Origin of the sequence: Streptomyces sp. LUP47B (assembly GCF_001746295.1) — a bacterium.
Taxonomy (GTDB): Bacteria; Actinomycetota; Actinomycetes; order Streptomycetales; family Streptomycetaceae; genus Streptomyces.
Window position 1 is genome coordinate 56,706 of record NZ_MJAH01000022.1, and the last position, 56,617, is coordinate 113,322.

The window sequence follows — 56,617 nt, forward strand, 5'->3', positions numbered from 1 at the left end:
GGCTGCTGGTGGAGCGTGCGGGTGCCGTCGGACGGGCCGTACGGCTGCTGCTGGACGTGCTGAACCCGGAGACGGTCGTGGTGACCGAGATCGGTGTCATGCACCGGCAGGACTGCCTCGCCGCCCTGCGCGAGGGGGTCGGCAGCGCACGCGCGACGTCCGTGATGCCGACGGGTTTCCCGGATTCCGTGCTCGCCGTGGCGGGCGGTGCGGTGGCCCTCGACGTGCTCTACCGGGATCCGCTCACCCTCTCCCACCTGAGCGGAATTAATTCAGAAACGCCGAATGTTGACAGGGCCTCCGCATGACCGCGAACATCCTGTTCATGAGCCCGCACCTGTACTGTCGCACCCTTTGTTGCTGACACGCTGCCCCGCGTGACGCGCTCATTTCCCCTGCGTTGACTTTCCTTCTTCGTGCTTTCCCCTGCGCTGTTCCGGCGCTGATTCCGGGAGCTCTCCCATGCCTGTTTCCCGCACGTCCGGCATTGACCGGCGTCTGTTCCTCTCCTCGATCCTCGGTGCCGCGGCCGGCGTCGCCGGGCTCAGCGGCTGTGCCGGAAGCAGTGCCGCCGCCGACAGCAAGGACGCCCTGTCCGCCCCGCTCGCCGCCAAGGTCCCGGCGGGTACCAGCCTGAAGATCGCCTCGTATCTCGGCACCCAGCAACTCCAATTGAAACTCGGCAAGTTGGGGTCACTTCCGTTCAAGGTGTCGAGCTGGGCCAATATCGCCGCAGGGCCCGATGTCATCAACGCCTTCCGCGCGGGCTCACTGGATGTCGCCACCAACGCGGGTATTCCGCCGATTCAGGCGCACTACCAGGGATTCGACGCGAAGATCGTCGCCATCAACATCACCCGCAAGCCGAGCTATGTCTTCGCCACCAAGCCCGGCAGCGACATCCGCACGGTCGAGGACTTCAAGGGAAAGCGGCTCGCTTTCTCTCAGGGCCAGGCCCAAGGAGTGGTCCTCCTGCGGGCGTTGAAGAAGGCCGGCATCGCGTACGACGACGTCAGGCTCGTCCCGCTGACCAGCAACCAGTTCTTCACCGCTCTGCAGTCGGGCCAGGTGGACGTCGCGCCGCTCGCCAACAGCCAGGCGCCCTCCTATCTGTCGCAGTACGAGGCCAAGGGCGCCCACGCGGTCACCACCGACGTGGTCGACCTGCTCACCCTGCTGTGGGCGCCGACCTCCGTGCTGGCCGACTCCGCGAAGGCCGCCGCAGTCGCCGCCTACATCCCGTACTGGGCCAAGGGCCAGGTGTGGGCGTACGAGAACCCCGACATCTGGAACGAGGAGTTCTACGTCAAGACGCAGAACCTGACCCTCCCGCAGGCCAAGGCGGTCACCGCACTCGCCAACAAGCCACTGTTCCCGCCGAGTTGGAGCGAGGCGATCAAGTGGGAGCAGGAGACCGCGGATCTGCTGGCGGAGGGCGGCTTCGTGAAGAAGTTCGACGTGAGCACGCTCTTCGACCACCGCTTCGAGGGCATCGCCGCGAAGGCCGTGGCCGCGGAGTACCGGAGGTGAGCGCCGTGACCACGACCGAAGCCGCCGTCACGGTCGCCCCGGCCAGGGACACGCCCCAGGTCCGCAGGCGTCGCAGGCTCTCCCCCGGCAGGCGGCTGCCCGCCGCCCGGCTCGCCGGACCGGTTCTCCTCCTCGCCCTGTGGGCCGCCGCCTCCGCCGCCGGACAGCTCGACCCGGCCGCGATCCCGGCACCCTGGACGGTAGTGAAAACAGGCGCCCATCTGTGGACCGACGGGACCCTGCCCACCGACATCCTGACCTCGCTCCAGCGGGCCGCGACCGGCTTCGTGATCGGGCTCGTCGCCGGGGTCGTGCTGGCCCTGGCCTCCGGTCTCAGCCGGACCGGCGAGGCGCTGATCGACGGGACGGTCAACCTCAACCGGGCGATCCCTACTCTCGGTCTGATCCCGCTGTTCATCCTCTGGCTGGGCATCGGCGAGACCTTCAAGGTCGCGATCATCGCGATCGTCGTCTACATCCCGATCTATCTGAACACCCATGCCGCGCTGTCCGGCATCGACCACCGCTTCGTCGAACTCGCCGAGGTGCAGGGGCTGTCGAGGTTCGCCTTCGTGCGGCAGATCGTCGTCCCCGGCGCGCTGCCCGGATTCTTCGTGGGTCTGCGGCTCGGCGTCACCGGCTCCTGGCTGGGCCTGGTCGTCCTGGAGCAGATCAACGCCACGAGCGGACTCGGCTACATGATGTTCCAGGCCCAGAACTACGGCCAGAGCGATGTGATCCTCGTCGGTCTCGTCGTCTACGGCGTCTTCGGCCTGGTCTCCGACAGCGCGGTCCGTCTCGTCGAACGGAGGGTGCTGTCATGGCGACGCACACTGAGCAGCTGACCCGGGTCGCCGTCCAACTCCGGGGCCTGACACGGTCGTTCGACGGACGTACGGTCCTGGACGGCATAGACCTCGACATCCCGGCCGGACAGTTCGTCGCCCTGCTCGGGCACAGCGGCTCCGGCAAGAGCACGCTGCTGCGGGCGGTGGCGGGGCTGGACCACGAGGTCGTGGGAAGCGGCCGGCTCACGGCTCCCGAACGGGTGTCCGTGGTCTTCCAGGACTCACGGCTGCTGCCCTGGCGGCGGGTGCTGGACAACGTCCTGCTGGGCACGGACGGCGAGGAGAGAGGCCGGGAGGCACTCGCCGAGGTGGGTCTCGAAGGCCGCGAACGCGCCTGGCCCAACGAGCTCTCCGGCGGCGAGGCCCAGCGCGCCGCTCTCGCCCGCTCCCTGGTCCGCGAGCCCGAACTCCTGCTGGCCGACGAGCCGTTCGGAGCCCTCGACGCGCTGACGCGCATCAAGATGCACGCGTTGCTGCGGGAGCTGTGGAAGCGCCACCAGCCGTCCGTCCTCCTCGTCACCCACGACGTGGACGAGGCGATCGTGCTCGCCGACCGGGTGCTCGTACTCGAAGAGGGCCGCATCGGCCTCGACCTGACCATCGACCGCCCGCACCCGCGTTCGTACCGGGACCCCCTGCTGGGCGAGTACCGGGAGCGGCTGCTGGCCGCGCTCGGTGTGACGGAGGACCACGCATGACCACCGGACAGCTCCACCTCAACGCGTTCCTGATGAACACCGGCCACCACGAGGCCTCCTGGCGCCTCCCCGAGAGCGACCCGTTCGCGCACGTCTCGCTCGACCACTTCGTCCGCCTGGCCCGGATCGCCGAGCGCGGCACCTTCGACTCGCTCTTCCTGGCCGACGGGCCGCAGTTGTGGAGCAGCCTCGCCCAGCGGCCCGCAGGTGCGCTGGAGCCGCTCACCCTGCTGACCGCGCTGGCGACGGCCACCGAGCACATCGGGCTGATCGCCACCGCCTCGACCTCCTACAACTCCCCCTACAACCTGGCCCGGAAGTTCGCCTCGCTGGACATCATCAGCGGCGGCCGGGCGGGCTGGAACATCGTCACCACCGCGGGCAAGGAGGCCGCCCGCAACTTCGGTCTGGAGCACGAGCCCGCGCACGCGGACCGGTACGCCCGGGCCGGCGAGTTCCTCGACGTGGCCCTCAAGCTCTGGGACAGCTGGGAGGACGACGCGATCACCGGCGACAAGGCCGCCGGCGTCTGGGGCGACGACACGAAGATCCATCCGCCCCGGCACCAGGGGACGTACTTCAGCGTCGAGGGCGCGCTCAACGTGCCCCGCACTCCCCAGGGTTACCCCCTGCTCGTGCAGGCGGGCTCCAGCGAGGACGGCAAGGCGTTCGCGTCCCGGTACGCGGAGGCGGTGTTCACCGCCCAGCAGACCATCGAGGACGCCCGGGACTTCTACGCCGACCTCAAGTCCCGTACCGCCGCGGCCGGCCGGGACCCCGACCACATCAAGGTGCTCCCCGGCATCGTCCCCGTCATCGGCGCCACGGAGGCCGAGGCGCTCGCGAAGGAGCGGGAGCTGGAGGACCACATCGTGCACCACCACGGCGTGGCCAACCTGGAGCGGCTGCTGCAACTCCCCCTCGGGACTTTGGAGTTGGACCGACCGCTCCCTTCCGACCTGCCTCCCGAGTCCGCCGTGGAGGGCGCCAAGAGCCGCTACACGCTCGTCGTGGAGCTGGCCCGGCGCGACCGTCTCACCGTGCGGCAGCTGATCGGGCGGCTCGGCGGCGGACGCGGCCATCTCACCTTCGCGGGTACGCCCGAGCAGGTCGCCGACGCCATCGAGACCTGGTTCACGCAGGGCGCCGCCGACGGCTTCAACATCATGCCCCCCGTCCTGCCGTCCGGCCTGGAAGCGTTCGTCGACCACGTCGTCCCGATCCTGCGCACCCGCGGCCTGCTCCGCACTGAGTACGGGCCGCGGCAGACCCTGCGGCAGCGCTACGGCCTCCCGCGCCCCGCGAACCAGTACGCCCAGCCCGTCCACGCCTAGAGTCCACGCCCAGAAAGGACCCTCCATGTCCGGTATCGAGATCCGCAAGGTCACCGCCCGCATCGGCGCCCATGTCTCCGGCGTCGACATCTCCAGGCCGCTCGACGAGGAGGCGGCCACCGCCCTCCGGGACGCCCTCAACGTCCACAAGGCGCTGGTCTTCAGTGACGTGAACCTCGACGACGGGGGCCAGCAGGCCTTCGCCCGGCACTTCGGCGAGCTCACCACCGCCCATCCGACCGTGCCCGCCGTGGACGGCGCCCCGAACGTCCTGCCCGTCGACAGCGAGGGAGGGCGCGCCGCCAACAACTGGCACACCGACGTCACGTTCGTCCTCAATCCGCCGCAGGCCAGCACCCTGCGCAGCCTGACGATCCCGCCGTACGGCGGCGAGACGCTGATCGCCAACTCGGCCGCCGCGTACCGGAATCTGCCGGAGCCGCTGCGCCGGCTGGCCGACGGTCTGTGGGCCGAGCACACCAACGACTACGACTACGCCGTACCGGAGGAGGCGCTGGACGAGGAACAGGCCGCCCGGCGTGCCCAGTTCACCTCGATCAAGTTCCGCACGGCCCATCCGGTGGTCCGGGTGCACCCGCTGACCGGTGAACGCGGTCTGTTCATCGGCGGGTTCGCGCAGCGGATCGTGGGTCTGTCGGTGGGTGAGTCCCGCAAGGTCCTCGACCTGCTCCAGGCGTATGTGACCCGGCCGGAGAACCTGTTGCGGCACCGCTGGTCGGAGAACCAGCTCGTGCTCTTCGACAACCGCATCACCCAGCACTACGCCGTCGACAACTACGACGGTCTGCCGCGCCGGCTGCACCGGGTGACCGTCGCCGGGGACGTGCCGGTGGGCATCGAGGGCAAGGAGAGCTACTCGATCGAGGGCGACGCATCGCACTACTCGGCCGTAGCGGCGTAGTCACAGAGACGGGAGGCCCCCGAGAGGACGTGACTCGCGGGGGCTTCCCATGTGACCCGTCGGCTTCTCAGGCCTTTCGTCCCACACCCCCGTGCTGGCCGATCGGGGCGGGGGACGTGTCGCCGTCCGGGCGCCACAGCGGGACCGACACCACGCCCGGGTCCACCAGCTCCAGGCCCTCGAAGAACGCCTCGATCTTGTCGACCGGACGCAGGAGGTAGGGCACCGCGCCGGTCTCGTTGTAGGCGTCCTGGGCCTGCTCGTAGTCCGGGTCGGTGCCGCGGGAGCCGTCGTTGACGCACAGGTAGCTGCCCGAGGGCAGGCCCGCCACCAGCCGGCGGACCAGGTCGCGGGCCAGGTCGTAGTCGGTGACATGGCCGAGGATGCCGCTGAGGATCAGGGCTGTCGGACGGGTGAGGTCCAGGGTCCGGGAGGCCGCCTCCAGGATCTTCTCCGGCTCGTAGAGCGTCAGGTCCTCGTACGCCGTCTCGCCCTCCGCCGTGGAGGTGAGCAGGGCACGGGCGTGGGCGAGGACCAGCGGGTCGTTGTCCACGTAGACGATCTTCGATTCGGGGGCGAGACGCTGGGCGACCTCGTGGGTGTTGTCGACCGTGGGCAGCCCGGTGCCGACGTCCAGGAACTGGCGGACGCCCGCCTCCTCGACCAGGTACCGGATGCTGCGGCCGAGAAAGGCGCGGCTGCTCCGGGCGATCGTGACGATGCCGGGGAAGACGGCCGTGTAGGCGTCGCCGGCCGCCTCGTCGACGGGGTAGTTGTCCTTGCCGCCGAGCCAGTAGTTCCAGATCCGGGCCGAATGCGGCACCGAGGTGTCGATCTCCATCATGGACCCATCGTGCTACGACCTGTCCGGCTCGCACGGCACATTGAGGGAGAGAAGTGCGGCGGATCCGTGGTTGTCGAGGCGGAGTTCGGTGATCGCCGCGTTCCGCAACCGCGGGAACACTCTGCGGTACTCCCCGAGCGGGATCGACAGCAGCGTGCACAGCACCAGCCGCAGCAGGGTGTTGTGGGCGACGACCAGGACGCGCTCGTCGGGATGGGCGGCGGCGATGCCGCGCAGGGCGCCGGCGCCACGGGCGGCGGCTTCGAGCGGGTCCTCAGCGCCGGGGAAGGGGTACGTCACCGGATCCGCCCGGAACGCCTCGGCCGCGTCGGGGACCTCGGCGGCGAACTCCGCGAGGGTACGGCCCTCCACCACCCCGAAGTCGCACTCCCTGAGGGCGGGTTCGCGGTGCGGGGTGACGCCGAGGGCACGACAGGCGGGGTCGGCGGTGGCGATCGCCCGCGAGAGGGGGGACGTCCAGATCGCGTCGGGACGGTGTACGGCGGCCCACCGGCCGAGTGCCTCCGCCTGGGCGCGGCCCTCGTCGGTGAGCCCGATGTCGCTCACCCCCGCGTAACGGTTCTCGGCGTGCCAGATGGTCTGTCCGTGCCGGGCCAGCAGCAGGGTCGTGCTCATGTGGGTGCGGTCTCCAGGTTCTCTGCGGTCGGTCACGGTCGTTCGTCGTCAGGATGCTGTGCTGTCCTGGTCGAGCCGGGCGCGCGCATGGGCCGCCACCTGCGCCGAAAGCCAGCCGCGCGCGGTGAGTTCGCCGACGAGACGGGCGTACGGGTCGGCGAAGAGGGCCGTGCGGCCGGGGCGCGGGCGCACGACCGTGCGGATGCGGACCATGTGCTCGGCGGCCTCCGCCAGCGGGGTCCCGGTGGCGCCGTGCAGCGCCAACGCGGCCATTCCCAGGGCCGGTTCGGTCTGTTCGGGTACCCGGGCCGGGCGGCCGAGGATGTCGGCGCGGAGCTGGTTCCAGTACGGGCTGCGGGCCGCGCCGCCGGTGAAGGTGAGGGGGCCGTCCAGCGGGGCGCCCAGGTGGTGCAGGTAGTCCAGGCACAGACGTTCCGCGAACCCGACGCCCTGGAGGATCCCGGCCCAGCGGTCGGCGTCGTCGGCGGGGGTGCCCAGGAGGAGGGCGGTGGCGTCCGGGGCCAGGAACGGGAACCGCTCGCCCCGCGAGACCAGCGGGTACGCGACCGCGCCGGACGGCTCGAACGCTGCCGCCCGTTCGTCCATGGCCACCGGGTCCACGTCCGTGGGCAGCGCCCCCGCGCCCACGCTCGACGCCCCGCCGGGCAGCCAGGTACCGCCCGGCGCGCGGTGGTTGTAGACCACGCCGGTGGGGTCCCGCACCGGGTCCGGAGTGGCCCCCTTGAGCACGAGGGTGGTGCCGAGCACCGAGTTCCAGGATCCGTGCCGCAGGGCGCCCGCCGCGATCTGGGCCGCGCAGCCGTCGGTCATCCCGGCGATGACGGGGGTCCCGGCGGGGATGCCGGTCGCCTCCGCGGCGGCCGGGCAGACCTCGCCGAGACGGGTGCCGGGCAGGACGACGTCGGGGAGGTCCAGGGCGACATCCGGCCAGGCCTCGCGCTCGAGGTCGTAGCCCGTCTTGAGGGCATGGCTGGAATCGGTGGGCACCGGCCCGCCGACCAGCCGGGCGGTGACGATGTCGGGCTGGTGGGTGACCCGGCCCTTGCCGTGCGCGCCGACGAGCCACAGCGCCTTCGGCAGCGCCCACGTGTCCTGTACCGCGAGCCCCGCCTCCCGCAGCCGGGCCGCCTCGCCCGCGGCGCGTGCGTCGTCGTACATGAGCGCCGGGCTCGCCGGCCGTCCCTCCTCGTCCGTCAGCAGCACCGTCCCCGAGGTCCCGCACACCGCGAGCCCGCCGATCCGTACACCCGTCAGAGTGAGAAGCGCGGAACGGGACGCCGTACACACGGCCTCCCACCACTCCCCCGGATCCTGCTCGTGCCGCCCGCCCTCGCGCCGGCCGCCGAGCGGGGCGGAACCCCGGCCCCGCACGGTTCCGCCGGCCGTGACCGCCAGGGCGCGCACGCTCTGGGTGCCGAGGTCGATCCCCAGCCACACCGTCTCGTTCTCGTCTGTCATCTCTGTCATCGGGGCCTCCCACCCGCACGGGGTCTATGCGTACCCCGGACCCGCGGCTCAACATCGTGACAGTGAAGCGACGATCCGGAGGTCGACGATGACCCAGAGGACCGATCCCGTACGTGTCGTGGCGGCCGGCGACCACTTCGTACTGCCGGGGCTGATCGCCGGGGCCGTCGAGGCCGAGCTGGGCGACATCGCCGCGGAGACGAAGGAGCTGAGGCTCGGCTGGCCGCTGGAACCCTTCGGGCCCGTGGCGGAGGTGACGGAGGCGAGCGACGCCGAGGACGAGCTGATCGAGGCGCTGGACGGCGCGGAGGTCCTCGTCACCCAGATGGGCCCGGTGACCGAGCGGGTGCTGAACGCCGCCGACAGCCTCCGGCTGGTCGTCGTGTGCCGGGGCGGCCCGGTCAACGTGAACCTCGACGCGGCCAAGGCCCGTGACGTACGGGTGTGCTTCGCGCCCGGCCGCAACGCCGCCGCCACCGCCGAGTTCACCGTCGGCATGCTGCTGGCCGCCGTGCGCCGCATCCCGCAGGCCCACGACCTCCTGGCCGGACAGGGCAGTTGGGAAGGCGGCGCCGCCTACTACACGTACGAGCACAGCGGCCTGGAGCTGGAGGACCTGCCCGTCGGACTCGTCGGCTACGGCGCCGTCGGCAGCCGGGTCGCGCGCGTGTTGTGCGCCTTCGGCGCGCAGGTCATGGTGTACGACCCCTATGTGCGCGGCGAGATCCACGGCCTGCGCGTGTCCTCGCTGGACCAGCTCCTCACCCGCTCCCGGGTGATCACCCTGCACGCCCGCCTCACCGCCGAGACCCGCGGTCTGATCGGTGCACGCGAGCTGGCCCTGCTGCCCCAGGGGGCGGTCGTGGTGAACGTGGCCCGCGGCCCGCTCCTCGACGAGAGCGCCCTGTGCGACGGGCTGGAGGCCGGCCGGCTGTCGGCGGCGGCCCTCGACACCTACGAGCACGAGCCGCTGCCCCCGGACTCCCGGCTGCACGCCCTGGCCGACCGGTTCGTCCTGACCCCGCACCTCGGCGGGGCGAGCCGCGCGGTGGCCGAGAAGGCGGCGAGGATCGCGGCGGAGGAGGTGGGCCGCTGGGTGCGGGGGGAGCCGTTGGCGCACTGTCTGACCTGAGCCGGGAGGCAACATGTACGTCGGTATCGATGTGGGCACGTCCGTCGTCAAGGCCGCCGCGTTCGACAGCGGGGGCCGTCAACTGGCCGTCGAGGCACGCCCGGTGGAGCTCTCCCTGCACGGCGGGTTCGTCGAGCAGGACATGGCGGAGGTCTACGACGCCGTCGTCGACGTCCTCGGCAAGCTGACCGGGCGGGTGCCGGAGCCGGTGGAGCTGGCCGGGCTGACCGGTCAGGGCGACGGGGTGTGGCTGGTCGACGAGGAGGGGCGGCCGGTGCGTTCGGCGGTGTCCTGGATGGACGGCCGGGCCCATGAACTGCTCGACCAGTGGCTGGCGGACGGCACGTTCGAGACGGTGTTCCGGCGGACCGGCGGGGCGATGTTTCCCGGCTCGCCGGGGCCGTTGCTGGCCTGGCTGGACCGGTACGACCCGAAGTCCCTGGATGCCGCCGCGACCGCCGTGTACTGCAAGGACATGGTCTTCCAGCGGCTGACGGGTGCGGCACGGGCGACGACGGACGTGTCGGACTCGTCCATGCCCTTCCTCGACCCCCGGACACGTTCGTACGACAACCGGGTGGTCGAGCTGCTGGGACTCACCCGTCGCCGGCGGCTGCTCGCCCCCATCGGCGACCCGATCGCCACGGGCGAGGCGCGGGGCGAGGGGCTGCCGTCCGGGACACGGCTCTCGAACGGGCCGTACGACCTGCCGGCCTGTGCGCTGGGCGCCGGGGTCACCGTGCCGGGCGACGGACTCCTCATCGTCGGGACGTGTCTGGCCGCGCTCGTCGCCACCACCGAGCTGGACCTGACCGGCGAGCCGGCCGGGCTGTACATCTCCACCGACCGGCCCGGGCACCGGTTGCGGGCGATGCCGGCGATGGTGGGGACGGCGGCACTGGACTGGGTGCTGTCGACGACCGGCGTCACACATGCCGAGGTGGACGACCTGCTGGCGGCGACCCCGCCGGGGGCGCACGGGGTCCGGGTGCTGCCGTACTTCGCTCCCTCCGGGGAGCGGGCTCCGTTCGTCGAGCCCCATCTGCGGGCCGAGCTGAGCGGGGTCTCGCTGGAGACGACCAAGGCGGATCTGATCCGGGCGACGTGCGAGGGGATCGGTTACGCGGCCCGGCACTGTCTGGAGGCGGCCGGGCTGACGGGGTCGTTGGCGGTGTGCGGCGGGGGGACGCGCAGTCCTGCCTGGATGCGGTTGCTGGCCGACGTGCTCGGGCGGCCGCTGCGGGTCGTGGAGGGCGAGGTGGGGGCTCGGGGAGCGGTACTGGCCGCGGCCGAGCGGCACGGGGTCCCGCTGGACACCGCGGCCTGGACCGAACCGACGGCGATCGTGGAGCCGGACGCGAGCCGGGCGTCGTACTACGCCAAGGGCTACGAGGAGCACCTTGACCGACTGAAGGAGGCTCGGGGGCGGGCGAGGCGCTGACGATGGGAGGAGGCCGGGGCGAGCGAGGCACCGACAACTCGAGCAGGCTCGGACGAGCGAGGCACCGACGACGCCACGAGGCTGGCAGACCACACGCCGACGTGGCGAGGAGGCTCGGGGGCGGGCGAGGCGCTGACGATGCGAGGAGGCCGGGGCGAGCGAGGCACCGACAACTCGAGCAGGCTCGGACGAGCGAGGCACCGACGACGCCACGAGGCTGGCAGACCACACGCCGACGTGGCGAGGAGGCTCGGGGGCGGGCGAAGCGCTGACGACGCGAGGAGGCTGGGGGCGGCGGGCGAGACACCGACGACACCACGAGGCCCGGAGGCGAGCAAGACACCGACGGCTCGGAGGCGTGCGAGGCACCGACGACGCCACGAGGCCCGGAGCAGAAACAGACGCCGACGACGCGAGAGAGCCCGGATCAGGCCAGACGCCGACGAGGCGGACAGCTCGCAGCAGACCCCGACGCCGACGACACGAGAAGACCCGCAGCAAGCCAGACGCCGGCACGGCGAGAAACCCCGCCGCAAGCCATACGCCCACAACACAAGAACCCGCGGCACGACAGGCGCTGATGTCGCGGCGGGACCGATTCCGGGCTGATGCGTCGGCCCCGCGAGAACCTACGCTCGCGGGGCCGAGGCGGTCGGCCTCCGGACAGTGAGGGGTCACATGCCGAAGATGCCGTGTCCGAACTGCCGCTCGTCCGAGGAGTTCGAACCGCTCAGGGACGACAAGGAGAAGGCACACGTGAAGAAGCACAAGCCGAAGTGGGCCCGCCTCAACGCGTACTACCGCTGCTCACGCGGGAGCTGCCGGCGATTCCAGCGGCTGGGTGACGTGAAGGACGGCGGCTCCTTCCCCGAGCCGGAGAAGTGATCACAGGTTGCTGAAGTCCGGGCCCTTCGTACGCGTGCGCTTGATCTCGTAGAAGCCCGGCACCGACGCCACCGCGAGCGTGCCGTCCCACAGCCTCGCCGCGTCCTCGCCCTTGGGGGCCGGGGTGACGACCGGACCGAAGAAGGCGATCTGCTCGCCGTCCGGGCCGGGGACCGCGATGACCGGGGTGCCGACCTCCTGGCCGACCTTTTCGATGCCCTCCTTGTGGGAGGCCCGCAACTCGGCGTCGAACTCGAAGTCCTCCTGGTCGGCGTAGTCGATCAGGTCGGCGGGCAGGCCCACCTCGTCGAGCGCGGCGGCGATGGCCTCGACGGTCGGGCCCTCGCCCTGGTTGTGGAAGCGGGTGCCGAGCGCGGTGTAGAGCGGGCCGAGGACGTCGGCGCCGTGCTTCTGCCAGGCCGCGGTGACCACCCGGATCGGCTTCCACGCCTTGGTCGCCAGCATGTCCCGGTACTCCTCGGGCAGCTGGTCGAGCTTGTCCTCATTGAGCACCGCCAGGCTCATGATGTGCCAGCGCACCTCGATGTCCCGGACCTTCTCCACCTCCAGGACCCAGCGGGAGGTCATCCAGGCCCAGGGGCACAGCGGGTCGAACCAGAAGTCGACGGGGGTCTTGGCGGCGGCGTTCGAGGTCTCGGACATGGGTCTCCTCAGAAAGGTGTTCGCTTCAACCCCCAACACCGCTCGTCGCCCACCCCATTCCCGGCTGACCGACGTCAGGGGCACATGGCAGGATCGGGCCTGTCCGCATGCTGAACACACCCGAGGGAGTACCGCCCGTGCCCGGTGAGAATCTGTCCCGCGACGAGGCCCGGGAGCGGGCCGCCCTGCTGTCCGTCGACGGGTACGACGTGTCCCTCGACCTGCGCTCGGCGGTCGGCGACCAGGCCGGGGACGGCCCGCGCACCTTCCGGTCCGTGACCACGATCCGCTTCCGGTGCAACGAGCCGGGGGCCACGAGCTTCGCGGACCTGATCGCGCCGAGCGTCACGGCGGTCTCGCTGAACGGCCGGGATCTCGATGCGGGCGCGGTCTTCGACGGCTCCCGGATCGCTCTGGAGGACCTGGCCGCCGACAACGAACTGGTGGTCGACGCCCAGTGCGCCTACTCCCGCACCGGCGAGGGCATGCACCGCTTCGTCGACCCCGAGGACGGCGAGGTCTACCTCTACACGCAGTACGAGCCGGCCGACTCGCGCCGCGTCTTCGCGAACTTCGAGCAGCCGGACCTCAAGGCGCCCTTCCGCTTCGAGGTGCGGGCGCCCGAGGGATGGGTGGTCTGGAGCAACGGGGTCGGCTCCGAGAGCGACGGTGTGTGGCGGTTCGCCGAGACGAAGCCGATCTCGACGTACATCACCTGTGTCGTGGCGGGCCCGTACCACTACGTGACGGACTCCTATGAGCGCGTCTTCGAGGACGGCACCCGGCTGGAGATCCCCCTCGGCGCCCTGTGCCGCAAGGGGCTCGCCCCCCACTTCGACTCCGACGACGTCTTCCTGGTCACCAAGCAGGGCCTGGACTTCTTCCACGACCACTTCGACTACCCGTACCCCTTCGGGAAGTACGACCAAGCGTTCGTGCCCGAGTACAACCTCGGCGCGATGGAGAACCCGGGGCTCGTCACCTTCCGCGAGGAGTTCATCTTCCGGGGCAAGGTCACCCGGGCGTCCTACGAGGGCCGGGCCAACGTCATCCTGCACGAGATGGCGCACATGTGGTTCGGCGACCTGGTCACCATGGTCTGGTGGGACGACCTGTGGCTCAAGGAGTCCTTCGCGGACTTCATGGGCACCTTCGCGAACGTCGGCGCGACCCGTTTCAAGGACGCCTGGATCACCTTCGCCAACCGCCGCAAGGCCTGGGCGTACCGCGCCGACCAGCTGCCCTCCACGCACCCCATCACCGCCGACATCCGCGACCTGCAGGACGCCAAGCTCAACTTCGACGGCATCACGTACGCCAAGGGCGCCTCCGTACTGAAGCAGCTCGTCGCGTACGTCGGCCAGGACGCGTTCCTTGAGGGCGCGCGGCGCTACTTCAAGCGGCACGCGTACGGCAACACGCGCCTGGGCGATCTGCTGTCGGTGCTCGAGGAGACCAGCGGACGGGACATGGGCGCGTGGGCGCGGTCCTGGCTCCAGACGGCCGGGGTCAACTCCCTCACTCCGCAGGTGTTGTTGAGTGCCGAGGGGCGGGTCGACGAGCTGGCGGTCGTGCAGGAGGCGGACGAGTCCCACCCGGAGCTGCGGCCGCACCGGGTGGCGGTGGGCCTGTATCGCCGTACGCCCGAAGGAGCTCTGGAGCGGTACGCGCGCGCCGAAGTGGACGTCGACGGCCCGCGGACGGTCGTGGCGGAGCTCGCCGGTGCCGAGGCGCCGGAGCTCGTGCTCGTCAACGACGACGACCTGACGTACTGCAAGACCCGCTTCGACGCGGGCTCCCTGGAGACCCTGAAGTCGGGGCTCGGTGACCTCACCGACCCGCTCGCCCGCGCCCTGTGCTGGTCGGCGCTGTGGAACATGACGCGGGACGCGCTGCTCCCGGCCAGAGAGTTCATCGACATCGTGCTGCGCTTCGCGGGCCGCGAGTCCGACATCGGGGTCCTGCAGATGCTGCACGCCTGGGCCGAGTCGGCGCTCGTGCACTACGTGGCGCCCGAGGGGCGGGAGCAGGCCGGGGCGCTGCTCGCCGAGGGGGCCGAGCGGGAGCTGCTCGCCGCCGGGCCGGGCAGCGAGCAGCAGCTGGCATGGGCGCGGTTCTTCGCGCGGACGGCCGAGAGCCCGGCCGGCCTGGACCTGTTGCAGGGCCTGCTGGACGGCACGGCGACCATCGACGGGCTGGACGTCGACCAGGAGCTGCGGTGGGCGTTCCTGCAGCCGCTGACAGTGTGGGGCCTGGCCGACGAGAAGGCGCTGGCCGCCGAACTCGCCCGCGACGACACCGCGTCCGGTAAGCGCCATCAGGTCCGCTGCCTGGCCGCCCGGCCGTCCGAGGCGGTGAAGGCGCAGGCGTGGGCGCAGGTCGTGGAGTCCGACGCGCTCTCCAACGCCCTGGCCGAGGCGACCATCTCGGGGTTCAACCAGCCGTCCCAGCGGAATCTGCTGGAGCCCTACGCGGAGAAGTACTTCGCGGTGATCGAGCGGGTCTGGCGGGACCGTTCGATCCAGATCGCGATGAACACCGTCTCCGGGCTGTTCCCCTCCCTCCAGGACCCGCGGACGACGCTGGACGCGGCCGACGCGTGGCTCGCGGCCCACGAGGACGCGGCGCCGGCGCTGCGGAGGCTGGTGCTGGAAGGGCGGGACGATCTGGCGCGGGCGCTGCGGGGGCAGGAGTGCGATGCGCAGGCCGTCAACCACGGATGACCTTTGGCCTGAGCTCGGGCTCCTGGTAGCCGTTACGAAATCCGTTCAATAGCAGCCGTAACCCCTGGTCCCACCCGAATGGACCAGGGGTTTCGCTCCCTACTCGGCACCCGAACACTCGTCCTTTAGTACTGCCTTGTCCGTATTTGCCGACAGGCGTGTAACAGCGGTTAGCGGGCGGGCCGGACGCGGGAATCTCCGGTGCATGAACCACAACGCCCCGCTCCCCCCGCTCTCCCCCCGCCCCCTGCGTCACGTCTCCGAGGTGCACCGCCGTGTCGTGACGGCCGGCCGGCTCCGTACGAGCGGTGTCTCGGTCGCCGAAGCGAACGAGCAGTGCCGGCCCGGCGGCCCGTGGCAGCAGATCCTCCCGGGTGTCTTCCTGCTCCACCCGGGGCCGCCGACCAGCGAGGAGCGTCTGCACGCGGTGCTGATGTACGCGGCACGGGAGTCCGCCGCCGGGGTCCCGACGCAGCCGGGCGCGGAGGAGCCGCACCGCCCGGTGTACGCGGAGGCGATGATCACCGGCCTCGCGGCGCTGACGCTGCACGGCTTCAGCTCGGCTCCGTCGCTGCTCTCCCTGGACCGGATCGACGTCCTGGTCCCGAGGATGCGCCGGCTGCGCTCGACGCGCGGCGCGCGGATCGTCCGCACATCGGCGCTCCCGGCCGCCGAACAGGTCACCGGCGTCCCGGTCGCCCCGGTCCCGCGCGCCCTCGCCGACGCGGTCACCGAACTGACGGACGCGGGCGCGGTGCGCCGGCTGCTGACGGAGGCGGTCCGCGGCGGCCACTGCGAACCGGCCGCCGTCGTCCGGGCGCTGACCGAGGCCAGGCTGCTCGGTCGCCCGCACGTGGTGGACGCGGTGGACTCCCTGCTCGCCGAGGGCCGTGCCATCGCGGAGGACCGCCTGTACCGCATGGTCCAGGAGTACGGCCTCCCGGACCCGGTGTGGAACGTGGATCTGAGGCTGCCGGGCGGGCCGCACCTCGGTGGCCTGGACGCGTACTGGCCGGAGCAGGCGGTGGCGGTCGAGCTCGACACCCGCGCGCCCCGGCAGGGCCGTCGGCAGGAGGACGACGCCGTGTGGTCCGAGTACGCCCGCAAGCGCGAACACCTGGAGCGCCTCGGCATCACCGTCGTCCACATCACCCCCCGCAAGCTCCGGGACGCGACGGAACAGCAGGCGACGGTGGTCCGTACGGCCCTCATGGCCTCCGGCGACCGGGATCCCGCCGCGTATGTCGTGGTGCTGCCCCGGTAGTGACGGACCGGGGCGGAGTCAGGAGGGGAGAGGAGGGGTCATGGCGCCGGGGAGCCGGGGCCCCTCCTCGTTGCGCGTGTGCGGCACTAGAACAGGTCGGGCAGGGCGGGGCGGAGGGTGCCCGCGGCGGCGCGGTCCAGCAGGGCCGCGTACGACGCGATCATCCTCGTACGGCTGAAGCGTTCGCGGCTCGCCGCGAGTGCCGGGGCGAGGTCGGCGCGTGCGGCCACCGCCTGCGACCAGGCCGCCGCGATCACCTCCGGGTCCGGGGCCGTGACCAGGCCGCGGCCCGCCACGATCGCCGCGCTGTCGCCGACGTCCGTCGCCACCGGGACCGCGCCGCACATCATGCCCTCGATCAGGCACAGCGGGGCCGCCTCGCCCCAGGCGGACGTGAGGGCGACGACGTCGGAGGCGGCGTACAGCATCTCCATGTCGCGTCGGACGCCCAGCAGGCGCACCCCCCGGTCCGCCAGGGCCGTCGCCCCTTCGAACGCCGTCGCGAGGTCCGTGGCGAGCCCGGGGTTCTCCGCCGTCATGCCCGCCCCGCACATCAGCACCTGCCCGTCCGGGACCCGGCCGAGCCAGGCGCGGGCGGCGGCGAGCAGCAGGGGGACGTTCTTCATGCCGTCGTAACGGGCGGCGAAGACGACCACGGGGGCCGCGGGGTCGATGCCGAGTTCCGTGCGGACCGCGAGGCGGCGGGCCGCGTCGGGACGGAAGCGGAAGAGGTCGACGCCGTTGGGGATCACGTGGAGCAGGTCGGAGGGGATCCCGGCGGCCCGGTACGCGGCCCGGGTCGACTCGGCGCAGCAGACGCAGGCGACGACCGTGCCGTCGGCGATGGCCGCCTTCAGTTCGTCGAGGGCGGTGCCCTGGTTCTCCGGGTCGGAGCGGTGCAGACAGACCACGACCGGGCGGCGCGGCAGGCCCGCCTGGTTGAGCAGCGCCAGGGGCTGTTCCTTGAGGGAGAGGATGACGTCGGCGCCGGCCGTCGCCCGGGCTGTTCCGGCCAGCTCCGGGCCGGTGAAGTCGGCCGAAACGCCGCTGCCGGGGAACGTGCGCCCGAGGGAGGTGACGCCCACTCCGGCCGCGGTCAGCGCCCGGTAGCAGGTGTCGTCCTCCATCCGCTGCCGGGTCGCCTCCCGGTGGACCTCACCGAACAGGCTCAGCACCTGATGGTGCTGACCTCCCTCGGTGAGGCCCAGCACGATGTCGCTGTGCACGATCCGGGCCCCACCGGAGAAGAAACCCTCGTACACCGACAGCACTCGCAGTTCGTGTCCCGTACGCACACGACCACCCGCCTTGCACACAGATCGAGCCATCCCCGTGAAGAGCGGGCTAGCCGATATGAGGCGGTACGGACATTACGTCCGGATGAACTGCGTGCTTCGTGTCCGAGTCGGTGCGACTACTCGCCACAAAACTCCGCCTCGACGACCGCGTCGGTGTCCCCCGACCAGTCGCCGTTGAAGTTGAAGGCGACGGAGTGCCGGCCGTCGGCCGTGGTCACGGCCACGGAGCTCGAGCCGTGGATGCCGCCGTCGTGGCCCCAGACGTGGACCCCGCAGCTGAGTTCGCGGTCGATGAGACCGAGGCCGTAACGGGCGTTCGGGATGCCCTCGACGGCCACCGTGGTCTTCATCTCCTTCAGCTGCTTCGGCGGGAGCAGTCGTCCCTTCAGCAGGGCCGCGTAGAAGCGGTCCAGGTCGGCCGAGTCGGAGATCATCTCGCCCGAGGAGGAGGCGAGGGAGGGGTTCAGTCTCGTGACGTCGTACGTCGGTCCCGTCGCCGTCTCGGCCAGCTTGCCGTAGGCCCGGCTGCTGGGCCGCGGGACGGTGACTCGGGTGCCCGGCACCGAGGTGGCGGTCAGATGCAGCGGGTCGATGACGCGGTGCCGGATCTCCTCGCCGTACGACCGTCCGGTGACCTTCTGGATCACCATGCCGGCCACGACGTAGTTGGTGTTGGAGTAGTTCCAGGACGTGCCCGGCGCGAAGTTCGGCTTGTGGGACATGGCGATCGCGACGAGCTGCTCGGGCGTCTTCGTGTCGTAACGGTGCTCGAGGAAGCCGTCCTTGAGGAAGTACGTCCGCCCGAACGTCTCGTCCTCGGTGTAGTTGAAGATCCCGCTCGTGTGGTTGAGGAGCTGCCGGACGGTGATCCGGCTGCCGTCGTGGCCGTTGCCGTGGACCAGGCCCGGCAGCCACTTCTCCACCGTGTCGTCGAGCGACAGCCGTCCCTCCGCCTCCAGTTGGAGCAGCACGGTGGAGACGAAGGTCTTGGTGATGCTGCCGACGCGGTAGCGGTCGTCCGCCGAACGCGGCGCGTGCGTCGTGAGGTTGCCGACCCCGGCGGTGGTCGACCAGGTGCTCCCGCCGTTCTTCGCCGTCAGCGTCACACCCGGGACGCCGTCCTGCACCGCGGCGCGGACGGCCTTCCGGGTGGCGTCATGGCCACCGGCCCCGGCTCCGGCCGCCATCGCCGGGGCGGCGAAGCCTGCCGTGAGTGCCACCGCCGTCGCCGCCACCACCACTGTCGTACGTACCGTCATGTCTTCCCCCTGTTCGGGCACGCTCGGGCGAGCGTGATCGGCGGGGGAGACCAGCGCCGGCGGGGAAAGGTTGAGATGGATCAGGAGAGTTGATCCGTTTTCAGCCCTTCCTCAAGACCAGCTCCGTGTTCCGGTCCCCCGAGCCGCCGCCGAGCTTGTTGCTCGAACCGGGGGCGTTGTAGGCCAGCTCGCGGTACAGGGCCGCGAGGCCGGTCTGGGAGAGGTCGGCGAAGTCGGTGCGGTGGGGGGCCGCGGACTCGACCAACGTGGTGAAGACCGAGATCGTGCCGTCCTTGTTGTCGGTCAGCTCGATGACCCGGGCGAGGTGCGGGAAGTCGATGTGGGAGGCGGTGGAGATCTCCCAGAAGGAGCGGCCGTCGGGGGCGGAGTGGGCGGTGATCACATTGCGGTGGATGTGCCCGTTGACCCAGGCCAGGACATTGCTGTGGCTGGCGAGGAGGGCGACGACGTCCTGGCCGCCGTACCGCCGCTCACCCGGGTGGGCCGGGTCGGGGCGGGTGTTGTCCATCGAGTCGCTGGTGTGGTGGCTGAAGACGACCACGAAGGAGTCCTTGTTCTCCCGCAGCGTCCGGTCCAGCCACCGCAACTGCTTGGCGCCGACGGACCCCTGGTAGTGGCCGCCCGGGTCGGTGGTGTCGAGGCTGATGCCCACGACGTCGTCGGCGATGCGGAAGCTGTAGTACTGGGTGCCCGCGTCGAGGTTGGCGGTGGAGTAGCCGTGGCCGACCGGGCCCACGCCCCGGTACGCGGGGTCGAGGTGGGCCGTGAGGTAGTCGCGGGCGGTGTAGGGGGCGCGCCGCTCGTCGGGGGTGACCGAGCGCATGTTCCGGGCGTGCGCCTTGAGCAGGTCGCGGAAGGCGTGCCCCTGGGGGTCACTGGCCTTCCTGATCATGTCCTGGAGCTTCTTCGACTCGGACGCGGGCAGCGACATGAGCTTCTTGCCGCCGACGGCGTACTCGGCGAGCCAGGAGTCGCCGTGGCCGTAGCAGCCCAGCGGCAGGCTGTCGTGGTTGCCGACCGTGGAGTACCAGGGGATGTTGAGGCCGGGGCTGTTCAGCTCCCGGATCGCGGCGGCCAGATAGCCCGTCAGGTGCGGGAAGCCGAGCTGCTTGTCGGCGTCGCGGGTGCTCGAGTCGGGCTGCCAGTACTGCTTGAGGCCGCTGTTCTGGACGCCCTCGTAGTGGCGCGGGTCCCCCGAGTTGGGGGTGATCCGGCCGCCGCTCATGACGGTGAGGAACCAGTCCAGCTCGGTGCGGGAGTTGTTGTCCGTGTTGTCGCCGGTCGTCATGGCGAACTGGAGCGGGGCGCCGGTGGCGGGGCCGCCCCGCAGCGCGTTGATCCGCTCGACGAGCGAGATCGCGCCCGGCACGGTCAGCGCCTCCTGGGGCCGCCAGGCGTGCACATCGGTCGAGCGCAGGTACTCCAGGCGCATCGGGTGCTGGCTGTCCATCAGGTGCAGGTCGGTGAACTGCACGAACGCGGCCAGCGGGGTACGGCGGCCGGCCCGCCCGGCCTTCGGCGCGGCGAGGTCGGAACGCACCTTGCGGCTCCAGCCGACGCCGTCGCCGAGGCGCCGGTAGCCGGAGCTGGTGCGCGGGGCGGCGATGGAGGCGACGGTGGTGCCGCGGGTGTACGGGGCGAGGGGGGCCTCGACCGGAGCGGCCTGGTGGACGGACTGGGCCACCGGCGCCTCGGCGGGGCCGGCGGGCGTGGCGGCCTGGCTGTCGGTGGGCCGCAGGGCGTAGCCGACGCCCGCGGAGACGGCGACCGCGCCTGCGGCGGCGAGGACGGTACGACGGTGGACCGCCGGCGTGGTGCTGGCGACAGAGCGTATGCGCGACATGGCGCGATCTCCCCGAGTGCGAACTGCGTCGGCAGTGGTCGCGGGAGTCGCTGTGGCGAATTTCCCGCTCGCTCTGGATGCTTGGCACCGGGAATGACCTGTGCGTGAACGAGACGGCAACGCGCAACGCCGATCACCGTACGTGGATCTTGGGCCACCCTGCGCGTTCGGGAGCGCTCGTCGAACCGCCGGGGGGCGGTCACTCCGTGTTCATCTTGCGGGGTAGGACACCTATTCTCCGAGCCGCCCGGCCACCGGCCGCTCCCGCCACAGCCGCAGGCCGACGTCGACCAGTGGCACCCGGTTCAGTTCCGGTACCGCGTCGAGGTCGTGCCACTGGGCCATGTCCGTGGAGCCGCCGACCTCGAACCGCAGCTCGCCGCCGGTGACCCGGGCCTCGTACACGAGCCCCACGCCGTGATGGTCGACGGTGCGGCCGAAGCGGCGGCGGAGCGGGAGCCTGCGGGAGGTGACACCGAGCAGGCCGGTCACCTCGATGCGGTAGCCCGCCTCCTCCTCCACCTCCCGCACAACGGTGTCATGGAGGTCCTCACCGTGCTCCATGCCGCCGCCCGGCAGCGTCCACTCCGGCCGGCCGTCGCTGAGCCAGCGGGCGAGCAGGATCTGTCCGTCGCGAACGCATATGGCGTAGGCCGCCACCCTCAAGGTCTTGCGCATAGGAGGAAGTTAGTGCGCCGGGTCCGGGATGGCCGGTGAGTATTCGGGCGCGGACCGGCGTCCGGGTCGCGCCCGCCCCACAAGGGCCCGTCGAGCGGGCCGAGTTGAGTGGGCCCCGCCTGGATCGCAAGGAGGTCTGAAAAGGCTACCCAAAGGGCCCGCATGGCGAATTGACCGCTTTCGCACGGCTCTTCACCGATGTCCACAAAGAGCATCGCGGGTTTTCCCCATACACCCATATCGATTCGGTCAACTCTCCCTAAACATCCCTCCCATGCGTAAAGCTGTGCGGTCATCCGGGGTCTTCTTCCGGATCGCCGTGGCCAGGACCGATCGGTTCCGGTCACACACCCGCTCGTTCCTTTACCTACAAGGGATGCCGATGACCCTCACCCCCCAGCACGTTCCGATATCGGGCGCGAGACGTGTGGCGCGCATAGCGGTGGCCGCCGGTCTGGTGGCCGCGCTCTCCGCGGCGGGGCCGATACCCATGGCCTTCTCCGCCGCCGCGGACGACGCCCCCGCCGCCTCCGACCCGGGCCTGAAGTCCGCCGACGAGAAGCTCGGTTCGGACGACGCGGACGCACTCGCCGAGGCCAAGGCCGACGGCGTCAAGAACATCACGCTGATGGTCGCCACCGCCCCCGGGAAGACCGAGCAGGTCGCCGCGGAGCTGGACGCGGTCAAGGGCGGCCTGGTGGGCCTCACGTACGACAAGCTCGGTTACGTCCGGGCGACCGTCCCCACCGCGAAGGCGGACTCGGCCATCGCCGCCGCCGCGAAGCTCTCCTCCGTGCACGGCATCGACGTCAAGCAGGACATTCCGCTGGACGACCCGACGCCGAGCGCCGACACCGCCAAGGGCGCCGCGCACAAGGCCGCGAAGACCTACCCGGCGCCGAGCGCGAAGACGCCCGCCGAGAACCCGTACAACCCGTCCTTCGAGACGGGCGCCGTCGACTTCGTGAAGGACCACCCGAAGGCGGACGGCCGCGGGGTCACCATCGGCATCCTGGACTCGGGTGTGGACCTCGGCCACCCGGCCCTGCAGAAGACCACCACCGGTGAGCGGAAGATCGTCGACTGGGTGACGTCGACCGACCCGGTCTCCGACGGTGACGCCACCTGGCGGCGCATGACCACCGCGGTCTCCGGCCCGAGCTTCACCTTCGACGGCCGCACCTGGACGGCGCCCGCCGGGTCGTACCAGGTCAACCTGTTCCGTGAGGCCGCGACCGCGGGCGGCGACGCCAAGGGCGACGCGAACCGGGACGGCGACACCACCGACACCTGGGGCGTGCTGTACGACAAGGCCGCCGGGACCGTCCGGGTCGACCTGAACAACAACCAGAACTTCGCCGACGACACTCCGATGAAGCCGTACAAGGACGGCTACCAGGTCGGGTACTTCGGCACCGACGACCCGTCGACCGACGTGGCCGAGCGCCAGCCGTTCGTCGTCGAGATCCGCAAGGACGTCGTCTTCGACGCCGCCGGCGACAAGGCCGACTACGTCAACATCGGCGTCATCGAGTCCGAGCACGGCACCCACGTCGCCGGCATCACCGCCGCCAACGGCCTGTTCGGCGGCAGGATGAACGGCGCGGCCCCGGGCGCGAAGCTCGTCTCCTCCCGTGCCTGCACCTGGACCGGCGGCTGCACCAACGTGGCGCTGACCGAGGGCATGATCGACCTCGTCGTCAACCGCGGCGTCGACATCGTCAACATGTCGATCGGCGGCCTGCCGGCGCTCAACGACGGCAACAACGCGCGCGCCGAGCTCTACACGCGCCTCATCGACACCTACGGCGTCCAGCTGGTGATCTCCGCGGGCAACTCCGGCCCCGGCGCGAACACCATCGGCGACCCGGGCCTGGCCGACAAGGTCATCTCGGTCGGCGCGACCATCTCCAAGGAGACCTGGGCCGCCAACTACGGCTCGGCCGTGGAGAAGAAGTACGCGATGATGCCGTTCTCCTCGCGCGGTCCGCGTGAGGACGGCGGCTTCACGCCGACCCTGTCCGCCCCGGGCGCCGCCATCAACAGCACGCAGACCTGGCTGCCGGGCTCCCCGGTCGCCGAGTCGGGCTACACGCTGCCGGCCGGCTACTCGATGCTCCAGGGCACCTCGATGGCCTCCCCGCAGGCCACGGGCGCGTCCGCGCTGCTGATCTCTGCCGCCAAGCAGAAGCACCTCGCGCTGACGCCCGCCACCCTGCGCACCGCCCTGACCTCGACCGCCGACCACATCAAGGGTGTGCAGGCGTACGAGGAGGGCGCGGGCCTCATCGACATCGTGGACGCCTGGGACGCCATCAAGGACGGCGCCACCGCCCACGACTACACCGTGAAGGCCCCGGTCGACACCGCGATCGACCAGCTCCTGAAGACCCCGGGCTACGGCACCGGGCTCTACGACCGCGAGGGCGGTCTGAAGGCCGGCCAGAAGAAGACGTACGACGTCACCATCACCCGTACGTCCGGCGCGGACAAGGCGATCCCGCACGAGCTGCACTTCGCGAACAACGCCGGTGACACCTTCCGGGTCCTCGGCAAGGACGACGTCAGGCTCCCGCTGAACCAGCCGGTGACGGTCAAGGTCCAGGCCCAGCCGAGGTCCGCGGGCCTCAAGAGCGCGATCCTGGAGGTCGACGACCCGAGGACCGAGGGTGTCGACCAGCAGATCCTCACCACGGTCGTCGTCTCGGCGCCGGTGAAGTACACCTACACCGCGTCGAACACCGTGCAGCGCAACAGCACCCAGTCGTACTTCGTGACCGTCCCCGCGGGCGCCAAGTCGCTGGAGGTCGCGATCGGCGGGCTGAAGGACAAGAGCCAGACCCGGTTCATCGCCATCCACCCCTACGGCGTCCCGGTCGACAACACGGGCACCCCGTACTGCTACAACAACTACCTCGACGGCAACGGCTGCAAGCCCGACGCCCGTTCCTACGCCGACCCGCAGGCCGGTGTCTGGGAGATCGAGGTCGAGTCGCGCCGTACCTCGCCGCTGCTCGACAACCCGTACAAGCTGGACGTCGCCGTCTACGGCGCGGTCTTCGACCCGGAGACCGTGACCGTCCCCGAGGCCAAGGTCGGCACCCCGGCCACCGCCTCCTGGAAGGTGACCAACACGCTCGCCGCGGTCGACGGCAAGCTGGCCGGCGGTCCGCTCGGCTCGTCCAAGACGGCCCGTCCGACCATCGCCGAGGGCGCCACCCAGACCACCACGGTCGAGGTGCCCGCGGGCGCGAAGTCGCTCGACGTCGCCATCGGCAACGTCTCCGACGTCTCCGCCGACCTGGACCTGACCGTCTACGACGCGTCGGGCGCCGTGGTCGGCCAGTCCGCCGACGGCGACTCGGAGGAGGCCGTCTCGGTCGCCTCGCCCGCAGCCGGCACGTACACCATCGAGGTCGCCGGCTACTCGGTCCCGGCCGGCTCCACGGCGTACGACTACCAGGACGTGTTCTTCTCCAGCGCCCTGGGCGCCGTCACCGTCTCCGACGCTCCGGTCAAGCTCGGCACCGGCGCCTCGGCGACCGTCTCCGGCAGCATCACCGCCTTGGCGGCCGCACCGGAGGGCCGTGAGTTCTTCGGCCAGGTCAGCCTCGTCAACGCGCGCGGCACGGTCGCGGGCGTGGGCAACGTGAAGATCGAGAAGGTCACGCCGTAACACTTCTCCGTACGGCGACGAGGGGCGGGCGTCCGATGGGCGCCCGCCCTTTCTCGTGCCCTAGCAGGTGAGCCCGCGCGAGGCCGGGAGCGAGGCGGTGATCCACGCCCGCTCTCGGGCGATCTCCTGCTCCCCGACCGCCCAGTGGTCGGGGGTGGTCGGGGACCCCTGGGGCGTGCCGAACAGGACACGGGTGCCCTTGGCCAGGGGTTCAGGCAGGTCGTACTCGCTGATCACATAGGTGAGGTCCTCGACTCCGAGGGTCGGCTTGTAGTAGTGGGTGACATGCACGGTGACCTGCAGTTCTCCGGTGGCGGGGAGCTCCTTGACCGCGGTGACCTCGCCCTCGGCGACCGTGGTGGCGCAGGCCAGGTAGGGCGGGCTGCCGAAGCGGACGCCGGCCTCTGCCTTGGAGGACCCCGAGTCGGCCGAGCTCAGGCTGTCCGCACCGCCGTGACCGAGGAGCCAGCCGAGGCCGGTGACCGCACTCGCGACGGCGGCCACCGCGAGGGTGCCGAAGGCGAAGGTGCGGGCGCGATGCCGGGCCCGGGAGGGTCGTGGGGAAACGGGTTTCGGGGCCGGTGCGGGCTCCGTCAGGGTCTCGCCGATGATCCGCAGCTGCTCGCGCAGAAGGGCGACATCGTCCTGGGCCGAGCGGTGCTCGGCGAGGAAGGCCGGGTCGGCGGCGGCGCCCTCGGGCAGCGGTGCGTCGGTGATGGCTGCCATCAAGGCGTCGGGACCGTCGTGTTCCGCGGTCATCTCACACCACCTCGTCCTCGTGCAGGCGGGCGCGCAGGGCCCGGACCGCCGTGTGCAGGCGGCTCTTGACGGTGCCCTCCGGGACGCCCAGCTCCTGGGCGATCGAACGCACCGGCAGGTCGGCGAAGAACCGCAGCACGAGGACCTGGCGCTGCTGGTCGGGCAGCTCGTCCAGGCCCTGCGCGACGGCGAGGGAGAGCACGCTGGTGTCCTCCCCTGAGGGGTGCTCGTGCTGGCGCAGTGAGGCCAGCCGCTCCCCCAGCCGCTCCTGGCGCTTCTTGGCCCGGTGCCAGTCCATGGCGAGGTTGGAGGCGACGACCGCGGCCCACGCGGACACGTCCCGTGGCGCCTCGAACCCCTTCGCCGCCCGCTCCAGCAACCGCAGGCGGACCTGCTGCACCCCGTCCGGCAGGTCCGCCTGCGGCACCCCGCCCAGGGCGAGCACGGCCCGCACCCGGCGTTCCTGCGCCGCGTCCAGAGGATCGTCCTCCTCCTGGACCCGGCGAGCCCTTCTGCGCAGCACAAGCCACCCCCTCACCGCGTTTCCTCTACGACGCCGCAGCGCACGGAAACGTTCGGCCGATCCCGCGGAAAGTCACTGAGAGGTGTACCTCACACCGGCCGGCAGTCCATTCCTCGGGCATGGAGCGCAAAGAATTGGACAGGGAGACCCGGGTCGGCCGCATGATGGAAAAGCCTCGGTCAAGTGTGAAGAGATAGGGAGTCGCCGTGAGGGTCGGAATCGTCGGAGCCACCGGACAGGTCGGCACGGTCATGCGCAGGATCCTCAAGGAGCGCGCCTTCCCGGTCACGGAGCTGCGCCTGTTCGCCTCCGCGCGCTCGGCGGGGTCGGTCCTGGACGGTGTGACGGTGGAGGACGCGTCGACGGCCGACTACTCCGGCCTGGACATCGTGCTGTTCTCGGCGGGCGGCGCGACCTCGAAGGCGCTGGCCGAAAAGGTCGCCTCGCAGGGCGCGGTGGTGATCGACAACTCCTCGGCCTGGCGCAAGGACCCCGAGGTCCCGCTGGTCGTCTCCGAGGTGAACCCGCACGCGATCACGGACCGCCCCAAGGGGATCATCGCCAACCCGAACTGCACCACCATGGCCGCGATGCCGGTCCTGAAGGTGCTGGACACGGAGGCGGGCCTGCAGACGCTTATCGCCACCACCTATCAGGCGGTGTCCGGCTCGGGCCTCGCGGGCGTGGCGGAGCTGCACGGCCAGGTGCAGAAGGTCGCCGCCGACGCGGACAAGCTCACCCACGACGGCGGGGCGGTCGACTTCCCCGAGCCGCAGGTCTACAAGCGCCCCATCGCCTTCAACGTCCTGCCCTTCGCGGGCAACCTCGTCGAGGACGGCCTGAACGAGACCGACGAGGAGCAGAAGCTCCGCAACGAGTCCCGCAAGATCCTGGAGCTCCCCGAGCTGAAGGTCTCCGGCACCTGTGTGCGCGTCCCGGTCTTCTCCGGCCACTCCCTCCAGGTCAACGCCCGCTTCGCCCGCCCCATCAGCCCGGAGCGCGCGACGGAGATCCTGGCGGGCGCCCCCGGCGTGACCCTCTCGGACATCCCGACCCCTCTGCAGGCCGCCGGCCAGGACGCCTCCTTCGTCGGCCGCATCCGCCGCGACGAGACGGTCGAACACGGCCTCGCTCTCTTCATCTCCAACGACAACCTCCGCAAGGGCGCCGCGCTGAACGCGGTCCAGATCGCGGAGCTGGTCGCGGCGGAGCTCAAGGGCTAGGCGGAGGGCCTGCGCACCTCGTAGAGGAAACAGCCGTACTCGACGGCCCGGACGTGGACGAGCGCCACGGACGGGTCGTCGAACGCGTTCCGGAAGGCGTCGTCGCCGACGGCCTCCACCAGCCGGCCGCCCAGGATGTGCCCGTCGGCGGAGTAGCGGCGCACGGTCCGGTGCGCGTCGGCGAAGGGGTGGCCGTCGCCTGCCGTCGGCCCCGCGCACTCCTCGGCGTGGACGAAGACGGGGCCCTGCTCGTCGTACGCCCCCGGCCGCGCGCCCGTCTCGGCCGCCCAGCGGCGCAGGGGGGCGTAGGAGACGAGGGCGATCCGCTCGCCGGGCTCGCTGCGGCGCAGACAGCAGCGCAGCGGCGCCCCGCCCTCCTCGTCGGTGAACGGGGCCGGGGGGCGGCCGGCGTCGTCGGCGGTGCGGAGCTCCTTGAGGACCCGCGGTTCGACGGGGCGTGCGGTGTAGGTCGTCATGGGGACCAGGCTGGCGCGGGCACGCGCGGACGACCGGCGGAATACGGACCTGGTGTTCGGGGTGGGCTGCGCCTCCCGGCGACGCGCGTCACATGGAAGGATGACCGAACCGCCGAACCTAGACATAACGAGGAGATGAACGCGTGCCTGGCACAAACCTGACTCGCGACGAAGCTCGGCAGCGGGCGACGCTGCTCAGCGTCGAGTCCTACGAGATCGATCTCGACCTCTCCGGCGCGCAGGAGGGCGGTACCTACCGGTCCGTGACGACGGTGCGCTTCGACGTCACCGAGAACGGCGCCGAGTCCTTCATCGACCTGGTGGCCCCCACGGTCCACGAGGTGACGCTGAACGGGGACGCCCTCGACCCGGCGGAGGTCTTCGCGGACTCCCGTATCGCCCTGCCGGGTCTGCTGGAGGGCCGCAACATCCTGCGGGTCGTCGCCGACGCCGCGTACACCAACACCGGTGAGGGCCTGCACCGCTTCGTCGACCCGGTCGACCAGCAGGCCTATCTGTACACCCAGTTCGAGGTGCCGGACGCCCGCCGCGTCTTCGCGTCCTTCGAGCAGCCGGACCTGAAGGCCACCTTCCAGTTCACCGTGAAGGCGCCGACCGGCTGGACGGTCGTCTCCAACTCGCCGACGCCGGAGCCGAAGGACGACGTCTGGGTCTTCGAGCCGACCCCGCGGATCTCGTCGTACATCACGGCCCTGATCGTGGGTCCGTACCACTCCGTGCACAGCGTGTACGAGAAGAACGGCCAGTCCGTGCCCCTCGGCATCTACTGCCGCCCCTCGCTCGCCGAACACCTCGACTCGGACGCCATCTTCGAGGTGACCCGGCAGGGCTTCGAGTGGTTCCAGGAGAAGTTCGACTACGCGTACCCGTTCAAGAAGTACGACCAGCTGTTCGTGCCGGAGTTCAACGCGGGCGCGATGGAGAACGCCGGCGCGGTGACCATCCGCGACCAGTACGTCTTCCGGTCCAAGGTGACCGACGCCGCGTACGAGACGCGCGCCGAGACCATCCTCCACGAGCTGGCCCACATGTGGTTCGGCGACCTGGTCACCATGGAGTGGTGGAACGACCTGTGGCTGAACGAGTCGTTCGCCACCTACACCTCCATCGCCTGCCAGGCGTACGCCCCGGACAGCCGGTGGCCGCACTCCTGGACCACGTTCGCCAACTCCATGAAGACGTGGGCGTACCGCCAGGACCAGCTGCCGTCCACGCACCCGATCATGGCCGAGATCCGTGACCTGGACGACGTGCTGGTCAACTTCGACGGCATCACGTACGCGAAGGGGGCGTCCGTCCTCAAGCAGCTCGTCGCCTACGTCGGTGAGGACGAGTTCTTCGGCGGAGTGCAGGCGTACTTCAAGCGCCACGCGTTCGGCAACACCCGCCTGTCCGACCTGCTGGGCGCGCTGGAGGAGACCTCCGGGCGTGACCTCGGGAACTGGTCGCAGAAGTGGCTGCAGACGGCGGGCATCAACATCCTGCGCCCGGAGATCGAGACGGACGCGGACGGTGTCATCACCTCGTTCGCCATCCGTCAGGAGGCCCCGGCCCTGCCCGCCGGCGCCAAGGGCGAGCCGACGCTCCGTCCGCACCGGATCGCAGTCGGTCTGTACGAGCTCGACGGCGACAGCGGCAAGCTGGTGCGTGACGAGCGCGTCGAACTGGACGTCGACGGCGAGCTGACGGCCGTGTCGCAGCTGGTCGGCAAGCGCCGTCCGGCGGTCGTGCTCCTCAACGACGACGACCTGTCGTACGCCAAGGTCCGCCTCGACGAGCAGTCGCTGGCCTTCGTGACCGAGCACCTCGGCGACTTCGAGTCCTCGCTGCCGCGCGCGCTGTGCTGGGCGTCGGCGTGGGACATGACGAGGGACGCGGAGCTCGCGACCCGCGACTACCTCGCCCTGGTCCTCTCCGGTATCGGCAAGGAGTCCGACATCGGTGTCGTGCAGTCGCTGCACCGGCAGGTGAAGCTGGCGATCGAGCTGTACGCCGCCCCCACCGCCCGTGAGGCCCTGCTGACCCGCTGGACCGACGCCACGCTGGCCCATCTGCGGTCCGCGGCGGCGGGCAGCGACCACCAGCTGGCGTGGGCGCGGGCGTTCGCGGCCACGGCCCGTACGCCGGAGCAGCTGGACCTCCTGGAGGGGCTGCTCGGCGGATCGCAGGTCGTCGAGGGCCTGGCCGTCGACACCGAGCTGCGCTGGGCGTTCGTCCAGCGGCTGGCCGCCGTGGGCCGCTACGACGAGTCGGAGATCGCCGGCGAGTACGAGCGGGACAAGACGGCGGCGGGCGAGCGCCATGCGGCGACCGCCCGTGCCTCGCGGCCGACCGAGGAGGCGAAGTCGGAGGCCTGGGCACAGGTCGTCGAGTCCGACAAGCTGCCCAACGCCGTCCAGGAGGCCGTCATCGGAGGCTTCGTCCAGACCGATCAGCGTGAGCTGCTCGCGCCGTACATGGACAAGTACTTCGAGGTGGTCAAGGACATCTGGGAGTCCCGCTCGCACGAGATCGCCCAGCAGATCGCGGTCGGCCTCTACCCGTCGCTCCAGGTCTCCCGGGAGACCCTGGACAAGACGGACGCCTGGCTGGCCTCGGCCGAGCCCAACGCGGCCCTGCGGCGGCTCGTCTCCGAGTCCCGCGCGGGCGTGGAGCGGGCACTGAAGGCCCAGGCCGCGGACGCGGCGGCCGGACAGTAGGACACGGCGGGAGGCGGGTGGCCCCGGTCATCCGCCTCCCCCGCACACCAGATCAGCCGGGCCATGCTGAGCATCGTCCGCACGGGCAAGCCGGGCGGTGCTCAGCGTCGTCCGCACAGGCAACCCTCCGTGCCCAGCACCGTCCGCACACGCAACCCCGGCCGTCCTCAGCCTCCCCCGCACAGCAGCCGGGCCGTGTGCAGCATCGTCCGCACGTGCAGGCCGACCGTGCCCAGCACCGTCCGCACACGCAACCCGACCGTGCCCAGCACCATCCGCATACGCAACCCCGGCCGTCCTCAGCGCCGTCCGCATACGCAACCCCGGCCGTCCTCAGCCTCCCCCGCACACCAGCCTGGCCGTGTGCAGCATCGTCCGTACATGCAGGCCGGTCTGTACGGCCACCGGTATCCACCGCAGGTCGTACGTCTTCTCCAGTTCCCGGCTCCACTCGCGGACCAGGTCGTCGAGGATCTCGGCGGCCCGGGGATCGGTGCGGGCCAGGGCGCGGCTCGCCATCGCGGCCACCCTGAGCGGGATACGGCGGGCCGAGATGCCCCGGGCCGCGAAGTAGCCGTGGAAACGCCCGGGCGGCTCCGCGGCCCAGCCCGCCACGATCGACGGCGCCACGTCGAGGAGTTCACGCGCGGCGTCCCGCAGCGGCGCGAGATCCTCCGGTACGGCCGCGTCGAGCCGTGTCCCGAGCACGGCCGCGAGCTCCTGGCTCCGGCCCAGCAGCACCTCGCCCAGCCGGGCGATCTCGCGGTCCGGGTAGGTGACGGGCCGGGCGTCGCTCACCGAGGGCACGGCCCAGGCGGGGGACTCGATCAGGGTGGTCAGGGTGCCGTGGCGGCGGGGATGGAGCCAGGTGCTCTCGGCGACGAACCCGCTCGGGTCACGTTCACCCTCGCCGTGGCCGTCGGGCAGCACCAGCACGCCGGGCGGGTCCAGCCGCCAGTCGGGGCCGTCGACGGGGTGGCGGTCGACGGGGACACGCAGCCGCGCCGCCGTGTCCCGGAAGGCATCCGCGGCCCCCGGTACCTCCCGCGTCATCATCACGAAGGCGCCGCCGAACTCGATGCCGTGCAGGGTGAACTGGGCGACCGGCCGCAGCTCGTCGAGGAGCCGGACCAGGGCGGCCGACTCGGGGAGCGGTCTGCCGGGCGGCAGGGGCAGGGACTCCGGCTGGCGGGCGAACGCGGGCCGGTAGAAGTACCGGTGACACTCCGTCAGTGACGGCTCCGGCTCCTCCGGCTGCCAGCCGTGCGCGAGCTGTGCCCCGTCGGGGTCGAGGCAGAGCAGGAAGTGCCAGGTGCAGCCGAGGGGTTCGAGCAGTCCGGGCCGGCGGGCGAACAGGGCGGCGAGCCGCAACGCCGAGGCCCCGCCCACCGGTTCGTTGGCGTGGGCGCCTGCGACGGAGAGGATGTGGCGGTCTCCGTGTCCGGCGGACAGCAGCCACAGCGGGCGCCCCGCCCGGCTCTCCCCGACCTGGCCGAGCCGCAACAGGCCGGGGGCGGCACGGGCCAGCGTGCGGGCCCTTCGCTCCAGTTCGTCGACTGCCGGATAGAGCGAAGTCCGCACGCCGGTCCTCCGAAGGCTGGTGGTCCGATCAAGCACCCTGAGAATTACTGTCCCCAGTGGTCTCTTTCTTGTCCAGCGGGCGAATCACGATCTTTGTCCTCCGTCAGACGCTGACCATCCCGCCGGTGGCGTTGACGAACGTGCCGGTGATGCCGCCCGCGTGGTCCGAGGCGAGGAACACGGCGGTCGCGGCGACCTCGGCGAGGGTGGGGTTGCGGCGGGTCAGGCGCATCCCGGCGAGATGCTCGACGATGCCCTGGACGGCGCTCTCGTCGATGGCCGGGTTGACCGCGGCGAGCTTCTCCACGGTGAACGTCTCCGGCACCCCGGCCACCCACAGCCCCACCGCCCGCACCCCGCTCGGCCCCAACTCGATCGCCAGGTTGCGCACGAGCGTGTCGATCGCCCCGTCCGCGGGCCCGGTGCCGCCCATCATCGGACTGCCGTGCGCGGAACCGCTGTTGAGGGCGAGGATCACACCGGAACCCCGTGCGGCCATCCGGCGTCCCGCGGCGCGGGCGGTGAGGAAGTTGGCGCGCAGACCGTCGGTGACCGGTCGCAGGAAGTCCTCGGCGGGCATGTCGACCAGCGGCGCGCCCTGCACATCGCCGCGTGTGACGAGGTTGATGGAGATGTCGATGTCCCCGACCCGCTCGGCGTGCGCCTCCACGGCCGCCTCGTCCAGCGCGTCCACGACGGCGACCTCGGCGTCCTTGATGTCGGCGGCCACGGCCTCCAGGGTCCGCCGGGTCCGGCCGACGAGGTGGACCCTCGCGCCCTGCTCGGCGAAGGCACGGGCGACGGCCCCGCCGATGGAACCGCCGGCGCCGTAGACGATCGCGGTCTTGTCGGTCAGCAGCATGATGAGCTCCTCGGAAGTGGTTCGTACGTGACGTTCATGCAGACGTATGACTCCGCGGATGCTCATCGGCCGGAAGGTCACAGCCGCAGCGGAAGCCCGAACGCGGGAAAGAGATGCGGTTCGAACGAAGTGATCTCCGCGATGCGGTCGCCCGGTCCTGCCGTGTCGAAGCGCAGCACGTCCAGGACCTGGGCGCGGTAGACACTGGTCCCGGGTCGGCGGACGTAATTGCCCACCGCGAGCTGTCCGTTGGCGCGGGCGGGCAGGCTGCGCCAGTGGCCGAGGAAGGCCGGTGAGGCGGGGTCGAGGCTGACGCGCACGAAGTCGACGAGCGCGTCCCGGCCGGTGAACCAGAACGGGTTGGGCGGCATGGTGAGGACGACGTCCTCGGTGAGCAGCGCGGCCATCGCGTCGAGGTCGAGACGCTCGACGGCGGCCATGTACCGCTCCAGCACGGCCTGTTGCTCTCCGGTCGGGGCCGCGGGCCGCCAGTCGGCGCGCTCGCGGGGCAGGTGCGCGCGCAGGGCCGGCCGGGCCCGCTGAAGTGCGCTGTTGACCGAGGCCACGGTCATCTCCAGGGCCTCGGCGGTCTCCGCGGCGGTCAGTCCGAGCGCGTCCCGCAGGATGAGGGCGGCCCGCTGCCGGGCGGGCAGATGCTGGATCGCGGCCAGGAGGACGAGTTCCAGGGTCTCCCGGGAGACTGCGGAGTTCTCCGGCAACTCCCCTTCGTCGACCGGCAGTTCGTCGTCGGGATAGGGCTGCAGCCAGGTGATGCGGGCGGGCGGTTCCCCGCCACCGTGGTTCATCCCCGGCACCGGCTCGTAGCGCTGCGGGCGGCGCGCGGTCCGCCGTAGATGATCCAGGCAGGCGTTGGTGGCGATCCGGTAGAGCCAGGTCCGCGCGCTCGCCCGGCCCTGGAACCCGCCCCGGGCCCGCCAGGCCCGCAGGAAGGTCTCCTGCACGAGGTCCTCCGCCTCGTCGTACGACCCCGTCATGCGGTAGCAGTGCACCTGGATCTCACGGCGGTACTGCTCGGTGAGGGCGGCGAAGTCGGTTTCGGCGAGTTGCGTCACGGCGGCGGGTGTGACGGAATTCCCGGACTCCTGGCTGGTGTCGCGTGCGGTACGGGCCACGCGCCTCAACCGTGCGACGGAGGCGGACAGTTCGGCGACGGTCGAGTAAAGGGTGTCGGCGGGTTGCGGTGCCAGCCGTCCGGCCTGCCGCCCGATGTCGTCGATGAGTCCCTGCACGGTGAGGCCTTCTGGCTGCCGCCGTTCCCGGTATGCCTTCTGCCGACAGGCGGCGGAGCAGTACACGGAGCCGCGGCCCGTACGTCCGGCCCGAGCTGCGAGCGGCTTCCCGCACACCGGACAGACGTCTTCGGGCACGTGCGCCTCCGGGAGTTGCGTAACGCGGGATCGGGGTGACGCTATAACGCCCCCGGCGCCACCCGCAGCGCTTCCCCAAGGTCATGGCGGCCGGACCGGTCAGGTCAGCCGAAGCGCCTGGCCGCCGGACGCTCTCAGCGGGGCCCCCACGACCGGCGGGCAGCGGGTCGCGTCCCCAACCGGCGGCGCTTCCAGCACCCCTAGGTCACGCCACGGGACCCGTCAGCCCTGCCGCAACGCCGGACCCGCCACGTCAGCCGAAGCCCCTCGGCGGTTGCCCACAGCGGGGCCGCACCCCCGACCCGCGGCGCTTCCAGCTTCCTGCGCCCTCACGGCACCGGCCCCGTCAGCCCTGCCGCAACGCCGGACCCGCCACGTCAGCCGAAGCCTCTCGGCGGTTGCCCACAGCGGGGCCGAACGTCCAGACGGCGGCCCTGTCCACCCTCGACGACGAACAGGCCGACCAACTGGCCGACCTGTTGCGGAAGTTGCTGGAAGGAACCCAGAACTCACCGGAGTGACCGGCCCTCCCGGAGACGCACGACGCCGTAGCAGTTCCGTCCGCCCCGCCCCCACCTCATCATGACGGCGTGCGCATCACACCGGCAGAGGCCGCGATCATCGGTACGTCACTGGGCGCGACGGCCACCCTCAGCGCGGCCTGGATCACCCAGCGGGCGACGTCCAGACGCGAGCGGGAACGGCGGCTCTGGGACCGCCGGGTGGCCACGTACGACGACCTCATGAGCACCGTCCACACCTACGCCCAGCTCCGCGCCCACACCCGGCGCAGCTTCGACCTCCCGGAACTGGAAGGCGTGCGCAGCGAGGCCCTGCACTCCGCGGCCGCGTTGGCGGCACGCATCGAGCTCTACAGTTCCGAGCGGCTCCGCGAGGCCTGCGAGACGTCGTTCGACGGAATGCAGCGGTGGCTGGAGGCCTGGGAGGAGTGGCATGAGCAGGGCGCCGCCGTCCGTCTCCCCAGCCAGGCCGACGGCCTGTGGAAGAAGTTCACCAAACGCGTCGAGGAGGCGGAGGAGGCCGACAGCGAACTCCTCGCACTGCTGCTGGCCGACATCCACGGCGAACGACGGAGATCCAGACGGTTACCAGCCGGCCGATTCCTCGGAATCAAACTGAGTGTGACCACATCCGGCTCCTCCGCCTCAGGGGAAACAGTCATCGGGAAGAAGGCGTCGCGGAAACCTGATCGCGGTTAACGTTCTTCGTTCCGGGTCAGACTTCTGGAACGCGCGGCGGAACAGACGGGGGGCCGGACATGGCGCGGGACGAGCATTTGATCGAGTTATATCTCGCGGGCAGGCGCATCGCGTCCGGCCTGCGTATCGCACGGCCCTTCGCGCTGACGACCGCCCACGCGCTCGGGCCGGACGTCCTCACGACGAAGCCGCTCCTGCATCTGCGGGACGGAACACCCGCGCACATCCTCTGGGGCAACACACCGTCGGACCTCGCCCTGCTCAGACTCGAACTGAACGGCACCACGGGCCCGTTGGCGACGACCGCCTTCGGCGAGGCGCACGAGGGGCAGTCCTGGCGGGCGACCGTCTCCGTCGACCCCAAGCCCCTGACGGGCAGCGTCGTCGAACCGGAGGCCGTCTACCACGACAGTCCCCACCTCACGGTGACGGCCCTGCGGCTGCGCTGCGAGCGCGTCCTGCGCGACCCGGCGGCCTACGCCGGCAGCCCGATCGAGGAGACCCGCCAGGACCCGCCCGTCGTCCTCGGTCTGCTGGTGAAACCCCGGGACGCCTCTCCCCGCGAGAGCGACGAGGCGTTCGCCATTTCCGTGACGGAGGCGCTCAGGCTGTTCAACGACGTCACCGGTGGCAAGAAGGCGGAAAAGCGCACCCGGGCCAATCAGGTTCTGCACGACAGGGGATATGGAAGTGTGCGCCCGCGCTGGACGAGGACCGAGCCGAACAGGCGCGCACGGCGTCCGTCAGAAGGAAACTGATCGATGAGCGAAATCGGTGACCTCGACGAAGCGATATCGATCGCCGAGGAAAAGGCGGAACACGAGGACGACGGCACGGAATCGCAGTCCGCCGCGCGGGAATCCGAAGCGGCGCTCATCAGCTACGTGGACCGGCTGCGCAGCGGACAGGCCGTGTGGGAGGACGAACCGGAGCGGATCGCCCGCTACGCCCACCTGGTCGAACTGCTGCTGGCGCTCGGCCTCGACAAGGCCGCGATGGACCTGACCGACACGACACTGCGGGCCATGCGGCTCTCCGAGATCGACCAGGTCGTCTACCGGGAGCCCGAACTCTGGAACCACCTCGGCTCCCTGCTCGCCGAACAGGGTGACCTGGTGCGGGCCATGGCCGTACTGGACTGCGCGCTCACCCGCGCCCACGAGTACGAGACCTACGAAGTCCCGGCCATCCTGGCCAACCTGAGCGTCGTGAGCCTTCAGCTGGGCGATCCGGACGCGGCCGCGATCTGGGCCAACAAGGCGCTCGACTCGCTCAAGTACGAACAGGACAAGGATCTGGAGACCCGGCTGACCGCCGACCGGGTCCGCCTCGACCTCGCCAGGGCGTCCGGTGACGAACAGGAACTGCACAACGCGGTCGACAGTTTCGACCAGTCGGTGACCCGGTTCGTCGAGAGCGAGGGCGGCGATCACGCCCGGGCCCTCGGTGCCCGCGTCGCACTGGCCGCGGCACGCCACGACGCGGACCCGAGCCTCGAGAACCTGGCCGCCCTGGAACTCCTGTACGTGACCGCGCAGGTGACCCTCGGCCTGGAACACCGCGAGACGATCATCGCCCAGGCCACCCTCGCCGCCACGGAGTTCGCGGCGGCGGGCGGCTGGGAGGGACAGGCCAACGAACGCACGGAGGCCGCCGTGCAGGCCTTCGTCACCGCCGCCACCCGTGCCGTCGCCTCTGCCGACCTCGGCCAGGAACATCCCCAGACGCACATCCTGCAGGACGAACTCGCGGACATGCGGGCGGCCATCACTCCGGACGACGAGCTTCCGTACCACATCGAGAGGGTGTACAAGCCCCACCAGAACACCGAACGCAATGACGCGAAACGCAAGGCTCTGGAGGAGGAGACCGGCATCATCCGGCTCATCGCCCACGCCGGCGCCTCCTACTTCCTGAAGGAGACACGGCTCTTCTACGGCCGGGTCAAGGACGCGCTGGAGCGCGGGGTCCGTTTCAACGTGGTCATCAGCAGTCCGTGGAACAGTCTCGCCGCCTTCATGCCGCACGACTCCGCCGCCGAACCGGGCAACTACCAGAACATCGTGGAGCTGGTGGAGAGCAGCCCGTCGTACAACAACACCTTCCTGCCCGTGATCGAGTCGTACCAGCTGCTCAAGTCGATGTATCCGGACCTCATCGAGCTGCGGATCACCTCCCTGGACGTCAGCGGCTCGACCCTGCTCACCTCGAACGTCGGGTTCTTCGAGCCGTACATCACGTCGAATCCGCAGCGCCGGACCCGACGGGGCATGAGCGTCTTCGAAGTCGAGTTCCGCAAGGACAGCCGGTACTACGCGGACAGCCTGGAGGAGTTCCGGGCGCAGTGGGAACTCTCCAGCACCTGGAAGGAGTTCGAGACCAACCAGGAACAGCACAAGGCGGCGCTGCGGTCGGAGATGGGGGCGCTGGCCTCCGTACGCATGAGGGCGAGCGTCAGGAGGGGAGAAGTGCCCCTTCCCTGACCTTGTGCAGCACTTCCACCGAGCCCACGAACAACGGCGTCGGCAGCGCGTCCAGCGGCCAGAACTCCCAGCGTTCGCACCGGTCCGGCTCGCGCACCCCGATCTCGCCCGTGTAGTCGGGGATCTCCACACCGACCTGCATGTGATGGTTGGCCGCCGGGTCCGGGTCGGTCACACAGACGACGCGCGCGCCGCGGGCACGGACGCCGGTCTCCTCCTCGAGTTCCCTGCACGCGGCACCGGTCAGCGTCTCGCCGATCTCCAGATGCCCGCCGGGCAACCCCCAGCTGCCGGCGCCGAAGGTGTTGACCCGCAGCCCCAACAGGACGCGCCCGCCGGAGCGGACGATGGCCTGCACTCCCACGCGCACGTGTGCCGTCGTCATCGCTGCCCTCTCCGTGCTTCCGGGTATGTTCCGACGAAATTCGCGGCGTTGCTGAACGGCTGTACCAGACCGGCATGGGGCACGCCGTCGTCCCGCCCGAGGTCGAAGAAGTTGCCGAGCCGCCGTTCCTCGCCCGCGTCGACGACGACGACCTCGCAGTCGGGGTCGATGAAGAAGTAAGTACCAGCCCGGTCGGCGTTCCGGTAGACCCGAAGGGGAACGTCGCGTTCGTCGGCGGCCTCCTGGCAGCGGGCCACCACCTCTTCGAACTCCGCGTCGCCGACGGAGAGCCAACCGGCGTTGTCGGCACCGTAGTTGGTCTCCGACATCTGGTAGACCTTCCACACGTCGGGAAGACAGGAGTCCTCGATGAGATCGAGAACGCGCGGAGCTCCTGCGACATTGCGCCGGGTGACGACGGTCCCCAGCTTCACCCCGACCCGTTCGTGGTTCTTCCGCACTTCCTGCAGCAGATCGAGAACCTTTTCCCGGTGCGGCGCGACACCTTTCCGCAGTTCCCGGTGCTCCTTCTCGTCCGCCGATTCCAGCGGCAGGGCGATCGACCACAACCCCGGCAGTACGCGCTGCATGACCTTGAGCGGTGCGAGCCCGTTGGTGCTGAGCACCACCCTGGGAGGTGCTCCGCCGTCCGGCAGCGGACTGCTCAACTCCTGGACGAGGTCCCCGAGATACGGCAGGAGTGTGGGCTCGCCTCCCGAGATCACCACTCCCTGCACCCCTTCCTGCCGCAGCGTCGCGGCGATCCGGAATGCCTCCGCACGACGCATGGTGGGCATTTCGTGGCGAGGTCCGAAACAAAAAGGGCAGCTCAGATTGCATCTGCCGATCGGACGAAGATCCACGTACGGGGGGAGCACCGGGCGAATCTAACAGCGCGCCCAAGCAGCCCGCCGACAGACGCTCAAAGTGTCACCCAAGTGGTGACCATTAGGCAGCGGCGACGGGCTGAACCGCTCCCCTGAGAAGACTGCCCCAGTGCCGAAAAGGTCACACGCTCCGCGTGCACCGGCGTGCGCGTCAGCCGACGTGCGCCGTGAGGGCCGCCTCGATCTGCCGCGGCGTCGCCCCCTCCGCCGCCCACCCCACATACCCGTCGGGCCGCACCAACACAGTCGTGCGCCGTCCGCTCGCCCAGCGCTCCACCGTGAGGCGGCCCTTGTGGGCTCCCCTGTCGTCGTAGCCCTCAGGGGTGATCAGGACGAAACGGCCGCCGCGCAGGGCCTCGTAGAGGCGGCCGCCGTCCGCGAGGGCCACGTCGGGGACGCGGGTGCCGGTCAGCGGGTGGGAGCCGCGGGGGGCCGCGTACGTGTAGCCGATGCCGGTGAGCCGGCCGAGCATGCGGCGGCGGGCCGGGGTGACGTGGTCGAGGACGGTGGTGACGGTGGCGCGCAGGGCCAGTTCCCAGGGGCGCTTGGCCATCGCGAGGCGGACGATGCCGCCGCTGCTGCGCAGGACCGACCTGCCGATGGGGTGGCGTTCCACCTGGTAGGTGTCCAGCAGTTCGGGGCCCGCGTGGCCGCCCGTCACCTGGGCCAGCTTCCAACTCAGGTTCGCCGCGTCCTGGAGGCCGGTGTTCATGCCCTGGCCGCCCGCCGGGGTGTGGACGTGGGCGGCGTCGCCGGCCAGGAAGACCCGGCCCACCCGGTACGCGGGGGCCTGGCGTTCGTCGCTGTGGAAGCGGGACATCCAGCGGGCGTCGTGCATCCCGAAGTCGCGGCCCAGGGCGAGCCGGGTGACCTCCTTGATCTCGTCGAGGTCGAGAGGCTCGCTGTCGGGGACGTCGCGGGCGCGGTTCCAGGCGATGACCCGGTGGTAGCCGTCGCCGAAGGGGGCGATGAAAGCGAAGGCGTCACCCACGGCGTTGACGGTGAGCAGGGTTTCGGGCTGCTCGGCGAGACGCACGTCCGCGAGGACCACCGAGCGGATCACCGAGTGGCCGGGGAAGGGCAGCCCGATCGCGTCCCGTACGGCGCTGCGCATGCCGTCGGCACCCACGACGTATTCGGCGCGGAGGGACTCCGCGGACCCGTCCGCGCCCCTGACCTCCACCGTCACGCCGTTCCCGTCCTGGGACAGGCCCGTCACCTCGGTCTCGTACCGGAAGTCGACGCCCGCCTCCACCGCCCGCCGCTCCAGGGCCTTCTCGACCTCGTACTGCGGGAGGACCAGGAGGTGGTTGAAACGGGAGGGGAGGTCGTCGAGGTCGATGGTCAGGTGGCCGAACAGGCGCAGTTTGTCCAGGCGCTGTCCGAGCGCCTCCAGGCCGTCGGCCAGGGCCCGGGCGTCCAGCTGCTCGAGGGTGCGGGCGTGCAGGACGAAGGCGCGGGAGAGGTTGCTGATCTCGTGCGGACGCTTCTCGACGAGGGTGACGGGGACGCCGGCGGTGGCGAGGTCACCGGCCAGGAGGAGGCCGGTGGGACCGGAGCCGACGACGATCACGGTGCTGTTCATTCCGACCTCCTGGTGATTGCCAACGTTTGTTTGCCAACACTTGTTGACGAAGGTAGCGCGGCGGGCGAGGAGGGTCAACACTTGTTGGCCCACAGATGTTGGCATAGGCTCACCGGCATGAACGGCAGCAACACCGCAGACTCCGGCTCCACAGGCGTGCGTCGCCGCTCCGACGCCACCCGCACCGCGATCCTCGCCGCGGCCCGTGAGCGTTTCGCCGCCGACGGATACGAGCGCGCCACGATTCGCGCCATCGCCAAGGACGCGAGCATCGATCCGTCCATGGTGATGCGCTATTACGGCAACAAGGAGGGCCTGTTCGCGGCGGCCGTGGCCGTCGAACTGGAATTGCCGGAGCCCGGCTCACTGCCCCGGCACGACATCGGCCGCGCACTCGTGACGCGCTTCCTCGACCTGTGGGAGGAGAACGAGGTGCTCACCGCGCTGCTGCGGGTCGGCGCGACCAATCAGGCGGGGGCCGAGCGGATGCAGGGCGTCTTCCAGGAGCAGGTGATGCCGGTCGCCCTGCGGGTGTGCCCGGACCCGGAACAGGCTCCCGCGCGGGCCGCACTGGCCGCCACGCAGTTGCTGGGGCTCGCGCTGACCCGGTACGTCCTGCGGTTTCCGCCGACCGTGGCACTGACGCGCGAGGAGATCGTGGCGTGGCTCGCGCCCACAGTGCAGCGATACCTCACGGCGCCGAGCCCCTGAGAACGCGCCAGGGCGCCGGCCTCGCCCACGTACGGCCGAGGCGCGTACGTGTGGCGGGGTCGGCGCCCCGGGGAAAGTCGGGTCAGGCCTTCGACTCGGCCTTGGCCGGCTTGGTCTTGATGTTGCGGCTGGTCACCCGGTGCTCTTCCTTGGACTTGTCCAGGACCATCACCAGGCCGGCGATGACGCCGAACAGCGCGAGCGGGGCCACGACGAAGAGGCCCAGCGTCTCGATGACGCTCAGGCCCGAGCCGGGGTCGTCACCGTCGTCGCGGACCAGCGCGGAGGCGGGGGACGACATGAGCAGCATCATCAGCGTCGTACCGGCCACCAGGGCGCCGGCGCGCAGGGCGTTCTTCTTGTCCACGGAGCCAAAGTATCCAACGGCGGTTGGGGCCGCGCGCCCGGGGTGCCGTATGAGGCGCGCGGGCCGTGCGAGCGCCCGCTCCCCCGGACGCCGCGCCCGCCCCCACGGCGCCCGCAGACGGCCTCTACGGCGCCCGCAGCACCTCCACCAACGCGTGCAACCGTGGGGACGCCGCCAGGTCCTCCAGCGTCACCGCCCGTCCCTCCCCGTCCGCGATCGGCAACCGCCAGTTCGGATACTGGTCCCACGTCCCCGGCAGGTTCTGCGGCCGGCGGTCCCCCACCGTGTCCGGCAGCCAGATGCCCACCATCCGGGCCGGGGTGTGCAGCAGGAACCGGTGGACGGCCTGGATCTGCGCCTCCTCCGAGGAGGGGTCGGCGCCGCCTCCCGTGCCGTGCAGCAGACCGAGACGGGCCAGCAGCTCCAGCCACTCCGCCGTGTCCGCCGAGGCCTCCGCACGTTCCTCGTCCAGCGGCCGGGTCAACAGGCCGAGACCGTCCCGGAGTTCGACATGTTCCCCGGTGAGACGAGACGCCGTCGGCGGCAGGTCGTGCGTGGTCGCCGTCGCCAGACAGTCCGCCCGCCACCGCTCGGGCGGCAGCGGACGCCCGTCGCCCTCCCAGTCCCGTTCGAACCACAGCACGGACGTCCCCTGCACCCCGCGCTCGCGCAGCACCTCCCGCACACCGGGTTCGACCGTGCCGAGGTCCTCCCCGATCACCACCGCCCCGGCCCGCGACGCCTCCAGCACGAGCACGGCGAGCATCGCCTCCGCGTCGTATCGGACGTACGTGCCCTCCGTCGGGGGCCGCCCCTGCGGGACCCACCACAGCCGGAACAGGCCCATGACATGGTCGATGCGCAGCGCGCCGGCGTACCGGAACAGGGCCCGCAGCAACTGCCGGTACGGCGCGTACCCGGACTCCGCCAGCCGGTCCGGGCGCCACGGCGGCAGCCCCCAGTCCTGGCCGCGCGCGTTGAAGGCATCCGGAGGCGCTCCTACGGACATCCCGGCCGCGAAGTACGCCTGCTGGGCCCACGCGTCCGCGCCCTCGGGATGCACGCCCACCGCGAGGTCGTGCACGACACCCACCGGCATCCCCGCCTCCCGCGCTACCCGCTGGGCGGCGCCGAGCTGGCTCTCGGTGAGCCAGGCGAGGCGGGAGTAGAAGTCGACGCGGTCCATCAACTCGCCGCGCGCGCGGGCCGTTTCGGCGGACCGCGGGTCGCGGAGGCCGGCGGGCCAGCTGCGCCAGTCCGAGCCGTGCACCTCCGCCAGCGCGCACCAGGTCGCGTGGTCCTCCAGGGCCTCGCCGCCCTCGGCGAGGTAGTCGGCGTAGGCGGCACGGCGGCCGGGTCCGAGGGGGACCTCGCGGACGAGTTCGAGCGCCTCCCGCTTCAGCTCCCACACCGCGTCCCGGTCGATCAGGGCGCTCTTCTCCAGCACCGCCTCCCGCAGCCGCTCGGCCCGCTCGCGCGGGGCCCGCAGCCGCTCGGAGTCGGCGACCTGGGCGTACTCGGGGATGTCCTCGATCCGCAGGTGCACCGGGTCGGGGAAGCGGCGCGAGGACGGCCGGTAGGGGGACGGGTCGGTGGGGGCGCCGGGCACCGCCGCGTGCAGCGGATTGACCTGGACGAAGCCGGCGCCGAGGGCACGGCCCGCCCAGGAGGTCAGTTCGGCGAGGTCGCCGAGGTCGCCCATGCCCCAGGAGCGGTGCGAGAGCAGGGAGTAGAGCTGGACGAGGAGGCCGTACGACCGCCCGGGCGGCGCGGGCAGCCGGGGCGGGGCCACGATCAGGTGGGCGTCGGCGGTGCGGCCGTCGGGGGCGGTGGCGGTCAGCCGGTGGACGCCGGGCGGGAGTTGGTCGGCGGCGGAGCGCGTCTCGCCCTGTTCGGTCTCGATACGCAGCCGGGTGCCCTCGGGCAGGTCTGCCACGAAGGCGGGCGGACTGCCGCTCCAGCACACCACCGTGGGCGGCAGCAGGCGCTCGCGCAGCTCACGCTCACGGGCCGCGAGCGCGGCGGCCGGGTCGCCCGCGTCGACGCCGAGGGCGGCCAGGGCCAGCGTGACGGCGGTGGCGGAGGCGGCGACCGTACGGTCCGGGGAGGGCTGGTAGGAGGTGCCGACGCCGTACGACTCGGCGAGGCGGGACAGCTCCGGACCGGGGGGCGCCGCCATCTACGGCTCCAGGTATGCGTCGGACTCGCTGGTCAGGGGGGCGGCGTCGGCGAGCGGCGGCTCGCTGGTGAGGGGCTCGGCGTCGGGCAGGGGTGGTTCGCTGGTGAGCGGGGTCTCCGTGCAGGCGCCCTCGGCGCTGAAGACACAGAAGTGTTCAGCGGGCGCCTCGGGTTTGGACAGGGCCGGGAGCAGAAGGGGTGCCGATGCGGCCACGGGGGCCTCCTTGTCGAGTACGACGACGGGGGTTACCGCAGCCCTACCCACAGGACGCGACGGCAGACGTACCGAAGAGGAGAAGTGCTTTTCGTCATGATGCGCCAATCACCGGCCACCTGACCACCCGATCACCTGACTACCCGCTCACTGACCACCCGCCCACTCGGACCACTGATCACTATTCACTCGATACATATACGTGGTGCATACTGATCGCCATGAGCACCCGTCACATCCTGCTGGGACTGCTCGCCGGAGGGCCGAGCCATGGCTACGACCTCAAGCGACGCCACGACGACCGTTTCCCCGAGGCCCGTCCACTGGCCTACGGGCAGGTCTACACGACCCTGCAGCGCCTGGTCCGGGACGGCCTCGCCGAGGTAGACGGCACCGACTCGGACGGCGGCCCGGAGCGCACCCGGTACCGCTCGACCGAGGCGGGGACGCGTGAACTGGACCGGTGGGCCGGGCAGATCGCCCCGCCCGCGCCCTTCGTGACCAACGAGATCTTCGCCAAGGTCGTCGTCTCGATCCTGGCCGGCGGCGACCCGGACGCCTACCTCCGGGCGCAGCGCGCCGCCCACATGGCCCGGATGCGGGAGCTCACGGCGGTCAAGACCGCCCACGGGGCCGACCTCGCGACCGTGCTCTCGGCGGACTACGCCCTCAACCACCTCGACGCCGACCTGCGCTGGATGAACACGACGGCGGCCCGGCTCACCACTCTGACCGCGGAGGTCGACTCAGCATGAACACCACGGGGGAGAACCCGGTGCCGCTCCTCGCGGCCCACGACCTCGTCAAGGCGTACGGCAGGTCCGAGGCCCTGCGGGGCGCCTCGGTCGGGCTGGACTCCGGCGAGATCCTCGCCGTCACCGGCACCAGCGGCGGCGGGAAGTCGACGCTGCTGCACTGCCTGGCCGGGATCGTGCGGCCGGACGCCGGTTCGGTGTCCTACGGCGGTGAGCGCCTCGACGAGTTGCCCGAGAAGCGGCTGAGCGAGCTGCGCCGTACGGAGTTCGGCGTGGTCTTCCAGTTCGGGCAGCTCATCCCCGAGCTGACGGCCCTCGACAACGTGGCGCTGCCGCTGCTGCTCGCGGGCGTCTCCCGCGCCGACGCCCACACGCGGGCCGATGAGTGGCTGGAGCGGTTCGGGGTGCGCGGCCAGGCCGGTCTGCGGCCCGGCGAGATGAGCGGCGGCCAGGCCCAGCGGACCGCGCTGGCCCGCGCCCTGATCACCGGGCCGAGGGTCGTCTTCGCGGACGAGCCGACCGGCGCGCTGGACTCCCTGGCGACCGAGCAGGTCATGACGGCCCTGGTCCACACGGCCCGCGAGGCCGGCACGGCGGTCCTGCTGATCACCCATGACGCGCAGGTGGCGGCGTACGCGGACCGCGAGGTGCGGATGGCCGACGGGGCCGTGACCGCGGTGGGAGTGACGGCATGACGACCGCCCTCGATGCACGGACCGGCAGCCCCCTGACCGCCGACCTCCGCCTGGCCTGGCTGCTCACGCGCGGCTCCGACCGGCGGGAGTGGTGGCGGATCGGGCTGACGGCCCTGGGCGCGGCGCTCGCGACGGGGTTCGCGCTGACCGCCGTCTGTCTCGCCTCGCTCCGGGGGCAGTACGACATCTCCGTGGGCGCGGGTCTCCTCGACCAGCCCGGCACCCGCGCCGGCGTGATCGTCGGCCTGCTGCTCCTGCTGGTGCCGGTCCTCGGCTTCCTCGGTCAGTGCGCCCGGATCGGAGCCGTGCACCGCGACCGGCGTCTGGCGCGGCTGCGACTGGCGGGCGCCTCGTCCGCCCAGGTGCGGCGGATCTCCGCGCTGGAGACGGGTATGGCCTCTCTGCTCGGTTCGGCGCTCGCGACGGTCGTCTCGGTGGTGGTGCTGCTGGGCCGGTGGCAGAGCCCGCCCGCCCTCGCCTGGGCCGCGTTCGCGGTGATCGGCCTCGGCGTGCCGGTGCTGGGCACGAGCGCGGGTGCGCTGGCGCTGCGCCGGGTGGTCGCCTCGCCGCTGGGATGGGTGCGGCGGGTACCGTCGCGCTCGCGGCGGACGTCGGGACTGCTGTTCGCGGGCGGAGTGCTGCTCGTGGCCGCCCTGGCTCCGGTCGCCGTGGCCGTGACCTCCAGCGCCAGCCCCCGCGGCAGCAGGTCGCCGTTCGAAGGGGGACCGCTGATCGTGGCCGGTCTGCTCCTCGTGGTCGGCGCGGCCGCGGTGGGCCTTGCCGGGGGGACGGCGGGGCTGATGGGCCGGGTGCTCGCGCGCCGGGCCCGTACGGCGGCGACGCTGATCGCGGCGGAGCGGCTGCGCGAAGACCCGTGGGCGGCGGCCCGTACCCATGCGGCGGTGCTCCTGGTGACCGTCGTCGGGACGGGCTTCGTGGGCGTCCGTCAGGCACTGAACGCCGAGCTGGACCGGACGCGGTACCTCGCGGCGGACCGCTCCTTCTACACCGCGGGCCTGGACCTGACCGCCGCCGCGATCCTCGTCGCCCTGGCGATCACCCTCGGCGGCCTCGCGGTCGGCACCGTGGAGTCCCTGGCCACCCGGCGCCGGGGCCTGGCCACGCAGGCAGCCGCCGGGGTGCCGCGCTCGGTGCTCGGCCGGGCGCTGCTCCTGGAGACCGCCCTGCCACTCGCCCCCGCGCTCCTTCTGGGCGGGGCCGGCGGCACGGCGATCGGCGTCTGGTATGCCCGGCTCACCATGGACGGGCCGCCCGTCACGCCGTACGCCGCGCTCCTGGTCCCGCTCGGGGTGTACGCGGCCTGTCTCCTGGCCGCGGCCACGTCACTGCCGCTGCTGAACCGCTCGGTCCGCCCGGCGGAACTCAGGCACACGTGACCGGGTGATGCGCCGGTCCCGGAGGTACGGGGGGCCTCCGGGGCCGGTTCGAGCGGCCGCGTGCGGCAACACAAAGGCCCGGATCGTCGTCAGGCAGAGATGCCGTCGATCCGGGCCATGGCGTCCTCGGCGCCGTACGGTTGCAAGTACGGCAGCCAGCGTGGGTCCCTGTGCCCGGTGCCGATGATGCGCCAGGCCAGACCGGTCGGCGGGGCGGGTTTGTGGCGCAGCCGCCAGCCGATCTCGAACAGGTGTCGGTCGGCCTTCACGTGGTTGCAGCGCCGGCAGGACGCCACCACGTTGTCCCAGACGTGCTTGCCCCCGCGGCTGCGCGGGATGACGTGGTCGACGCTGGTTGCGACGCCACCGCAGTACATGCACCGGCCCCCGTCGCGGGCGAAGAGCGCCCTGCGGGTGAGAGGAACGGGCCCCCGATAGGGAACCCGGACGAATCGCTTGAGCCGGACCACGCTGGGTGCGGGGACTGTGACGGTCGCGCTGTGCATGAAGGCGCCGGACTCCTCGAGGGAGACCGCCTTGTTCTCCAGGACGAGGACGAGCGCGCGGCGGAGCGGTACGACGCCGAGGGGCTCGTACGACGCGTTGAGTACCAGGACATGCGGCACGGATGCCTCCTTGGGCGTCGGCGGCACGTGGCTCGTGCCGGGACGATCTGAGGTCAGTCTCCCCTCTCGCCCGGGAGAAACGCCACCATCTCCCGGTAACGGGCCGGGAGTGTTTTCGACCACACCTTTCTTCATCCCCAGGTGAGAGCCGTCTCTCCCCTGAACATTGCAACGATCCACACACGATGCACCGTTAGTGTGGTGAGCCTGCTTTACCGGTGACCTTTCCGTGACCTTGACCGCCGTACCGGTAGGCAGACGCAGCACCTGGAGGTACCTGCCGTGTCCTTGTCCGCCGTCCTACTGGCCGCGAGTCCGTCGCCGTCGCCGTCCCCCTCGGACACCTCGACGCCGGCCGTGCCGAGTCTCCAGGACGCCCAGGAGAGCGCGACGAACGCCGCGAGCTGGGTCGAGCAGAACTGGTCGACCTGGCTGGCGATCGGTCTGCGGGTCCTGTTGATCCTGGTGATCGCCGGGATTCTGAGAATGGTCGTGCGGCGGGCCATCACCAAGCTCATCGACCGGATGAACCGCACCGCCCAGGCGGTCGACGGCACCGCGATCGGCGGTCTGCTCGTCAACAACGAGCGCCGCCGGCAGCGCTCGCAGGCCATCGGCTCGGTGCTGCGCTCGGTGGCGAGTTTCATCATCATGGGCACCGCCGCCCTGATGGTGCTGGGTGCCTTCGAGATCAATCTGGCCCCGCTGCTCGCGTCGGCCGGTGTCGCGGGTGTGGCGATCGGCTTCGGCGCCCGCAACCTCGTCACGGACTTCCTCTCCGGTGTGTTCATGATCCTGGAGGACCAGTACGGCGTCGGCGACACCATCGACGCGGGCGTGGCCTCCGGCGAGGTCATCGAGGTCGGCCTCAGGGTGACCAAGCTGCGCGGCGCCAACGGCGAGATCTGGTACGTCCGCAACGGCGAGGTCAAGCGCATCGGCAACCTCTCCCAGGGCTGGGCGACGGCCGGCGTGGACGTGACCGTGCGGGCCTCCGAGGACCTCGACAACGTGAAGCGGGTGCTCGGCGAGGTCGCCGAGAAGATGAGCAAGGAGGAGCCCTGGAACGAGCTCCTGTGGAGCCCGATCGAGGTGCTCGGCCTGGACAGCGTCCTGCTGGACTCCATGGTCGTGCGGGTCTCCGCGAAGACGATGCCCGGCAAGTCCCTCACGGTCGAGCGTGAGCTGCGCTGGCGCATCAAGCGCGCCTTCGACGCGGCGGACATCCGCATCGTCGGCGGCGCGGCCGGCCTCACCGACGGCGAGGCCGCGGACCCGACGTCGGCGGTCGCGGCACCGTCGGTCTTCTCCGACTCCGAGTCCCCGCAGGCCGCGGCGGCCTCCCCGCTCGCGCCGGCACCGGTGGTGGCGCAGCGGCCGGCGCCGAAGTAGCGGCCCCCGGCGAAAGCGGCCAACTCTCACGACGACGAAGGCCACCAAGGACGGCTACTCGCTACGTCTTCGCGGGTACGGCCACCACCGGCCCGGCGACGGCCGCCGGTGACTACACCGACGTCCGGTAACCGCTCTCTTTCCCTTCTCCACCGCCCCCGCAGGTAACGACTCCGTTTCCTGCGGGGGCGGTTTGCCGTTCCCCTCTTGACGGGCAGGTGGTCCAGACCTAAGTTCCGGTGCATCCGATAGGAAACCTTCCTAACAGTCGCTGGGCAGTACAGTCGCCCGGCAGTCACGGAGAGGGGCACCCATGGCAGGCACACCACGCACACTCCGCGCCATGAACGACCGTGCCGCGCTCGACCTCCTGCTGGAACACGGCCCCCTCTCCCGTACACGGATCGGCAAGCTCACCGGCCTCTCCAAGCCGACCGCGTCCCAGCTCCTGGCCCGCCTGGAGGCGTCGGGCCTCGTCCTCGCCACCGGTACCACCGAGGGCAGGCCGGGCCCCAATGCCCAGCTGTACGAGGTCGACCCGACCGCCGCGTACGCCGCCGGGCTCGACGTCACCCCTGAACGCATCCTCGCCGCGGTCGCCGACATCACCGGCCGCACGGTGGGCTCCTACGAACTGCCGACCCCGGGCCGCCGACCCGCACAGCCCGTCGTCCGGCAGGTCACCGACGCCCTCGACGGCGCGGTCAAGGCGGCGGGACTCTCCCGCGGCGACGTCCACCGGCTCGTCATCGGCACCCCGGGCGCCTTCGACCCGGGCACGGGCCGGCTGCGCTACGCCTCCCACCTGCCCGGCTGGCACACCCCCGCCCTCCTCGATGAACTCGCCGCCGCTCTGCCCATGCCGGTCGAGTACGAGAACGACGTCAACCTCGTGGCCGTGGCCGAACAACGGCTCGGTGCGGCCCGCGGCCACGAGGACTTCGTGCTGCTGTGGAACGAGGGCGGTCTCGGTGCCGCCCTGGTCCTCGGCGGACGGCTGCACCGCGGCTGGACGGGCGGCGCGGGAGAGGTGGGTTTCCTGCCGGTTCCCGGAGCACCGCTGGTGCGGCAGGTGAGGAAAGCCAACAGTGGTGGCTATCAGGAGCTGGCGGGCTCCCAGGCCATCCCCCACCTCGCCCGTGAGCTCGGCATGACGGACATCCCCTCGGGGCCGTACGCCGAGGTCGCCGCCGCCCTCGTCGAGCGTGCCGCCACCGAGGACACCGTCCTGAACCGGCTGCTCCTGGAGACCTACGCCACCCGTCTGGCCACCGGTCTCGCCTCGCTCGTCTCCGTCCTCGACCCCGAACTCGTCGTCCTCAGCGGTGCCTCGCTCACCGCCGGCGGCGACATCCTGCGTGCCCTCGTCCAGGCCGAGCTGGAGGAACTGGCAGCCTCCCGCCCCCGGCTGGTCGTCGGCGACGTCCATGAACACCCCGTGCTGCGCGGCGCGCTGGAGAGCGCGCTCGCCGCCACCCGCGACGAGGTCTTCGACACCTCTCGCTGACCCCCGTACTCCCCCACACCCTCACCTCACCGCCCGTCCCTGGGAGACCCCGTCATGCGCACAGCCATACCCTCGTCCGCCCGGAAAGCGGCCTTTGCCCTGACCGTGTCCGCGGTGCTCGTCACCACCGCCTGTACCGGCCAGTCCTCCTCCGGCGCCGAGGACGACGCGTCGAAGGAGACGACCATCAACTTCTGGCACGCCTGGAGCGCGGACTCCGAGGTGGCGGGAGTGAAGGCGCTGGTCGCCGGCTTCGAGAAGGCGCACCCCAACATCCACGTCAACGTCGTCGGCAACATGACCGACGACAAGATCAACCAGGCGCTGCGCACGGGGGGTGACAAGGCCCCGGACGTCATCTCGTCGTTCACCACGAACAACGTGGGCAAGTTCTGCTCCTCGGGCGCGCTGGTCGACCTCAACCCGTTCTTCAAGAAGTCGGGGATCGACCCGGACACGACCTTCCCGGCCGCGATGAACCAGTACACGCAGTTCGACGGCGACCGCTGTGCCGCGCCGCTGCTGGGCGACGCGTACGGGCTCTACTACAACAAGACCGCGTTCGAGAAGGCCGGCATCACCTCGCCGCCCAAGACGTGGACCGAGTTCGAGGCCGACGCCAAGAAGCTGACGATCGCCCAGGGCGACTCGTACAAGCAGCTCGGGTTCATGCCGAACTACCACGGCTGGGAGACCACGACCGAGCACTACATGGGCCAGTTCTCACCCACCTACTTCGACAAGTCGGGCAAATCCACCATCGCCACCGACCCGGCCGTCGCCGCCGCCTTCACCGTCCAGAAGAAGCTCGTCGACGACCTCGGCGGCTACCAGAAGCTGGAGAAGTACCGCGCCGGACTCGGCGACGAGTGGGGCCCCAAGCACCCCTTCCAGACCGGTCAGGTCGCCATGCAGCTCGACGGTGAGTGGCGGCTCGGCATGGCCGTGGACGCCAAGCCCGGCTTCGACATCGGCGTGGCCCCGCTGCCCGTCCCCGACGACCAGGCCGACCAGTACGGCAAGGGCTACATCACGGGCACCATCGCCGGCATCGCCGCCAACAGCACCAAGCAGAACGCGGCCTGGGAGTTCCTGAAGTACATCACCACGGACACGGACGCGGTGGTCGGCTTCTCCAACACCATCCACAACGTGCCCTCGACGCTCGCGGCCCTGAAGTCCCCGAAGCTGAAGTACGACCCGCGCTTCAAGACCTTCCTCGACATCGCCGCCAACCCGAACTCGACGACCGCCCCGTCCTCGATCAACGGCGGTGTCTACCTCACCACCGTCCAGCAGCTCGGCTACGACTACGAGAGCGGCAAGGTCACGGACCTCAAGAAGGGCCTCGCCGGCGCGGCCAAGCAGATCGACACGGACATCGCGCAGGCGAAGTAGCGATGAGCACCGTCACTCTGGCGTCGAAACGCCGCAGGTCGGCGCTTCGGACCATCGCCTTCATGTCTCCCTGGTTGATCGGCTTCACGGTCTTCTTCGCCTATCCGCTGCTCTCGACCGTCTACTTCTCGTTCATGCACTACGACGGCTTCAGGCCGCCGACCTGGAGCGGGACGAAGAACTGGACCTACGTCTTCGAGCACTACCCCTTCTTCTGGCCGGCCCTGCGCAACACCCTGTGGCTGGTCGTGGTGATGGTCTCCCTCCGGGTCGTCTTCGGCCTCGGGATCGGTCTGCTCATCACGAAGATCAAGACAGGTACGGGCGTCTTCCGGACGCTCTTCTACCTGCCGTACCTGGCCCCGCCCGTGGCGGCCACCATGGCCTTCGCGTTCCTCCTCAACCCCGGTACGGGCCCGGTCAACTCCATCCTGGAGAAGGTCGGCATCCCGGCCCCCGGCTGGTTCAACGACCCCACCTGGTCGAAGCCGGCCCTCACCCTGCTCGCCCTGTGGGGCATCGGCGACCTGATGGTCATCTTCATGGCCGCACTGCTCGACGTGCCGCAGGAGCAGTACGAGGCCGCGGAGCTGGACGGGGCGTCGGCGTGGCAGCGGTTCCGGTTCGTCACCCTTCCCAACATTTCGCCGATCGTGATGTTCGCCGTGGTCACCGGCGTGATCCAGACGATGCAGTACTACACACAGCCACTCATCGCCGGAAAGGTCGCCTCGGGCGTGATCCAGGGCGCGGGCACGCAGTTCGAGCCCGGCTATCCGGACAAGTCCACCCTGACCCTCCCCCAGCTCGTCTACAACCTCGGCTTCCAGCGCTTCGACTACGGCTCCGCGTGTGTCGTCGCCCTCGTCCTCTTCGCCCTGTCGATGGTGTTCACCGCGTTCCTGATGCGGCGCCGGGGCGGTCTCATCCAGGCAGGTGACTGACCATGACCCAAGTACTGGACCGGCCGGTGGAGTTGAAGACCCCGGCCTCGCCCGCCGAGCGCACCGCCCGGCGCAAGGCCGCCCTGGAGTGGGTCGCGATCCACTCCCTCGGCCTCGCCGCGGCTCTCTTCTTCACGCTGCCCTTCGTGTTCGTGTTCCTGACCTCGCTGATGAGCGACACCCAGGCCCTCAGCCGCGATCTGATCCCGCACACCTGGGAATGGGGCAACTACAAGCGGGTCTTCGACACTCCGGGCTTTCTCACCTGGTGGCGCAACACGCTGGTCTACGCGGGACTGGGAACAGTCCTTACGGTCGTGTCGTCGATCCCGGTGGCGTACGCGCTCGCCAAGTTCCGCTTCCGGGGCCGCAATCTCTCCCTGATGCTGGTCATCTCCATGATGATGCTGCCGCCGCAGGTCGTCATCATCCCGATGTACCTGTTCTGGGCGAAGCAGCTGGACCTGTCGGGCACCCTGTGGCCGCTGATCATCCCGATGGCGTTCGGGGACGCGTTCTCGATCTTCCTGCTCAGGCAGTTCCTGATGACCATCCCGAACGAGTACGTGGACGCGGCGAAGGTCGACGGCTGCGGCGATCTGCGCACCCTGCTCAAGGTCGTCATCCCCATGGCCAAGCCGGGGATCGCGGCCGTGGCCCTCTTCCAGTTCTTCTACGCCTGGAACGACTACTTCGGTCCGCAGATCTACGCCTCGGAGAACCAGAACGCCTGGACACTCAGTTACGGCCTGGAGTCCTTCAAGGGCATGCACCACACCGACTGGAACCTCACCATGGCCGCGACCGTGCTGGTCATGGCCCCCGTGATCCTCGTGTTCTTCTTCGCGCAGAAGGCGTTCGTCGAAGGCGTCACGCTGACCGGAGTGAAGGGTTAACCACATATGAAACTCACTGTGGTCGGCGGAGGTTCGACCTACACCCCCGAACTCATCGACGGCTTCGCGCGCCTGCGGGACACCCTGCCCGTGGAGGAACTCGTCCTGGTCGACCCGGCCGCCGAGCGCCTGGAGCTGGTCGGCGGGCTCGCCCGGCGCATCTTCGCCAAGCAGGGCCACCCCGGCCGGATCACGACGACGGACGACCTGGACGCGGGCGTGGACGGCGCCGACGCGGTGCTCCTGCAGCTCCGTGTCGGCGGCCAGGCCGCCCGCGAACAGGACGAGACCTGGCCCCTGGAGTGCGGCTGCGTCGGCCAGGAGACGACCGGCGCGGGCGGCCTCGCCAAGGCGCTGCGCACGGTCCCGGTGGTCCTCGACATCGCCGAACGCGTCCGCCGCACCAACCCGGACGCCTGGATCATCGACTTCACCAACCCGGTCGGGATCGTCACCCGTGCCCTCCTCCAGGCCGGGCACAAGGCGGTCGGGCTGTGCAACGTGGCGATCGGCTTCCAGCGGAAGTTCGCCGGGCTGCTCGGCGTCACCCCCTCCGACATCCACCTCGAACACGTGGGCCTCAACCACCTCACCTGGGAGACCGGGGTACGGCTCGGCGGCCCCGAGGGCGAGGACGTCCTGCCCGAGCTGCTCACCGAGCACGGCGACACGATCGCCGGCGACCTGCACCTGCCCCGCCCGCTGCTTGACCGGCTCGGCGTGGTCCCGTCGTACTACCTGCGCTACTTCTACGCGCACGACGAGGTCGTACGGGAACTCGGCACCAAGCCGTCCCGCGCCGCCGAAGTGGCGGAGATGGAACGGCAACTGCTCACGATGTACGGCGACCCGGCCCTGGACGAGAAGCCGGAGCTGCTCGCCAAGCGGGGCGGCGCCTACTACTCGGAGGCGGCGGTCGACCTGGCCGCCGGGCTGCTCGGCGGGGGCGGCAGCCCCTACCAGGTGGTCAACACCCTCAACCGGGGCACGCTGTCCTTCCTGCCCGACGACGCGGTGATCGAGGTGCAGGCGGCCGTGGGCCCGAAGGGGCCGACCCCGCTGGCGGTGCCCGCCGTGGACCCGCTGTACGCGGGCCTGATCGCGCACGTGACGGCGTACGAGGACCTGGCGCTGACGGCGGCCCTGCGGGGTGGCCGGGACCGGGTCTTCAAGGCGCTGCTCGCCCACCCCCTCGTCGGCCAGTACGAGTACGCCGAGGGCCTCACCGACCGACTGATCGCACACAACCGGGAGCATCTCGCGTGGGCCTGACCGCATGTGTCCTCGCCGTCGACGCCGGCAACAGCAAGACCGACGTCGCGGTCGTCGCGGCCGACGGAAGCGTCCTCGCCACGGCCCGCGGCGGCGGGTTCCGGCCGCCCGTGGTGGGCGTCGAGGCGGCGGTGGACGTGATCGCCGACGCGGTGGGAGAGGCGTTCACCGCGGCCGGGGTCGGGTCGGTGGACCATGTCTCGGCCTGTCTGGCCAACGCCGACTTCCCCGTCGAGGAGCAGCAGTTGGCGGCCGCTCTGCACGCGCGCGCGTGGGGCGCGGAGGTGGAGGTCCGCAACGACACCTTCGCGATCCTGCGGGCCGGGGTCACCGAGCCGCGCGGAGTCGCCGTGGTGTGCGGCGCGGGCATCAACTGCGTCGGTATGCGCCCCGACGGCCGTACCGCCCGCTTCCCCGCGCTCGGCCGGATCTCCGGCGACTGGGGCGGCGGCTGGGGTCTCGCGGAGGAGGCCCTGTGGCACGCGGCCCGCGCGGAGGACGGGCGGGGCGTCGACACCGACCTCGCGCGCGTGCTCCCGCGGCACTTCGGGCTGCCGTCCATGTACGCCCTCATCGAGGCCCTGCACCTGGAGGACATCGCCCCCGTCCGCCGGCACGAGCTGACGCCGGTGCTCTTCGCCACGGCCGCCGCCGGCGACCCGGTGGCCCGCTCGCTCGTCGACCGCCTGGCCGACGAGGTGGTGTCCATGGCGACGGTGGCCCTGACCCGCCTCGACCTCCTCGACGAGGAGACTCCGGTCCTGCTCGGCGGCAGCGTCCTGGCCGCCCGGCACCCCCAACTGGACGACGGCGTGCGGGAGCTCCTGGCCGCGCGCGCCCCCAAGGCCGTACCCCGGGTGGTGACCGCGAGTCCGGTCCTGGGCGCCGCGCTCCTCGGCCTCGACCGGGCCGGGGCGTCCGCGGAGGTACAGGCGAGGGCGCGGGCGTACTACGAGGCCTGAGCGAGCACCGCGTCGGCCACCTCGGAGA

The 56,617-nt window shown here is 71.0% G+C and carries 51 protein-coding genes (2 of these 51 only partly in view); 29 read left to right on the top strand and 22 right to left on the bottom strand.

Annotated features, from left to right (window positions below; translation table 11 throughout):
* From BFN33_RS43225 to BFN33_RS43250, 6 genes are all read left to right on the top strand, one after another.
* On the top strand, positions 1–308 hold the final stretch of the coding sequence (locus BFN33_RS43225) for an ROK family transcriptional regulator (RefSeq protein ID WP_069765700.1). It extends 916 nt beyond the left edge of the window; only the last 308 of its 1,224 coding nucleotides appear in the window; its start codon lies off the left edge, out of view; its stop codon occupies positions 306–308.
* Between the two features lie 154 nt (positions 309–462).
* Positions 463–1,530 carry an ABC transporter substrate-binding protein gene (locus BFN33_RS43230; protein WP_069765701.1) on the top strand — a complete coding sequence of 356 codons (1,068 nt, stop codon included), beginning with the start codon at positions 463–465 and terminating at the stop codon, positions 1,528–1,530.
* Positions 1,527–2,375 carry an ABC transporter permease gene (locus tag BFN33_RS43235; RefSeq protein ID WP_069765702.1) on the top strand — a complete coding sequence of 283 codons (849 nt, stop codon included), beginning with the start codon at positions 1,527–1,529 and terminating at the stop codon, positions 2,373–2,375. Before BFN33_RS43230 ends, BFN33_RS43235 begins: the two co-directional genes overlap by 4 nt.
* Complete coding sequence (locus tag BFN33_RS43240; protein WP_069765703.1) at positions 2,351–3,076, top strand: ABC transporter ATP-binding protein; 726 nt, start codon at positions 2,351–2,353, stop codon at positions 3,074–3,076. Before BFN33_RS43235 ends, BFN33_RS43240 begins: the two co-directional genes overlap by 25 nt.
* Positions 3,073–4,410, top strand: coding sequence for an LLM class flavin-dependent oxidoreductase (locus tag BFN33_RS43245; protein ID WP_069765704.1), 1,338 nt, complete (start codon positions 3,073–3,075; stop codon positions 4,408–4,410). The genes BFN33_RS43240 and BFN33_RS43245 overlap by 4 nt, the downstream gene beginning before the upstream one ends.
* A 25-nt stretch (positions 4,411–4,435) precedes the next feature.
* Positions 4,436–5,332 carry a TauD/TfdA family dioxygenase gene (locus tag BFN33_RS43250; RefSeq protein WP_069765705.1) on the top strand — a complete coding sequence of 299 codons (897 nt, stop codon included), beginning with the start codon at positions 4,436–4,438 and terminating at the stop codon, positions 5,330–5,332.
* A gap of 67 nt (positions 5,333–5,399) precedes the next feature.
* Here BFN33_RS43250 and BFN33_RS43255 read toward each other — a convergent pair whose 3' ends face one another.
* From BFN33_RS43255 to BFN33_RS43265, 3 genes are read right to left on the bottom strand one after another with little or no spacing between them, the layout of a single operon-like run.
* Positions 5,400–6,176 carry an SAM-dependent methyltransferase gene (locus BFN33_RS43255; protein ID WP_069765706.1) on the bottom strand — a complete coding sequence of 259 codons (777 nt, stop codon included), beginning with the start codon at positions 6,174–6,176 and terminating at the stop codon, positions 5,400–5,402.
* A gap of 12 nt (positions 6,177–6,188) precedes the next feature.
* Entirely contained in the window at positions 6,189–6,812 is a 624-nt protein-coding gene (locus tag BFN33_RS43260) for a histidine phosphatase family protein (protein WP_069765707.1), read from the bottom strand.
* 48 nt (positions 6,813–6,860) lie between these two features.
* A complete protein-coding gene (locus BFN33_RS43265; RefSeq protein ID WP_069765708.1) occupies positions 6,861–8,291 on the bottom strand; it encodes an FGGY-family carbohydrate kinase in 1,431 nt (476 codons plus the stop codon).
* A gap of 97 nt (positions 8,292–8,388) precedes the next feature.
* Between BFN33_RS43265 and BFN33_RS43270 the strand changes: the two genes are divergently transcribed.
* From BFN33_RS43270 to BFN33_RS43280, 3 genes are all read left to right on the top strand, one after another.
* Positions 8,389–9,432, top strand: coding sequence for a 2-hydroxyacid dehydrogenase (locus tag BFN33_RS43270; RefSeq protein ID WP_069765709.1), 1,044 nt, complete (start codon positions 8,389–8,391; stop codon positions 9,430–9,432).
* 13 nt (positions 9,433–9,445) lie between these two features.
* Positions 9,446–10,873 (top strand): FGGY-family carbohydrate kinase, encoded by a 1,428-nt coding sequence (locus BFN33_RS43275; protein WP_069765710.1) that lies wholly within the window; start codon positions 9,446–9,448, stop codon positions 10,871–10,873.
* 678 nt (positions 10,874–11,551) lie between these two features.
* On the top strand, positions 11,552–11,758 hold the full coding sequence (locus BFN33_RS43280) for a hypothetical protein (RefSeq protein WP_069765711.1): 207 nt from the start codon (positions 11,552–11,554) through the stop codon (positions 11,756–11,758).
* On the opposite strand, the gene BFN33_RS43285 is transcribed toward BFN33_RS43280, so the two are convergent.
* Positions 11,759–12,421 (bottom strand): DsbA family protein, encoded by a 663-nt coding sequence (locus tag BFN33_RS43285; protein ID WP_069765712.1) that lies wholly within the window; start codon positions 12,419–12,421, stop codon positions 11,759–11,761.
* 137 nt (positions 12,422–12,558) lie between these two features.
* Here BFN33_RS43285 and pepN (BFN33_RS43290) point away from each other — a divergent pair, with 137 nt between their 5' ends.
* Entirely contained in the window at positions 12,559–15,144 is a 2,586-nt protein-coding gene (gene pepN, locus BFN33_RS43290; protein WP_069765757.1) for an aminopeptidase N, read from the top strand.
* Between the two features lie 205 nt (positions 15,145–15,349).
* Positions 15,350–16,408, top strand: coding sequence for a hypothetical protein (locus BFN33_RS43295; protein ID WP_069765713.1), 1,059 nt, complete (start codon positions 15,350–15,352; stop codon positions 16,406–16,408).
* 86 nt (positions 16,409–16,494) lie between these two features.
* On the opposite strand, the gene BFN33_RS43300 is transcribed toward BFN33_RS43295, so the two are convergent.
* From BFN33_RS43300 to BFN33_RS43315, 4 genes are all read right to left on the bottom strand, one after another.
* On the bottom strand, positions 16,495–17,679 hold the full coding sequence (locus BFN33_RS43300) for a glycosyltransferase (protein WP_069765714.1): 1,185 nt from the start codon (positions 17,677–17,679) through the stop codon (positions 16,495–16,497).
* Positions 17,680–17,822: 143 nt separating this feature from the next.
* A complete protein-coding gene (locus BFN33_RS43305; RefSeq protein WP_176742616.1) occupies positions 17,823–18,965 on the bottom strand; it encodes a serine hydrolase in 1,143 nt (380 codons plus the stop codon).
* Positions 18,966–19,065: 100 nt separating this feature from the next.
* A complete protein-coding gene (locus tag BFN33_RS43310) occupies positions 19,066–20,829 on the bottom strand; it encodes a TIGR03767 family metallophosphoesterase (RefSeq protein WP_069765715.1) in 1,764 nt (587 codons plus the stop codon).
* Between the two features lie 231 nt (positions 20,830–21,060).
* Complete coding sequence (locus tag BFN33_RS43315) at positions 21,061–21,507, bottom strand: NUDIX domain-containing protein (protein ID WP_069765716.1); 447 nt, start codon at positions 21,505–21,507, stop codon at positions 21,061–21,063.
* A 382-nt stretch (positions 21,508–21,889) separates the two neighbouring features.
* On the opposite strand from BFN33_RS43315, the gene BFN33_RS43320 reads away from it, so the two are divergent.
* Positions 21,890–25,183 carry a S8 family serine peptidase gene (locus BFN33_RS43320; RefSeq protein ID WP_069765717.1) on the top strand — a complete coding sequence of 1,098 codons (3,294 nt, stop codon included), beginning with the start codon at positions 21,890–21,892 and terminating at the stop codon, positions 25,181–25,183.
* Positions 25,184–25,243: 60 nt separating this feature from the next.
* Here the strand turns inward: BFN33_RS43320 and BFN33_RS43325 are convergent, their stop codons facing one another.
* Entirely contained in the window at positions 25,244–25,942 is a 699-nt protein-coding gene (locus tag BFN33_RS43325; protein WP_069765718.1) for a hypothetical protein, read from the bottom strand.
* Between the two features lies 1 nt (position 25,943).
* A complete protein-coding gene (locus BFN33_RS43330) occupies positions 25,944–26,465 on the bottom strand; it encodes a sigma-70 family RNA polymerase sigma factor (protein ID WP_069765719.1) in 522 nt (173 codons plus the stop codon).
* Positions 26,466–26,671: 206 nt separating this feature from the next.
* On the opposite strand from BFN33_RS43330, the gene BFN33_RS43335 reads away from it, so the two are divergent.
* A complete protein-coding gene (locus BFN33_RS43335) occupies positions 26,672–27,688 on the top strand; it encodes an aspartate-semialdehyde dehydrogenase (RefSeq protein WP_069765720.1) in 1,017 nt (338 codons plus the stop codon).
* Here BFN33_RS43335 and BFN33_RS43340 read toward each other — a convergent pair.
* Positions 27,685–28,164 carry a DUF1203 domain-containing protein gene (locus BFN33_RS43340; protein WP_069765721.1) on the bottom strand — a complete coding sequence of 160 codons (480 nt, stop codon included), beginning with the start codon at positions 28,162–28,164 and terminating at the stop codon, positions 27,685–27,687. The genes BFN33_RS43335 and BFN33_RS43340 overlap by 4 nt on opposite strands.
* 143 nt (positions 28,165–28,307) lie before the next feature.
* On the opposite strand from BFN33_RS43340, the gene pepN (BFN33_RS43345) reads away from it, so the two are divergent.
* Positions 28,308–30,884, top strand: coding sequence for an aminopeptidase N (pepN, locus tag BFN33_RS43345; protein ID WP_069765722.1), 2,577 nt, complete (start codon positions 28,308–28,310; stop codon positions 30,882–30,884).
* A 333-nt stretch (positions 30,885–31,217) separates the two neighbouring features.
* Here pepN (BFN33_RS43345) and BFN33_RS43350 read toward each other — a convergent pair whose 3' ends face one another.
* From BFN33_RS43350 to BFN33_RS43360, 3 genes are all read right to left on the bottom strand, one after another.
* A complete protein-coding gene (locus tag BFN33_RS43350) occupies positions 31,218–32,465 on the bottom strand; it encodes a M14 family zinc carboxypeptidase (RefSeq protein WP_069765723.1) in 1,248 nt (415 codons plus the stop codon).
* 103 nt (positions 32,466–32,568) lie between these two features.
* Positions 32,569–33,327, bottom strand: a complete 759-nt coding sequence (locus BFN33_RS43355; protein WP_069765724.1) for an SDR family NAD(P)-dependent oxidoreductase — start codon at positions 33,325–33,327, stop codon at positions 32,569–32,571.
* Between the two features lie 77 nt (positions 33,328–33,404).
* Positions 33,405–34,715 (bottom strand): sigma-70 family RNA polymerase sigma factor, encoded by a 1,311-nt coding sequence (locus BFN33_RS43360; protein WP_069765725.1) that lies wholly within the window; start codon positions 34,713–34,715, stop codon positions 33,405–33,407.
* Between the two features lie 398 nt (positions 34,716–35,113).
* On the opposite strand from BFN33_RS43360, the gene BFN33_RS50825 reads away from it, so the two are divergent.
* The 4 genes from BFN33_RS50825 (at position 35,114) to BFN33_RS43375 (ending at position 38,418) form a co-directional block, all read left to right on the top strand.
* The gene (locus BFN33_RS50825; protein ID WP_256123028.1) at positions 35,114–35,236 is read left to right on the top strand and encodes a hypothetical protein; all 123 of its coding nucleotides are present in this window, start codon (positions 35,114–35,116) and stop codon (positions 35,234–35,236) included.
* Positions 35,237–35,305: 69 nt separating this feature from the next.
* Entirely contained in the window at positions 35,306–35,935 is a 630-nt protein-coding gene (locus BFN33_RS43365; RefSeq protein ID WP_069765726.1) for a hypothetical protein, read from the top strand.
* A 59-nt stretch (positions 35,936–35,994) separates the two neighbouring features.
* Positions 35,995–36,693, top strand: a complete 699-nt coding sequence (locus BFN33_RS43370) for a hypothetical protein (RefSeq protein ID WP_069765727.1) — start codon at positions 35,995–35,997, stop codon at positions 36,691–36,693.
* 3 nt (positions 36,694–36,696) lie between these two features.
* Entirely contained in the window at positions 36,697–38,418 is a 1,722-nt protein-coding gene (locus BFN33_RS43375) for a hypothetical protein (protein ID WP_069765728.1), read from the top strand.
* Here the strand turns inward: BFN33_RS43375 and BFN33_RS43380 are convergent.
* From BFN33_RS43380 to BFN33_RS43390, 3 genes are all read right to left on the bottom strand, one after another.
* On the bottom strand, positions 38,390–38,803 hold the full coding sequence (locus tag BFN33_RS43380) for an NUDIX hydrolase (protein WP_069765729.1): 414 nt from the start codon (positions 38,801–38,803) through the stop codon (positions 38,390–38,392). The genes BFN33_RS43375 and BFN33_RS43380 overlap by 29 nt on opposite strands.
* On the bottom strand, positions 38,800–39,681 hold the full coding sequence (locus tag BFN33_RS43385) for a radical SAM protein (protein ID WP_176742617.1): 882 nt from the start codon (positions 39,679–39,681) through the stop codon (positions 38,800–38,802). Before BFN33_RS43385 ends, BFN33_RS43380 begins: the two co-directional genes overlap by 4 nt.
* Before the next feature lie 160 nt (positions 39,682–39,841).
* Positions 39,842–41,275, bottom strand: coding sequence for an FAD-dependent monooxygenase (locus BFN33_RS43390; RefSeq protein ID WP_069765731.1), 1,434 nt, complete (start codon positions 41,273–41,275; stop codon positions 39,842–39,844).
* Positions 41,276–41,392: 117 nt separating this feature from the next.
* Here BFN33_RS43390 and BFN33_RS43395 point away from each other — a divergent pair, with 117 nt between their 5' ends.
* A complete protein-coding gene (locus tag BFN33_RS43395; RefSeq protein WP_069765732.1) occupies positions 41,393–41,986 on the top strand; it encodes a TetR family transcriptional regulator in 594 nt (197 codons plus the stop codon).
* An 82-nt stretch (positions 41,987–42,068) separates the two neighbouring features.
* Here BFN33_RS43395 and BFN33_RS43400 read toward each other — a convergent pair whose 3' ends face one another.
* The 3 genes from BFN33_RS43400 to BFN33_RS43410 form a co-directional block, all read right to left on the bottom strand.
* Complete coding sequence (locus BFN33_RS43400) at positions 42,069–42,353, bottom strand: hypothetical protein (RefSeq protein WP_069765733.1); 285 nt, start codon at positions 42,351–42,353, stop codon at positions 42,069–42,071.
* Positions 42,354–42,477: 124 nt separating this feature from the next.
* A complete protein-coding gene (gene malQ, locus BFN33_RS43405) occupies positions 42,478–44,532 on the bottom strand; it encodes a 4-alpha-glucanotransferase (protein ID WP_069765734.1) in 2,055 nt (684 codons plus the stop codon).
* Positions 44,533–44,745, bottom strand: coding sequence for a hypothetical protein (locus tag BFN33_RS43410; RefSeq protein ID WP_079141323.1), 213 nt, complete (start codon positions 44,743–44,745; stop codon positions 44,533–44,535). It lies immediately after the preceding gene.
* A gap of 221 nt (positions 44,746–44,966) precedes the next feature.
* Here BFN33_RS43410 and BFN33_RS43415 point away from each other — a divergent pair, with 221 nt between their 5' ends.
* From BFN33_RS43415 to BFN33_RS43425, 3 genes are read left to right on the top strand one after another with little or no spacing between them, the layout of a single operon-like run.
* Positions 44,967–45,500, top strand: a complete 534-nt coding sequence (locus tag BFN33_RS43415) for a PadR family transcriptional regulator (protein WP_069765735.1) — start codon at positions 44,967–44,969, stop codon at positions 45,498–45,500.
* Positions 45,497–46,195, top strand: coding sequence for an ABC transporter ATP-binding protein (locus BFN33_RS43420; protein ID WP_069765736.1), 699 nt, complete (start codon positions 45,497–45,499; stop codon positions 46,193–46,195). The genes BFN33_RS43415 and BFN33_RS43420 overlap by 4 nt, the downstream gene beginning before the upstream one ends.
* Entirely contained in the window at positions 46,192–47,592 is a 1,401-nt protein-coding gene (locus BFN33_RS43425) for a hypothetical protein (RefSeq protein ID WP_069765737.1), read from the top strand. The genes BFN33_RS43420 and BFN33_RS43425 overlap by 4 nt, the downstream gene beginning before the upstream one ends.
* 89 nt (positions 47,593–47,681) lie before the next feature.
* Here the strand turns inward: BFN33_RS43425 and BFN33_RS43430 are convergent, their stop codons facing one another.
* The gene (locus BFN33_RS43430) at positions 47,682–48,218 is read right to left on the bottom strand and encodes an HNH endonuclease (protein WP_020116449.1); all 537 of its coding nucleotides are present in this window, start codon (positions 48,216–48,218) and stop codon (positions 47,682–47,684) included.
* Between the two features lie 282 nt (positions 48,219–48,500).
* Here BFN33_RS43430 and BFN33_RS43435 point away from each other — a divergent pair, with 282 nt between their 5' ends.
* The 7 genes from BFN33_RS43435 (at position 48,501) to BFN33_RS43465 (ending at position 56,589) form a co-directional block, all read left to right on the top strand.
* Positions 48,501–49,610 carry a mechanosensitive ion channel family protein gene (locus BFN33_RS43435; protein WP_069765738.1) on the top strand — a complete coding sequence of 370 codons (1,110 nt, stop codon included), beginning with the start codon at positions 48,501–48,503 and terminating at the stop codon, positions 49,608–49,610.
* A gap of 313 nt (positions 49,611–49,923) precedes the next feature.
* On the top strand, positions 49,924–51,117 hold the full coding sequence (locus BFN33_RS43440) for an ROK family transcriptional regulator (RefSeq protein WP_069765739.1): 1,194 nt from the start codon (positions 49,924–49,926) through the stop codon (positions 51,115–51,117).
* A gap of 54 nt (positions 51,118–51,171) precedes the next feature.
* Entirely contained in the window at positions 51,172–52,515 is a 1,344-nt protein-coding gene (locus tag BFN33_RS43445) for an ABC transporter substrate-binding protein (protein WP_069765740.1), read from the top strand.
* A 2-nt stretch (positions 52,516–52,517) separates the two neighbouring features.
* Positions 52,518–53,459 (top strand): carbohydrate ABC transporter permease, encoded by a 942-nt coding sequence (locus BFN33_RS43450; protein WP_069765741.1) that lies wholly within the window; start codon positions 52,518–52,520, stop codon positions 53,457–53,459.
* A gap of 2 nt (positions 53,460–53,461) precedes the next feature.
* On the top strand, positions 53,462–54,355 hold the full coding sequence (locus BFN33_RS43455; protein ID WP_069765742.1) for a carbohydrate ABC transporter permease: 894 nt from the start codon (positions 53,462–53,464) through the stop codon (positions 54,353–54,355).
* 6 nt (positions 54,356–54,361) lie between these two features.
* A complete protein-coding gene (locus BFN33_RS43460; protein WP_069765743.1) occupies positions 54,362–55,627 on the top strand; it encodes a 6-phospho-beta-glucosidase in 1,266 nt (421 codons plus the stop codon).
* On the top strand, positions 55,618–56,589 hold the full coding sequence (locus tag BFN33_RS43465) for an N-acetylglucosamine kinase (protein ID WP_069765744.1): 972 nt from the start codon (positions 55,618–55,620) through the stop codon (positions 56,587–56,589). The genes BFN33_RS43460 and BFN33_RS43465 overlap by 10 nt, the downstream gene beginning before the upstream one ends.
* Here the strand turns inward: BFN33_RS43465 and BFN33_RS43470 are convergent.
* Positions 56,577–56,617, bottom strand: partial view of an AAA family ATPase gene (locus tag BFN33_RS43470; RefSeq protein WP_256123029.1) — the 3' portion only. Its footprint extends 547 nt past the window's final position; the window shows 41 of its 588 coding nt (coding positions 548–588); the start codon falls outside the window, past its right edge; the stop codon is at positions 56,577–56,579. The genes BFN33_RS43465 and BFN33_RS43470 overlap by 13 nt on opposite strands.

What these genes read in the sequence shown, in the direction of transcription:
- BFN33_RS43230 (WP_069765701.1), top strand. Translation starts at nt 463, where the DNA reads ATGCCTGTTTCCCGCACGTCCGGCATTGACCGGCGTCTGTTCCTCTCC.
- BFN33_RS43240 (WP_069765703.1), top strand. Translation starts at nt 2,351, where the DNA reads ATGGCGACGCACACTGAGCAGCTGACCCGGGTCGCCGTCCAACTCCGG.
- BFN33_RS43245 (WP_069765704.1), top strand. Translation starts at nt 3,073, where the DNA reads ATGACCACCGGACAGCTCCACCTCAACGCGTTCCTGATGAACACCGGC.
- BFN33_RS43250 (WP_069765705.1), top strand. Translation starts at nt 4,436, where the DNA reads ATGTCCGGTATCGAGATCCGCAAGGTCACCGCCCGCATCGGCGCCCAT.
- BFN33_RS43255 (WP_069765706.1), bottom strand. Translation starts at nt 6,176, where the DNA reads ATGATGGAGATCGACACCTCGGTGCCGCATTCGGCCCGGATCTGGAAC.
- BFN33_RS43260 (WP_069765707.1), bottom strand. Translation starts at nt 6,812, where the DNA reads ATGAGCACGACCCTGCTGCTGGCCCGGCACGGACAGACCATCTGGCAC.
- BFN33_RS43265 (WP_069765708.1), bottom strand. Translation starts at nt 8,291, where the DNA reads ATGACAGACGAGAACGAGACGGTGTGGCTGGGGATCGACCTCGGCACC.
- BFN33_RS43270 (WP_069765709.1), top strand. Translation starts at nt 8,389, where the DNA reads ATGACCCAGAGGACCGATCCCGTACGTGTCGTGGCGGCCGGCGACCAC.
- BFN33_RS43275 (WP_069765710.1), top strand. Translation starts at nt 9,446, where the DNA reads ATGTACGTCGGTATCGATGTGGGCACGTCCGTCGTCAAGGCCGCCGCG.
- BFN33_RS43280 (WP_069765711.1), top strand. Translation starts at nt 11,552, where the DNA reads ATGCCGAAGATGCCGTGTCCGAACTGCCGCTCGTCCGAGGAGTTCGAA.
- BFN33_RS43285 (WP_069765712.1), bottom strand. Translation starts at nt 12,421, where the DNA reads ATGTCCGAGACCTCGAACGCCGCCGCCAAGACCCCCGTCGACTTCTGG.
- BFN33_RS43295 (WP_069765713.1), top strand. Translation starts at nt 15,350, where the DNA reads ATGAACCACAACGCCCCGCTCCCCCCGCTCTCCCCCCGCCCCCTGCGT.
- BFN33_RS43305 (WP_176742616.1), bottom strand. Translation starts at nt 18,965, where the DNA reads ATGACGGTACGTACGACAGTGGTGGTGGCGGCGACGGCGGTGGCACTC.
- BFN33_RS43310 (WP_069765715.1), bottom strand. Translation starts at nt 20,829, where the DNA reads ATGTCGCGCATACGCTCTGTCGCCAGCACCACGCCGGCGGTCCACCGT.
- BFN33_RS43315 (WP_069765716.1), bottom strand. Translation starts at nt 21,507, where the DNA reads ATGCGCAAGACCTTGAGGGTGGCGGCCTACGCCATATGCGTTCGCGAC.
- BFN33_RS43320 (WP_069765717.1), top strand. Translation starts at nt 21,890, where the DNA reads ATGACCCTCACCCCCCAGCACGTTCCGATATCGGGCGCGAGACGTGTG.
- BFN33_RS43325 (WP_069765718.1), bottom strand. Translation starts at nt 25,942, where the DNA reads ATGACCGCGGAACACGACGGTCCCGACGCCTTGATGGCAGCCATCACC.
- BFN33_RS43340 (WP_069765721.1), bottom strand. Translation starts at nt 28,164, where the DNA reads ATGACGACCTACACCGCACGCCCCGTCGAACCGCGGGTCCTCAAGGAG.
- BFN33_RS43355 (WP_069765724.1), bottom strand. Translation starts at nt 33,327, where the DNA reads ATGCTGCTGACCGACAAGACCGCGATCGTCTACGGCGCCGGCGGTTCC.
- BFN33_RS43370 (WP_069765727.1), top strand. Translation starts at nt 35,995, where the DNA reads ATGGCGCGGGACGAGCATTTGATCGAGTTATATCTCGCGGGCAGGCGC.
- BFN33_RS43375 (WP_069765728.1), top strand. Translation starts at nt 36,697, where the DNA reads ATGAGCGAAATCGGTGACCTCGACGAAGCGATATCGATCGCCGAGGAA.
- BFN33_RS43380 (WP_069765729.1), bottom strand. Translation starts at nt 38,803, where the DNA reads ATGACGACGGCACACGTGCGCGTGGGAGTGCAGGCCATCGTCCGCTCC.
- BFN33_RS43390 (WP_069765731.1), bottom strand. Translation starts at nt 41,275, where the DNA reads ATGAACAGCACCGTGATCGTCGTCGGCTCCGGTCCCACCGGCCTCCTC.
- BFN33_RS43395 (WP_069765732.1), top strand. Translation starts at nt 41,393, where the DNA reads ATGAACGGCAGCAACACCGCAGACTCCGGCTCCACAGGCGTGCGTCGC.
- malQ (WP_069765734.1), bottom strand. Translation starts at nt 44,532, where the DNA reads ATGGCGGCGCCCCCCGGTCCGGAGCTGTCCCGCCTCGCCGAGTCGTAC.
- BFN33_RS43415 (WP_069765735.1), top strand. Translation starts at nt 44,967, where the DNA reads ATGAGCACCCGTCACATCCTGCTGGGACTGCTCGCCGGAGGGCCGAGC.
- BFN33_RS43420 (WP_069765736.1), top strand. Translation starts at nt 45,497, where the DNA reads ATGAACACCACGGGGGAGAACCCGGTGCCGCTCCTCGCGGCCCACGAC.
- BFN33_RS43425 (WP_069765737.1), top strand. Translation starts at nt 46,192, where the DNA reads ATGACGACCGCCCTCGATGCACGGACCGGCAGCCCCCTGACCGCCGAC.
- BFN33_RS43440 (WP_069765739.1), top strand. Translation starts at nt 49,924, where the DNA reads ATGGCAGGCACACCACGCACACTCCGCGCCATGAACGACCGTGCCGCG.
- BFN33_RS43445 (WP_069765740.1), top strand. Translation starts at nt 51,172, where the DNA reads ATGCGCACAGCCATACCCTCGTCCGCCCGGAAAGCGGCCTTTGCCCTG.
- BFN33_RS43450 (WP_069765741.1), top strand. Translation starts at nt 52,518, where the DNA reads ATGAGCACCGTCACTCTGGCGTCGAAACGCCGCAGGTCGGCGCTTCGG.
- BFN33_RS43455 (WP_069765742.1), top strand. Translation starts at nt 53,462, where the DNA reads ATGACCCAAGTACTGGACCGGCCGGTGGAGTTGAAGACCCCGGCCTCG.
- BFN33_RS43460 (WP_069765743.1), top strand. Translation starts at nt 54,362, where the DNA reads ATGAAACTCACTGTGGTCGGCGGAGGTTCGACCTACACCCCCGAACTC.